A 56,440-nucleotide genomic window follows, 5' to 3' on the forward strand; every position below is an offset into this window, starting at 1 on the left:
CCAGCGGACGCTCGAGCGGATCGAGGCGGTGCCCCTCCGGCTGCACCCCGCCCTCGAGCCGGGTCGTTTCGGCCTCACCGAGGGCGAGCTCGCCGTGTTCGGCGTGCTCCAGAGCTCCTCGCCCACGCTCCCGGCGCTCATCAGGTCCGGGATCGCGCCGGAGCCGATCGTGCGCAAGCTCATCTACGCTCTGGCCATCACGCGTTACCTCGATTTCGGAAGAGGCGTGCCGCTCGGCGCGGAGCCCTCGTCGAGCGTGCCGCCCGCCAGCGCGGCGAGCCTGTCGCTCGGGCGCATGCAGCTCCGCGCGACAGTGCATCGCGAGGGCGCCGCCGCGCCGGATCCGGCCGGGGACGGCGAGCGCGCGCCCGTGGTGGGCCGAGGTCGCCGCCGCGATCGCACGTCCTCGGAGCCGTCGCCCTCGTCGACCGTCGCCCCGCGGATGGCTCCGCTCGCCGGAGGCTCGCTCTCCGCCGTGGTGGCGGCCGAGCTCGCCAGCGCCGCCGGGCTCGACGTCGGCCGCGCGGGGCGGGAGCCCTCCGGAGCGGACAGGGACCGCGATGCCTGGGGCTCGTCTGCGCCGGCCGACGACGGCGCCCCCAGCGGCTCGCGGGCCCCCGAGGACCCCTGACGGAACCTCGCCACGGCGAGGCGACAGGTGAGGCGAGCACGCGCCGCGCTGGAAGGCGCGCGCACGCTCCCTTATAGGCCGCCGAGCGATGCCGAAGCCTGCGCCCGCGCAACGCCTGCTCCCCGCGCAGGTCCACCTCCCCTCCGGCAGCGTGGTGCGCCTGTCGGACGCTGCCGCGCGCGCCCACGCGCCGGCCGTCCTGGGCGCCCCCGGAAGCCGCGGCGGCGACGCGCCCCCCCCGATCGGCAGGTGCGCGCGCGACGTGCAGGTCCTCGCCGGCCCGTCGGTCCTGGCCGACGCGCGGGGCGCGCCGCTCGATCCGCTCGGCCTCCCGCTCGCCGACGCCCACGTCCTGCGCGCGCTCCTCGCGTTCGCCGGGGTCGTGCCGGAGGAGCCCGGCGCGTACTCGTGCGAGAACTGCGGCGCCCCGTTCGAGGTCGCTCCGTCGAGCCTGCTGGAGATCGGGCCGTTCACCGACGGAGAGCTCGACGACCCCGAGCTCGATCGCCCGTTCGATTTCGGCGTCTTGCACCCGATCCCGGCGCTGCGCGTCGGGCGCGCCGTGTGCCGCGGCGTGCGGCTCGTGGAGCGGACCGTCGAGGAGGCGATGCCGCTGCTCCGCCTGTCCAGCGAGGGCGCGCTCCGCGTCACGCCGTCGCTGGTCGTGGCCATGGGCATCGCGGTGCTCGGCCGCGAGCGGCGCGCCTCGGTGATCGCCGACGCGCTCGCCGGGGCGCCGGACGAAGCGTGGGCGGCGATCGTCGACCTCTACCATGAGGCGCGCTACCCCGCGCGGCTCTTCGCGGTTCACCGCTGCCAGGCCTGCGGCGCCAGGAACGACCTCGATGTGCCGCTCGAGCGGGAGCTCGCGCGCGCGCCTCTCCGCGCCCCGGAAGCGGATCCGGACGTCCCCGGGCAGGCGGGCTCCGCGGCCGGGGAGGGGCGCGCCTTCCCCGATCTCGACGCCTTCGAGGCGCGCGTCCGTGCGGCGGCGGAGCGCATTTACGAGGCCCGCGGCGTGCGGAACATCGACCTCTTCATCGACGCGGGCGTGCCGGCCTGCGACGACGGAGGCGAGCCGCTGCTCGGCTGCTACACGCCCGGGACGCCCGCGGACGAGCTCGGGATCGCCCGTCCTCCGGAGATCCGGATCTTCTATCGGACGTTTCGAACAGAGGCCCGCGAGGACCCCGGGTTCGACGTCGACGCGGAGATCGACGAGACGATCGACCACGAGGTGACCCACCACCTGCACCACCTCGCCGGCAGCGATCCCCTCGACGACGAGGAGCACGAGCAGATCGAGCGCGAGAACCTGCGCCGGATCGGGCACGCCGAGGCTGCCCGGCGCGCTCGGCGCGGCGCCTTGTCCGACGTCGCCGGCTTCCTCCGCGCGACGTGGCCGGCCTGGCTGATCGCGGCCGCGGGGACGGCCCTCGCGTTGTGCGCGGGCGGACGCTGAGGTCCGGCGCGCGCGGCGCGAGCGCGACGTGCGCTCGCCGCTTTCTTCGAAGCGAGAGGATGAGCTGTCTATACTCCGGGGACAGCCAGAAGATGTGCCGGGGAATACCGGCTCTTCGAGCGCCGCTGTGCTCCTGCCGAGGATCGTGAAGACGAAGAGCTCGCCGGCCTCCAGGGCCGGATCCACCAAAGCGCCACGTCCAGCCAAGCGGGATGGCGGCGCGCAGAACCGCCGGGGAAGTCCGGACGCCGTCGAGAAGCGCCGGGCCGCGCGTCGGTTCAATGAGCTGCTCCTGGGCGGCGGTGGCCGCGCCGGGGACGGCCGTACCGAGCGCCGGCGTCGGCGCCTGCTCGCGGAGCTGGCCGAGGGCGTCTCGCGGCGCGGCAAGCGCGCGCTCAAGCCGATCGACGTGCTGTCGCGCGTCGAGGAGCTCCTCGAGCTGGGCGAGCCGCTCGCCTCGATCCGCAAGGCGTACCCGCCGCCACCCCCGGTCGAGGTGACCGCCGAGCTCGTCGAGGGGCTGAGGCACCTCCACCGCGCCTACGGCTTCTCCGCGGACGTGTACCGGTTCGTCGGGCTCGACGCGCACGCCCTGCGCAAGGCGGGCGTGGTGCGGGGCGGCGACCGGGAGGGGACACCCGACCGGCGCGCCGGCCGAGACGGCGCGCCGCGGCGCAGCTTGACCTTGCCTGCCGGCGCGGGGATAACCCGCTCCGATGCGCGCGAGAACGGTGAAGCTCCTCCTCGCAGCGGCCGCGACCGTGGTCGTGTGCTCGGCGTCGACAGGCCTGTCGCTCCGCGCTGAGGCCCAGCCCTCGGCCGCGGCGGCCGCGGTGGTGGCGCGCGTCGGCGACAAGGTCATCACGGCGGCGGAGGTCGAGCGGAGGATCGCGCAGATCCCGCCGTTTCAGCTCCAGAGCTTCGGCCGCACCCCGGACGAGATCCGGAGGAACTTCGTGAGCCAGGTCCTCGTGCGCGAGCTGCTCCTCGCCCAGGGGGCGGCCGCGCAGAAGCTCACCGAGCGGACCGACGTGCAGGACCGCATCCGCGGCGTCCTTCGCGCCGCCCTGCTGCAGCGGATCCAGGCGGAGGCGAGCTCTCCGGCGACCGACGAGGAGGTCCGCGCCTACTACGAAGCGAACCGGGACAAGTTCAGCGCGCCGCCGATGGTGGCGCTCTGGCGCGTCCTCGTCGCGACGCGGGAGGAGGCCGAGGCGATCCTGGCCGAGCTCAAGAAGGACCCGTCGCCCCAGCGCTTCAAGGACATCGCGCGCGACAGATCGCTCGACAAGGCGACCAGCCTGCGCGGCGGCGATCTCGGGTTCGTGGCGCCCGACGGCAGCACCGCGGAGCCGGGGCTGAAGCTCGCCCCGGGGCTCATGGAGGCTGCCGCCCGGGTGAAGGACGGGGAGCTCGTGCCCGAGCCGGTGGCGGAGGGCGATCGCTTCGCGGTGCTGTGGCGACGGCAGAGCCGCAGGCCGGTGAGCCGCTCGCTGGAGCAAGAGGCGCCGTCGATCCGCCAGATCCTCGCGCACGCCAGGGCCGAGGCGCAGGTGAAGCAGCTCCTCGAGCGCCTGCGGGGGCAGGACGTATCGGGCCATGCGCCCGAGCTCGTCGACCTGATCGACATCACCTCGACGGGCGATCTGCAGCCCCTGCGGCGCCCGGGCACCCTGGCGAGCAGCCGCCGCCCGGGCGCGCCCCCGCCTTCGCCTGTGCCGCGCCAGGACATGCGCTGATCCCGTCCGCCGCCTCGGCACCGGCGCGACCGGTGCCCTCGAGCCACCGGTCGCCTCGCCAGAGCCGCGGGCGGGGTCAGCTCAGGGCGACGACGATCGCGATGGCGGCGAAGCCGGAGGCGATGGTGACCACGAGCGCGGCGATGCTCCCGGCGCGGCGAGCGCGCTCTGCGGCGTCGGGCGGGAGCGCGTAGACGCCCAGCAGCAGCGCCGTGGAGGCCCTGCCCGGTACCCGGAGCGACGCCGACAGGATCTGCTCGGCGCCCTTGAGGCCGCCCGTGATGAGCATGACCAGCGCGCCGAGCGGCCCGGCCATGAGGTCCCAGCCGCACGCGTAGAGCCCGAAGCGGAGCGCGCGCCGGCGCTCCGGCCGCGCGCCCTGGCGGCGTGCGCCGAGCTCGAGGGCGGCCCCGTGCACCGCGTGCGCGAGCACCATCCACACGGTGAGCCCTGGAATCCCGATCGCGAGCCACTGGAGAGCGCTCGCGCGCGCGGCCGGGTTCCGCGCGAGCTCCAGCGTCAGACCCGGCAGCGCGAGCGCCGCGACGGGCAGGAGCGCGACGACCATCGAGAGGATCGCGAGCGTCTCCGCGAGCAGGGCGAACCGCATGGCCGCGAGGACCGCGCCGTCGGGCAGCGCCGCGAAGAAGGTCTCGGCCCCCAGCGTGGTGGCCTTCGAGGTGGCCCAGAGCCGCGACCAGACGCCGCCGAACGGGCGCTCCCAAGGGATGATAGCGACGACCCCCGAGCCCTCGTCGGTCGCCGCGGCGCAGCCGGCGCAATCTGGCTGGCCGCAGCACGCGCAGAGGACCGCCGCGGGAACATCGAACGCCTCGTCGTCCCGCACCGGCTCACGGCGTACGCTGGCAGATCTGTTGGCCATTGCGCACCTCCGAGCAGCGGACAGAGGCCACTCCTACCAAGGTTACGTCGCACCAGCGGGCCTGTCGACCCGGGATGCCTCCGAGCGCGTACATCGTCCGTCGTTCACGCCGCGCCGTTCATCGCCTCGTCGCGTCGTTCGTTCAGCGTCATCCCGCGCGCACGGCGGCGCTTCGTCCCGGCAGGTATGGCATCGGTGTCAGCCCTGGCGCCGATCGTTTCACGATGCCGGAGCGCGGCCGTCGGCCAGCGCCGGCAGCGCCGGCAGCGCCGGCAGCGCCGGCAGCGCGATCAGTGCAGCACCTCGTCGCCCCGGCGCTCCTGTCCCGTGGGGAGGTCGTCGATCCTTCCTCCGAAGAACGCCGCGGTGATCAGCGCGGCGAGCGCGATCGCCCCGGTCGCGTAGAGCCCGTAGCCCCACGTGAAGCGGACCGGACGGAGCAGCGTGCTCGCCGGCATGAACAGCAGGCGCATCGCGACGGTGGTGAGGGCGATCGCCGCGAGGAACGCGACGGCCACGCGGGCGCCGCGCATCTTGTGGATCGATCTCCGCGTCAGCACGAGCGGGATCATCACGAAGAACGCGACCGCGGGGGCCCACATCCACCCGAGCCTGCGGGCGAGGCCAAAGCCGCTGAGATCGCGGATCTCGGGCGCGGTCTCGTGGACCCAGGGCGCGAAGAACGCCGCGAGGCCGGCGACAGCGAGCGCGAGCAGGGCCCCCCGGCCGCGACCGGCGTAGGCCCACGGGAGCGGCTCCCTGTGCGGCGGGAGCGGCTCGTCGGGCTCCTCGTGGAGCGCGTCGTACGAGGGAGGGAGCTTCGAGAGCTCCTCCAGCCGGAGGCCGCAGGCGGGGCACGTACGGGCCTCGTTCGCCTCGAACATTTCCCGGCAGAAGGGGCAGGCGGTGAGCCCGGTCATCGCGGCGGGAGGATAGCGCACGGCGGACGAGCGCGCGGCGAGCGGCGCGCGCGGCCAGGGGACGCAACTCGGGGTTCCACCGGGGCGGGGCATAGCTCATAGTTGCTCCCCATGGGCAAGCGTGATCGGCTCCCGGACGATGAGATCGCCGGTTTCGTCGCTGCTCACCCGGGATGGGTGAGAGCGGGCGAGCGGATCGAGCGGATCTACTCGTTTCCGGATTACGGGACCGGCGTGGGCTTCGCGATGCGGGTCGCCCTCCTGGCCGAGCGCCGCGATCACCACCCGGACATCCTGCTGTCGTGGGGCAAGGTGCGCGTCGCGTGGTCCACGCATGACGCCGGCGGTCTGACGGCGCTCGACCTCGAGATGGCGGGGCTGACCGACCGCCTCCACACGGGCTGAGACGTCGCGCGTGGGCAAGGTGCTGGGGATGCTCCCGAGCGAGCTGCTGCGGCGTCTGGATCTTGGGGTGGAGGGCGACCTGCCGCACCTCGAGGAGGCGCTGACGCACCCGAGCTTCTCGAACGAGCAGCGAGGCGGCCGGCGCGTGGACAACCAGCGCCTCGAGTTCCTGGGCGACGCCGTGCTCGGCCTGTGCGTGACGGAGCTGCTCATGGAGCGCTTCCCGGGGGCGCGGGAGGGCGAGCTCTCGATGATGCGCTCGGCGCTTGTCAACACGGACGCGCTCGCGGCGTGGGCGCGCGGCGTCGAGCTGGGCGCGGCGCTCCGGGTCGGGCGAGGCGCGGAGGTCGCCGGGGAGCGCGACCAGACCAACGTGCTCGCCGACGCCACCGAGGCGCTCGTCGCGGCGCTGTACCTCGATCGCGGCTTCGAGAGCGCGCGCGCGCTGAGCCGGAAGATCGTCGCGAGCCCGCTCGCCCAGCTCGCGAGCGGCAGCATGCTCGGGCGCGACGCGAAGAGCGAGCTGCAGGAGCGCGTGCAGGCGCGCGGCGCCGCGTCGCCGCGCTACCGGCTGATGGGCACGGAGGGGCCGGACCACGACCGCGCGTTCCTGGTCGCCGTCGAGGTCGAGGGCAAGGTCATCGGCACCGGCCGGGGCCGATCGAAGAAGCTGGCGGAGCAGGCGGCCGCGCGCGCCGCGCTCGTGGCGTGCGCCGCGCCGGAGCCTGCGACCCCATGCGATGAACGGGCGACCGCCGAAGCCCTGGAAGGCGCGCCCGAGGGCAGGGGCGCCCCGCCTGCCGGCGGGGCGTCCTCCGAGCTACCCATGAACGACCGAGGACCCAGTCGATGATCCGTCACCTGTTGATTGCCTTCACCTTCACGCTCTGCTCGCTCTTCGTCGCGCTGCCCGCCTGGGCCGGGAGTTACCTCGACAGGGCGAGCCTGATGCTCGACGAGGCGCGCCGGGAGGGCGACATGCTCCTGCCGCGCACGCACGACAAGGAGCTCATCATGGTGGTGCACGCGCTCGCCGAGGCGCGCGCCAAGGTGGCGAGCAAGATGGAGTGCCCTGGATCCGTCTCCAGGGCGCACCCGCACCTCCTGCTCGTGCTCGAGAACAGCGAGCGCGCCGCCGACGCGGCCGCTCAGGGCAACTTCAAGAAGTTCATGGAGCACCTCACCGTGGCGCGGAACGAGGACCGCGCGTTCCGCGCCATCCTCGCCGAGCTCGGCTACGCGCTGCCCGATCTGGGCCCGAAGCGCTGACGCGACCCGGACCACCCGCGGCCCCCCCCGCGCGTCTCAGAACACAGCGCCGGGCGCGTGGGCCCCGGCGCCGCGCGTCTCAGAACACGGCGCCGAGATCGAGCGCGAGGGTCCACTGCGACCCGAGCCCGGCGAACTTGTTCTCGCCGTTGATCTCGTAGTCCGCACCCTGGTTCGCGTCCTCGGGGCTCACGATGTCGGTGATGAAGTGAGCGCCGAACTTCACCATCTGGAAGCGTAGCTGCGCTCCGAAATGGAGCCGGTGGCGCGACATGCGCACGGCGTCGAACACGACGGTGTTGTTGAAGTCGGCCTGGGATCCGCCCGCGCATACGGGCTGGCCGTCGTGGGCGAGCGTCTGGCCGTCCGCGCCTTGCACGGGGTTCGCCGGCGAGTTCAACCCGCGGAAGTTGCAGTAGTTCACGGCGTCGGTGTTCGGGGTGAGATCGATCAACCCCGAGTCGCCGAAGATGTGAATCCACTGGTAGCCGGCGTACGGGGTGACGACCACCGTGCCGCCGATCGGCAGAGGCTTCGAGACCTGCGCGTCGACGCCGGCGACCGTCAGCTGGAACTCCTCGGTCCCGGTGACCGTCCGGACGCTGCCGCCGACGGCGACCTCCGGGAAGATCGCGGGGATCCCTCGGCGGAACCCCTCGAAGAGCGCCCAGCGTACGTCGGCGCCCCCGCTGACGATGTTGGTGTTGGCGAGGAACCCGACGGCGCCGGTGAGCTCGAAGCCGAACGGGAAGCCCTTGCGCACCTTCAGGGAGTAGTGCTGCAGGAACGAGTCCGGGCTCCGGTTCTCGATGGAGAAGTTCCCGGACGCCGGATCCTGCGGCCCCTGCGTGCCGCGCTGCCAGTAGTCCGCTTCGCTGTCAATCTTCGTGTAGGCGGCCTCGATGCCGATCTCGAACCCGCCGTAGCCCGTGGTCCGCGCCGAGTGCATCGCCGACGGCGCGATCGCGAAGCCGTACTGCGCGATGAGCTTCGCGAACGCGGCGTCGTCGGTCTGGCAGCGCTGATAGCGCGACGCGGGGTTGTAGTAGAGGCCGTTGTCCGGCCCCGTGATGCGGCAGGGCACCGCAGCGTCACCGACGCCAGCGACCGGCTCGCGCACAAGCCGTGCGAGCGCCGGATCCATGGAGTCTGCAGACGCCTGCGAGGATGACGCCACCCCCGCGAGGGCAATTGCCGAGGCAATCCAGCACGATGCGCGCATTCCGTGTCTCCGAGGCGGGAGGCTACGTGTCCGCTCGTACAGCCGTCAAGCGAACAGAGGCACCTCCGCCAGCTCCGGCCACGTTTTGCGTGGCGCCGCGTGGGCCGGCTGCCCGAAGGGGCCGCGCCGCGCGGGCCAGTCGGCCAGGACGCGCGCGACCCCTCCTCGGGGCTTGCGTCGCGGAAGGGGGTTGCACCGCGAGGGCGCGTCGCCGAAAGAGAGAGCGTGCTCAAGGATGGTCGCCCCCGGCTCCGCGCGGCGCCGCTCGATCCGCCGTTCCGGATCGTGCTGGTGGAGCCCGAGATCCCGCAGAATACAGGCAACATCGCGCGGCTCGCGGCTGCGACGCAGAGCCCGTTGCACCTGCTCGGGAGGCTGGGGTTCCGCATCGACGAGCGGAGCGTCCGCCGCGCGGGGCTCGACTACTGGCACCTGGTGACGCTCGAGCAGCACCTCGACCTCGCCCACTTTCGCCACCGGCACCCGAACGCGCGGCTGCGCCTGTTCAGCGCGGTGGCGTCGCGGAGCTACCTCGACGCGGACTTCCGGCCGGGCGACGCGCTCGTCTTCGGGAAGGAGAGCGTGGGCCTCGACCCCGACCTCCTCGCCCGCATGCCGGACGACGTCTTCGGGATCCCCACGCTGGGCCCCGTGCGCTCGCTCAACCTGGCCAACGCCGTGTCGATCGTCCTCTACGAGGCGCTCCGCCAGGTGGGCGCGTTCGCGGGCGCAGCGCCGGCGTGAAGGCGCGCTCCTCCGCGAGGTGCGGCGGACGCCGGCGGCCGCGCGCTGTGGACTCCGGCGGGGCGTCGTTCTAAGGGACCGGCGGCATGACGACGCACCGGCAGCGCGCGCGGCACAGCGGACGGGCGGCCGCGCGCCTGCGCTGCGCCGCCGCGGCGGTCGCGCTCTCCGCGGCGCTCGCCGCGTCCGGGTGCAGCAGGCGTCCTCCCAACGGCACGCCGGACGGCGCCGTCCGGGAGCTTGTCGCGCGCCTGCGCCAGCTCCACGGCGATCCGGCCGACGCCAAGGCCGCCTTCGAGCTCCTGTCCCGCCGCGCGCGGGACAACCTGGCGGCGCGCGCGCAGCGCTACAGCGCGGCGACCGGCAAGGCGATCGCCCCCGAAGCGATGATCACGCCTTCCCGCTTCCTCCTGCGCTTCGAGCCGCAGCGGTACGTCGCCCAGATCGCCGGCGCGCATGCCCTCGTGGACGTCGCCGGCCTGCTCCCGGGGGAGCGCGTCCAGGTGCCCTGCGTCTACGAGGAAGCCGGCTGGCGCGTCGATCTCGCGCTGCCTCCGCTCCCTCCCGTACAGAAGCGGCCCGGCAGCGAGCTCTGAGCGGAGCCACCGGCGGGGCAGGGGCGCCGGCCGAGCCCCTCGACGTCGCGCGCCCGACCCGGGCTCCGGCGATCGGACCCACAAAAGCCCGGAGGCCGGCAGTGCCGGCCTCCATCGGCAGCGGCCGCAGGGCCGCTAGCCATGAGGTAACGCCTCAGTTGGCGAGAAAGATCGCCTCGATCTCGGTCTTCACCTGCTCTTCCGTCTGGCCCCGGGCGATCGCGATCTCCTTGACGATCAGCGTCCGGGCGGTGTCGAGCATGCGGCGCTCACCGAACGAGAGTTGCTTGTCCGTCTTCAGGCGGTACAGGTCGCGGAGCACCTCCGCGACGTCGTAAATCGAACCCGTCTTGATCTTGTCCATGAAGCCGCGGTAGCGACGGTTCCATGTCTGGTTGTCGAACGCGATGGTGCGCTCGCGTAGGATGTCGAAGATTTCTCGAATTTCCTGTTCAGAGATGACCTGGCGAAGGCCGACCGCGCTCGCGTTGCTGACTGGAACCATGATCTTTCGATCCGTGTCCAAGATGCGGAGAACATAGAATCGCTGACGGTTGCCAGCGATGTCCTTCTCCTCGATGTTGACCACCTCGGCCACGCCCTGGGCCGGGTAGACGGCTTTGTCGCCCACCTTGAACTGGATCTCCGAACGAGCCTGCATATCGTCTCCTTTGCCTTCCACCCCGCCGTCTCTTTATTTTTCGTCCGCTTCCCGAAATCCTCTCCGGGAAGCGGCCGTTGCACATGCGGTTGAACCTGGACCCGCAGAACCGACACACACCGTCGCGCATTCCGAGAAAAAAACCATGAACCGCGACTCGAGATCGCTGTGCGAGCACAAGCGCGAGCACCACCGCCAAGACCCGCGAGGGGTCGGTGCTCAGGCGTGCACAGTAAATTCTCGAGCAGCGGGGGTGAAAGCGGACGGTTTCGGGCGGAAGGGATTGAGGTTGGGGGAACGGCCCTCTCGAAAAAGGGCCGGTTTGCGCCAGGCGCGCGCACTCTAGTGAGCCAGCACAGAACCGTCAACGAAAATCCCCGAGGCTGACCCATCGTCGCGTGATCATTCTGGTTTTTTCTCAGGATCGGGCGGGGTCACAGTGTGTGTCGGTGGAGGCATCAGCGTGAATGCACGCTGACCCGCCGCTCTAGTTTAGGGCAGAGCGGGCCTCTCCGGGAGAGGTGGCGGACCTGGGCTGGGTGGGATGAGGCGAAAAGGTGGCGGGCACAACGGCCAGGGGAGCTGCGTCCGTCCTGTATGAAAGCGAGCCGGTGGGCTCAGGCGGGGCAAAGCCGCTCGGCCAGCCCCCAGCGGACGCCGCGATCCGAGGCGATGAGGTCGACAGGCGCCCCCGCGGCCCTCGAGGCCCACGCGAGGATCTCCTCGATCAGCACGCTGCCCGCGACGATGACGTCGGCGCGGGCCGGCTCCAGCGCGGGTAGCTGCCTCCGCGCGGCGAGCGGCAGGGCGGCGAGCCGGGACGTGATGGCCACGACCTCGGCCCCGGCGACCTGCGCGCCGTGCACGCGGGCGCCGTCGTAGGGCGCGACGTCGCGCACGAGCGCGGCGAGGGTCGTCACCGTGCCCGCGACGCCGACCAGGGTGGGCGCGCCCGACAGAGGCCCGGCAGGGACCGTCGCCAGGGCTGCCCGGGCATCCGCACGGACGGCCTCGAGCTCCGCCTCGGCCGGGGGGTCCGCGCGGATGTGACGCTCGGTCAGCCGGACGCTGCCGACGTCGAGGCTCACCGCCCGCTCCACCGTGCCGCCGGCGTCGCCGACGATGATCTCCGTGCTGCCGCCCCCCACGTCGAACACGATCCTGGGACCGCGGGCCGGCAGGTTGAGCCCCGTCAGCGCCCCGGCGTACGTGAGCTCCGCCTCCTCCGGCCCGGAGATCACGCGCGGCGCCACGCCGATGAGGTCGCGGGCGCGGGCGATGAACGCCTCGCCGCCGGCGGCGTCGCGCATGGCGCTGGTCCCGACGGCGTCCACCCGCTCGACGCCCAGGGACCTGATCTCCTCGCCGTAGCGGGCGAGGCAGGCGAGCGTCCGCTCCACGGCCTCCGGGGCGAGCGCGCGGGCCGCGTCGACCCCCTGGCCGAGGCGGGTGATCGTCGCGCGCTCGGCGAGCGCGACGAGCTCACCCCCGCGGCGCTCCGCGACGAGCAGGAGGACCGAGTTCGTCCCGATGTCGATGGCCGCGACGCTCATGCTCCAGGCCTCACTGGGTGAGCGTCTTCAGGTCGAGCATCTCCTCGACGTTCGGCAGCACCACGAGCTCGCAGCGCCGGTTGGCTTGCTTGTTCTCCGGGGTGTCGTTGGCCTTCACCGGGTCGGTGTCGCCGTAGCCGGAGGCGCTCCACCGCTCGGGCTTGAGGCCGCCGCCGCCCTTGTCCTGGGGCTGGAGCAGGAACGCGAGCACCTCGCGGGCGCGCATGACGCTGAGCCCCCAGTTGTCCTTGAAGCGACCGCCGGCGAGCGGCGCGTTGTCCGTGTGCCCGGCGACCTGGAACGAGCGCGTCGACAGACCGGCGTCGTTGCGGATGACCTCGGCCACCTTGAGCAGGATGTCCTGGCCCTCCTTCTTCAGCGTCTCCCGGCCCGAGTCGAAGAGGACGTCGCCGGGGAGCTGGATGACCATCCTGTTGTTCCGGACGGTCACGTTGAGCCCGAGCTTGGTCAGGGCCTGGAGCTTGTCCCGCAGCACCTCGAAGCGCTTCTTGATGTCCTCGAGCTGCTGGGCGCGGCGGCGGAAGTCCTCGAGCGCGCGGGCCTGCTGCTCGAGATTCGCGTTCAGGTTGGAGATGTCCACGCCCGCTGCCTTGAGCTGGGACTTGAGCTGCTCGATCCGGGCCGCCGCCTCATCGAGCTCGCTCCTGGCCTTCTTGTTCTGCGCCTGCTCGGCGCTCAGCTGGGTCTTCAGGCCCTCGATCTCGCGGACCTTGGCCTGCATCTCCTCCTCCGAGTAGCCGCATCCGAGCGCCCCCGAGCCGGCAAGGAGCGTTGCGCCCAGCAACAACCACGACGTCGAGCGACGAACCAACATACCTTTCCTCCTAGAGCGGCGCGGCGCCGGCCCATGACGGGCGACCGCCGCGCAGGCGGCGCGACCGTAGCGAGGCGAATGGCGCCGCACAAGGCTCTCTAGAGCCTGCGCAACGCCGGTGCTCCGTGCGACCATGAGCTCCACGGCGCTGTTTGCCGCGCCTTGCAAGCGCGCGTTCGCCGGGGAGAAGCGGAGAGGGCAAAGACAGACATCCGGGATCTTGTCAACGAAAATTCAACGTCCGGCGCGGTCTGGTTCTTTTCACCACGGCCTGATCCGGCGTTTACCCTCGCAACGCTTGCGGACCAGTTTGCCTGGAACACATGGGATACATCGGTTTAGGGCCTGCAAGATTTTCCTTGACCATCACCATGCATGGCAATATACGTCGTGCAACATCTGTTGCCTCGGTCAGGAAATTGTAGTGGCGAGGACGTCGAGCGATGTCCGCCGGGCCGGGGCGAATGCAGGAGGATTTCCAATGGCTGCTAAGAAGACCGCGAAGAAGCCTGCGAAGAAGGTGACGAAGTCGGCCAAGAAGCCGGCCGCCGCGAAGGCCGGTAAGGTCGCGAAGAAGCCGGCGCGGAAGGCAGCGAAGAAGGCCGCCCCGAAGCGCGCCGCCGCCAAGAAGACGCCGAAGCGCGCCGCCGCCAAGAAGCCCGCCGCCAAGAAGGCGGCTCCGAAGCGCAAGGCGAAGGCCGCCGGCAAGCGCGCGGCTGCGCCGAAGAAGGCGGCCTCGCCTCGAGGCGGGCGCGCGGCTGCCAAGCGCGCGCCGGCCAAGGGCGCGGGCACCCGCGGCGCGCGCAAGAGCACGCCGGCCCCGGCGCCTGCGAGCACCGGGCCGTCCGACGAGTCGGAATAAGCCGCCAAAGGCGACGCGCCTCGCGCCGTCCACCCGGTGAGGCGCCGCGAGCAGGCCCGCCGGCCGCGACGAGAAACTCTGTCCTACAGGTCGCTTCTACAGGACGCCCGAGGGTGAGCACGCCGCGGAGCCGGCGCGCTGGTCCAGGCTGGGGGCGCGCGCGGGTTGATGATGTCCCCGCGACCGCGCCGCCGCGCGACGATCGCGACCGACGCGCGCGCGCAGGTCGCCGCGCTGGATCGGCGCGGCGCTGGACCGCCGCGCGGCGCGTACGTTCGCCTGCCTTGCGCCGCCGAACGGCGCGCGCCGGGAGCCGCGCTCGGCGCCTCGGCGCCTCGGTGGTGGAGCGGCGGCGCGGCGCCGAGAGGGGCGCTCAGGTGCGCTCGCCGAGGTAGAGCCGGAGGGCGCGCGCGGCGCCCTTGCGATCGAACGGCACGCCCACGAGGTCCTCGCGCTTCGAGATCTGCTCGAAGAGCTTCATCAGGAACTCGAAGAACGCCTCGCACTCGCGGATGGCGGCGTCGAGCCGCTGGGGGTCGAGCAGGTCGCTGTCCTCGAGCGCCGTCATCGCCGAGACGAACGCGTCGACGCGGGGGTAGTCGCCCACGCGGAGCAGCGGGTAGCCCATCGCCCGGAAGTACGAGAGGAACTCGCGGACGAACGCGAAGCTCGCGATGCCCGTCCACCGGTCGGGCGCGGGGCCGGTTGTGCGCGCCTTGCTCGCGAACGCGCGGGCGATCTGGGCGAACATCCACACGTCGCGGCGGAGGCGATCGCTCGTCGCCCGCCGCGCCGCGTGGTCGTCGAAGACGCGGCCCTCCTCGAGCTTCGCGCCGAGCGATCTGCCGAGGAACAGGATCGCGTTCTGCAGCGCGGGGCGGAGGCCGTGCGACACGGCGCGGAGGCGGAGGCGGTACTCGGACTCGCTCACCAGCGCGTCGGCGGGCGGGAGGTCGTGCTCGAAGGCGCGGCGCATCTCGAGCCGCAGGTTCGCGGCGAGCCCGGTCAGCGCGGCCTTCGTCGAGAGGAGGCGGTGGCCCTCGGCGGCGAGCTCGTCGTGGCGCGCGACGAGCTCGCTCGCGGGCACGCGCAGCAGATCCCGCTCGAAGCTGTCCGCGAGCAGCGCGCCCGCGCGGCGGCGGAGGTAGTTCGAGAGCGCGCGCGCGTCGCTGCGAAGGACGGCGAGCACCAGGTAGCCGCGCCCGGCGACGCGGTGATCCGAGTGGTCGAGCGCGATCGCGTCGAGCAGCCGGAGGTACCGGAGCATCCGGAACAGCGCGAGGAACGTGAGGGCCACGAGGCGGTGCGCATGCTCGCCGGGCACGCGGTGGATCAGCTCGAGCACCTGCGTCGACGCGATGCGATCGAACTCCGGGCGAAACTCGAGCGCGTGGAGCGGGTTGAAGAACGTGCTCTGCGCGATCTCGCGCATCGCCGTCGCGAGGTGCGCGTAGAAGAGCCTGAAGCTGACCCGCGGCAGCCGGAGCAGCCCGCCCGCGACCTCGATGAGGTTCGTGAACCCGTGCCGCAGCACGAAGAGGCTCGACTCCGGCGACTCCTGCGCCATGGTCGCGTGCAGGAGGCGCGTGCGCGCGGTGTCCTCCGGGAGCACCGTCTCCAGGTACCGCTGGAAGACGAAGGCGCGGTCGCGATCGCCGAGCATGGTGCGCGTGAGCTGGACGACGCGCGCCATGCCGTCGCGGGCGTGCTGGAGGTGCTCGTGGAAGTCGTGGCTGACGATCGTCTGGCGACGCCCGGCGCCGGGGTGGTTCCGCGGGTTCGCGAAGCAGGCGACGCCCTTCAGGAGGATCTCGAGCTCGAAGAGCGTCTCGTCCTTCTTGTCGGCCGCGAGCCGCGCGAACCACGCCTCGCGGGCTTGCTGCTGCTCCCGCCGCAGGCCGCGCGTGTCGCGGAGCAGCTCGGCGTAGGCGTTGCGGCCGGGGTGGCCCGAGCCGCGCAGGATCCCCGAAGCGTCGCTCGACACAGACGTGCTCCTCGCCGGCGATGCGCTGCTAGTTGTGTCTCTTGAAATCGAAGGGGTAGGTCAGCACCGTCTCCTTGCCGCTCGGCGAGCGCGCCCACGTGACCGACTTCGCGAGCTCCGCCATGCAGGACTCGATCTGCGGCGCGGTCACGTCGCTCTTGTCGCGCACGATGGTGGCCTCCTCGAAGGTCCCGTCGGGCTTCAGCTTGAGCTGCCAGGTGACCCTGCCCTGCGCGCCCGGGTGCTTGCGCGCGTAGAGGTCGAAGCAGCAGCGGAAGCCGTCGCGCCGCGCCTTGATCGCGTCGACGAGCGGCTGCAGACGATCGCTCGAGCCCGCGTCGGCCGAGGTCATGGCGTTGTTCATCACGACCCCGCCGTCCGGCGGCTCGTTCGTGATCTCGGAGGCGATCGCCTTGCAGTCCTCGACCGTCTCCGGGGTCTTCCCGCGGCTCGCTGGTCTGTCCGCCTGGGCCGGCGCCGCGGCGCCCGGGTTGGGGGCGGCGGGATCAGCGGCGGCCGGCTGCGACGCGGGCGGGGGCGGAGCGCCGGGCGGCGCGCTCTCCGGCGGCGAAGGTGGCGCGGTGCCGCTCGAGCAGGCCACGAACAGGGTCGCGGCGACGAGGACTCCGGTGAACACGGCGCTGGCAGTGGCGCAGGGACGCATGGCGCGCATACTAAACGGTTCGGCAGAGCGGAGGCGAGGTGCCTCGTGTTTTTCTCCCCCTCCCGCCGGCGATCCGAGCTCTCCTCACGGCTGTCGTGAAGATCCCGCTGCTTTTCATGGCCGGCACCGCCCTCGCCGCCCTCGCGCCGGCAGGCTGCGATCCCATCGCCGAGCCGCTGCTTTGCGGGGAGATCCCCGAGGGAGGGTGCCCGGTCGGCCGGGGGGGGACCTGCGACGATGACGCGTGCAGCGCTCTGTACGATTGCAGCGACGGGGCGTGGACGAGGGTCGCGCGCTGCGATCGGCCCGGCGAGCCCGCGCCGGACGCGGGGGCGGGCGGCGGTCTGGAGGACGGCTGCGACGTCGTGACGCTCGATCGCAGCGGCGAGGCGTCGGGCTGCGCGCCCGCGCTTCAGGAGCCGGACTGCCCGGCCGACGCCGCCGAGACGTGCGCGGAGGCAGCGTGCCGGACCGGCTGCGTCGAGTTCTTCCTCTGCACCGAGGAGGGGTGGAGCGCGGTCGCGTACTGCGACGAGCAGGGGCGAATCACCGTGGCGCCGTGAGCCGCCCGCCCTGTCGCCGGCGGCTCCGGGCGGCGTCGCGGTGCGCCTGGCGAGGGGGCGTCAGCCGGCCTTGAGGAAGGGGCTCCACTCGTCGAACGAGTGCGGCAGCCCGAGCAGGATCTGCATGGTCGCCGACCACCGCGGAGGCACCGGCTGGCGGATGAGCCGCATGCTGGCCTCGTCGGGCGTGCGCCAGCCCTTGCGGAGGTTGCACGTGCGGCAGGCGGTCACGAGGTTCTCCCAGGAGTCCTCGCCGCCGCGCGACCGGGGGAGCACGTGGTCGATGTTGAGGTCGCGGACGGGCGGGCGGCGCGCGCAGTACTGACACTGGTGCGCGTCGCGTAGCATCACGTTCTTCCGTGTGAGCCGGATGGTCGGGCGCCGCATGCGATCGTAGCGGCGGAGGTGCAGGACGCGCGGCACGCGGAGCGAGCCGCCGACCACAGGGAGGCCGTCGTCCTTGTCCCGTACGGGCAAGCTCCGCCAGGCCGAGAAATCGTGAAGCTCGCCGGCCTCGTCGATGGCCAGGGCCGCGCCGCCGAAGAGCAGCAGGAAAGCGCGGCGCGCCGTCGTGATCTGAACAGGCTGGAAGAAGCGGTTCACGACGAGGACGGGGAGGTCGAGCGGCTCGGCCTTGCGGTCACGGCGGAACCCAGAAAACTCGTCGCCGAGATCGAGCTCCTCATGCGCAGAGCCCCCCGGGACTGTGGCTACCCCGTCCGGCACGCCCGGGAGTGTAGCAACGAAAGCTCCCGTGAACATCCGGCGCTTTGCGGCAGAAATCCTGCTGTGCTGTGTGTGGGCGCGGCGCGGGAACAGCGCGGGACGAGCTCGTTGCGCCCCCTCGGGGCTCGCCGCAAGCTCGCGCACCCAGCGCGGCCTCCGGGGCGCGGGGCCGGCGAGATGAGGCCGGCTCCCCCCGCGGGCCGGGGGCGCCGCCCGACATTGCGCGGCGAGCGCTTTCGGTCGGGCGCGGGTTTCGCTAAGACCCGTCCATGTCGAGGGACGGCCGCCCCCAGGGCAGCGCCGTCGTGGTGGGGAACCGATCGGATGACAGAGCAGCGCGAAGGAGCGGAGCCAGAGCGGACGACCGGCGCAGAGCCCCCCGCCGGCTCGCCCTGGGATGATCCGATCGAGCGCGCGCCGCTCGTGTTCCTCGATCTCGAGATGACGGGGCTCCGCCCCGAGAGCGACCGCGTCATCGAGGTCTGCGCCGAGCGGATGCGGGGGGATACGTGCGAGGACGCGATCACGTCGCTCGTGCGGCCCGAGCCGGACGTGTTCGGCAACGCGCACGTGCACGGCATCGATCCGCGGGAGCTCGCGGGCGCGCGCACGTTCCCCGAGCTCTGCGATCGCATCGAGCAGGTGATGGAGGGCGCGGTGATCGTCGCCCACGCGGCCGCATGGGATGTCGCGTTCCTCGAGGCCGAGCTCGAGCGGGCAGGCAAGGCGAAGCGCATCCCGCACTACCTCGACACGCTGGTCCTGTCGCGCCGGGCCTTCGCCCTGCCGAGCCACAGCCTCGCCTCGCTGTGCCGGGAGCTCGGCGTGCACCGCGAGCGCGCCCACCGCGCCGAGGACGACGTCCACGCGCTGCGCGCCGTGTTCCGCAAGATCGTGGAGGTCCTCGCCCCGCGGACGCCGCGCGACCTGTGGCACGTCCGGATCGGCGAGCGCCACGCCCGTCCGGCGCTCGTCGCTGCGGCGGTGCGCGCGGCCGAGCACTCCGCCACCGTGCGGATGCGGTACCGCCCGGCGCGCCGGGGGCCGGAGGAGCTCGTGGTACGGGTAACGGGGGTGCGAACGGACCTCGACCCACCCCGGGTTCTCGGCTATCTGCTCCCGTCGCGCAGCCGTCGTGAGCTACGGGCCGATCGCATCCTGGCGATCGAGCCGATCTCGCCGGGAGAGCTCGCCCCGGACGGCACGGCGCGAAGGGCCTGAGATCCACGTGCGAATCCACTCGAACCGTACCGCGCCGACGCGACGCTCCCCTCTTGCTGTTCGCCTCGGCGGCCTGCTTGCCGCGACACTCCTCGCCTCGTGCTCGACCATGATGGGCCCGGAGACGGCCCGTCCGCCGGCGGCGGAGAAGTGGCTCGCCCGCGCTCGGCAGGAGTTCCAGTCCGCCGACGTCGACAACGCGCGCGACGCTGTCGCGAAGGCGCTGACGATCGTCCCGACCGACACCGAGGCGCGGCTGCTCGCGGGGCGCATCGCGCTGGCGCGGCTCGACTACGCCGAGGCGCTGCGCCTCCTCAAGGGGGTCGCCGGCTCCGAGGCGGCCGGGCTCCGCGGGCGCGCGCTCTGGTACAAGGGCGATCTCGACGCCGCCGCGGACGAGCTCGAGGCGATGCTCGACGATCCCGATGTGGTCGACGACTGGGCGAAGTCGATCGCCAAGCTGGCGCGGCGCGGGGCGGGGCGGGCGCCGTTCACGATCTCGGGCGCGCTCCTGGCGGCGATCGAGATGCCCCACGTCAGCCCGGCGGCGCCCTTCTTCGTCGTCGAGGTCGAGATCGACGGCGAGTCGGCGCTCGCCATGGTGTCGACCGGTACGGGCGAGGTGGTCCTCGACAGCAGCACGCGCAAGGAGCCGAGCTGGGTCTCCCTCCGCTTCGGCAAGAAGCTCGAGGTCAACGACGTGCCGGCGCTCACGCAGGACCTGTCGGGCATCTCGAAGCAGATGGGCGCGCCGATCAAGGCGCTGCTCGGGGTGAACCTGCTCCGCCACCTCAACGCCACCATCGACTACAGCGGCCGGCAGTTCGTGGTGCGCAGCTTCTCCCCGCCGGCGCCGCCCGACGCGACGCGCGTCGACCTCGCCTTCATCAAGGGCGGCGGCATGGTGCTGCGGAGCAGCGTCGGCCCCGACAAGACGCTGCAGGGGCCGATGCTCATCGACACGTCGATGACGTTCCCGATCGCGCTCGACAAGGAGGGCTGGAAGAAGGCCGGCTTCGAGGCCGACGGGCTGAAGCGGGTCGAGCAGGATCCGGAGCAGAAGCTGAAGCAGGGCGTCGTGCCGATGCTGCGGCTGGGCGCGCTGGAGATCCCGAAGGTGCCGGGCGTGTACGGGGCGCCGCTCCAGGCGGTCGAGAAGCAGCTCCAGCTCGATCTGGACGGGGTGATCGGCGCGGGGCTGCTCGCCTACTTCCGCATCACCTTCGGCGACGGCGGTCGGCTCATGTGGATCGAGGATGACGTCGCCATGAACAAGGTGCTTCAGGGCAGCGAGCCGGCCCCCGCCAACGAAGGGCAGGCGCCCGCCCCGGCGGGCGAGACCGGCTCACCGGCGCCCCAGGCGCCTGCGCCGCAGGCGCCCGCGCCCCAGACCGCGCCGCCGCCGCCGCCTGCAGCGGCGCCGCCCGCGGGCGCGCCCCGACGGACGCCCGACCGGTGACCGCCATGTCCAAGGAACTGCTGGCGGTCTACGCAGGGAGCTTCGATCCGATCACGTTCGGCCACCTCGACCTGATCCAGCGGGCGTCGAAGCTGTTCGATCAGGTGATCATCGCCGTCGGTCGGCACCCGACGAAGCACCCGCTCTTCACCTACTCGGAGCGGCTGGAGCTCCTGCGCCAGACCACGAGCGAGGTGACGAACGCGCGGATCGACTCGTTCGAGGGGCTGCTCATCCAGTACTGCCAGCGGGTCGGCGCGCGCGTGATCGTCCGCGGCCTGCGCGCGGCGACCGACTTCGAGTACGAGCTGCAGATCGCCCACGCGAACGCGGACATGCTCCCCAGCGTCGATACCGTCTTCCTGCCGACGCGCACCCACTACGGCTTCGTCTCGGCGTCGCTCGTGCGCGAGATCGCGAGCCACGGGGGTGACGTCAGCCACTACGCGCCCGCCGTCGTCTGCGACGCGCTCCGGGCGAAGTTCGCCGCCGCGAGGCCCTGAGCGGCGGCCGTCGTCTTCAGTAGGTCCCGAACGGGGTCGGCATCAGCAGCAGCACGAAGAAGAGCAGCGTCACCACGGCGACCGCCTTGCGCGCCGGCGACAGCTCGCCGGGCTCCGTCGGAGGGTGCTCCCGGCCGCCCACGCGCAGCATCGCGTAGACCACGCCGAACCACGTGAGCCACGGCATCCCGTTCGCGACCGCGGCGCGGAGCGCGTCGGGCAACCCCTCGGCGATGAAGTACCGCGTGAAGTAGGCGACGTTGCCGAGGAAGAGGGCGAGCATCAGGTAGTGCGCGGCGCGGCTGTAGCGGTCCTGCTTCCTGCCGAACAGCGCGTACGCGACGTGCCCCCCGTCGAGCTGGCCGACCGGGAACAGGTTGAGCGCCGTGATCAGCAGCCCGGCCCAGCCGGCCATCGCCGTGGGGCCGAGGAAGACGTCCTGGCCCTCCGGGATCGGGCCGACCGCGAGCCACCTCAGCAGGAGATAGAGCAGGCTCCGCCCCTCCTGCAGCGCGGGGCCCGACGTCGCGTGCACCTCGGAGTGCATCAGGCCCACGAAGAGGACCGGGAGCGCGACAGCGAGGCCGGCCAGCGGCCCGGAGGCGCCGATGTCGAGCAGCGCGTTGCGCGACTTGATCGTCCCCTTCATCGAGATCACCGCGCCCATCGTGCCGAGCGGGCTCACGACGGGGAGCGGGATGAAGTAGGGGAGCGACGCCTCGACCCCGTGCGCGCGCGCCGCGAAGTAGTGCCCGAACTCGTGCGCCAGCAGGATCGCCAGGAACGGCACGGCGAACGGCCACGCCTGCGGCAGCGCCTTCACGAAGGAGAGCACGCTGTCGTCCTCTGGCGTGATCGGAGCCCAGAGGGTGCCGGCGACGAACACCGAGACGACCGTCAGGCAGAAGAGCGCGAGGTTCTTCTTCCAGCGGAGCGGGGCCCGCCGCGGCACGGGCCTGGCGCTCGGCCCCGCGGAGCTCGTCGCCGCTGGAGCGAGCTCGACATCCAGGTCGAGCGTGCTCGGGGAGGAGAATCGACGATCGTCGGTCATGCGCCGCTAAGCGTGGCCGCCTCCTCGCCGCCGCTCAAGCGATCCGCGCACGCTTGCGCTCAGGCCGGTCGCTGGCTGCTCGTCGCGCCGCCGGAGCGCGCGCCGCGCGCAGGCGCCGACGGCATGCCGAGCGGTCCTGCTCCGTGGCCCACGATGACGCACGGGCGGCGTGGCCAGACCCTGTGCGGCGTGGATGACTTCGCGCGTCATCCCCTGCATCGCGAGCCTGGAGGAGCCAGGCGATCCGACTCGAGACGCCGCGGCGGCTGGGCTCTTTCTCGCAGGACATCGCGCGCCCCGTTCGCCTGGCAGTGCGGCCGCAAACCTTTCGGGGGTGCGCCCGCGTCACGACGGCCGGCGCCCTCTTCCTCGGCGCCGCTGCGCGCCTTTGCCCTTTGGCGGGCGCGACTGCGCTACGATCGATCCATGCCTCCTGCTCGCGTCGCCGCCGAAGCGCTCGTGGGCAAAGTCCTCGGCAACAGGTACCGCGTCGTGCAGCTCCTGGGCAGCGGCGGGGTCGGGCACGTCTACCTCGCGGAGCGCATCGGCAGGACGCACGACGCCGCGACCGCGCGCGTCGCTGTCAAGGTCCTGCGGGCGGAGCTCCGCGACGACCCGCTGCTCGTCGCGCGGTTCGAGCGGGAGGCCGCCGCGGCCTCGCGCGTCCGGCACCCCAACGTCCTCTGCGTCGAGGCGATCGAGCGCGCCGGCGACGCGCCGTGCTTCGCGATGGAGCTGCTCGTCGGCCTCGATCTCGCCGATACGTTGACCTTCGCCCGCTCGCTCGTACCCGCGCGCGCGGTCCGGATCGCCGCCGATCTCGCGGCGGGCCTCGAGGCTGCGCACCGCGCTGGCGTGATCCACCGCGACGTGAAGCCGGAGAACGTGTTCCTTGTGCATGCCGCCGACGGGCGCGAGATCGTCAAGCTGCTCGACTTCGGGCTCTCGTTCATCCAGGATCAGGGCGCCGACGCATCGCTGCTTTCCCGCGTCGTCGGGACGCCCGAGTACATGGCGCCCGAGCAGGCGCACGGCGCTCCGGCGGCGCCCACCGCCGACGTCTACTCCCTGGGCATCGTGCTCTACGAGATGCTCGCGGGCCGTGTTCCATTTCAGGGTCCGTACCCGGCCATCGCGGCGAAGCACGGGCGCGAGCCGCCGCCGCCGCTGCACCGGTTGCACCCAGGGCTCCTCATGTCGCGTGAGCTCGACGCTGTCGTGCGCAAGGCGCTCGTGAAGGATCCTCGCGGCAGGTTCCCGGCGATGGCGGAGCTGCGACAGGCGCTTCTCGCGACGCCGGAGGCGAGCGCCGGGGCGCCGTTCGCTGCCCAGCCGGACACCGCCGCGCCGCCGACCTCCGGGATCCGGCACTGGGGCACCAAGCCGTGAAGCCCGCTCGCTCCGGAGACTTCCGTCGACCTCCGTGCGCTCGGCTTTGCTCTCGCGGCGAAGCCCTGCTAGACGGCCGTTAGCATCTCTTGTTCCGGGCGACAGCCGGATCCGTTCGCCAGGCCGCTCCAGGCCGAGGGGAGCGAGCCGGCACGGTTCGGGGGTCCGCGGGCGCGGGCCTCATCAGCGCGGTCGGTTCTCCAGGGGAACTGGAACCCTGCATCGCGCGCCAGTCGCCCTCCACTCCCTCCAGGCTCAGCCTGGCCGCTTTTTCGGTCGTGATTATGGGTCGCGCGACCCCATCTCCTGACAACGGCACAGCGGCGTTTCAAGACGCCGAACTCCCGATTTACGAGAGCCGCAGCGCCCCCGGGGTACGCGCTCCGCCCGAGGGCGAGCTCATGCCGACGGACGCTGGCAACCTCGACGAGGATCCGTTCCGGATCGAGCTCGTCGCTGAGGACATCCCCACCCCGCGCCGCTACCAGGTGGTCTTCGATGAGGCGCGCATCGATCCGGACGTCCAGAAAGTCGTGCGACGCCTCGTCCGCCATGGCTTCCAGGCCTATCTGGTCGGCGGCTGCGTGCGAGATCTGCTGCTCGACCGGCGCCCGAAGGACTTCGACGTCGCCACGAGCGCCCGGCCGGAGGAGGTCCGCGAGCTCTTCCGCAACTCGCGCATCATCGGTCGGCGGTTTCGCCTGGTGCACGTCCTCTTCCAGGGCGGGAAGGTCATCGAGGTGGCGACCTTCCGCCGCAACCCGAAGGAGGACTCCGACGAGGGGAGCGAGCTGCTCATCCGGAGCGACAACGCGTTCGGCGTCGCGCACGAGGACGCCCTCCGCCGCGACTTCCGGATCAACGCGCTCTTCTACGACGTGGAGGCGCGGCAGATCCTCGACTGGGTCGGCGGCATGGATGACGTGCGCCGCCAGGTGGTCCACACGATCGGCGAGCCGGAGACGCGCTTCCGCGAGGATCCGATCCGCATCCTGCGCGCGCTCAAGTTCGCGGGCCGGCTGGGCTTCGCGATCACCCCCGACGTGTACGATGCGGTCGTTTACTGCCGCGACGCGCTCGCCCTCGCGGCGCGCCCGCGCCTCTCCGAGGAGATCCTGCGCCTCCTGCGCGGCGGCCAGGCGCGCCGCACCATCTACCTCGCGTGGGAGACCGGCGTGCTCGACGTGCTCTTGCCGGAGGTCTCGGCGCTGCTCTACGACGACCGGGGCGACGACGGCCCGGGCCAGCGCCTCTGGCGCGTGCTCGACTACGTCGACAGGCGCACCGCCGCGGACCGGCCGCTCGACGACACGGTGCTCTGGACGCTCCTGCTCCTCGAGCCGATGAAGGAGGCATGCGACGGCGTCCGCGATCGCGCTGCGGCTGTGGCCGACTTCCTCGAGCCGCTCATCGACCGGCTGGCCATCTCCCGCCGCTACGCCGACGGCATGCGGCGCATCGTCGCCGTCCTGCCGAGGTTGGCCGGCGGTCGCGCCGGCCGCTTCGCGCGGACCGACATCTTCCAGCCCGCCCTCGACGTGCTCGCGGCCGAGCTGACCGCCCGCGGAGAGTCCACCGAGGCGATCGACCGGCTACGCTCGGCCCCGCAGCCGCGGCGCCACCACGCCGACGCCCCGCAGTACCGGCGCTGACAGGCGATGGACGGTGGTGGCGGCGGATGACCGCGAGCCACGGCGATCGACCGGCCGGCGTGGAACATCGACGGGGTTTCTGGTTTCATAAAGACCCCTGATGTCCCCTCCGGCCGCGCGCCCGCGCCCCGCTCCTCCGCCCGATGTCTCCGCGTCCCGGCGCCGGCGCGGCGGCTGGGCCCGCAGCGCGCTCGTGTTCGCGCTCGCGTGCGCCGTATCGCCGCTCGCCGACGCGCAGGGGTCGCTCCTGCACGAGTTCATCGCGCCCGATCCCGCGGAGGACGTGTCGCTCGCCACGACGACGCTCGACGGAGGGCTCCCGGCGGCGATCCAGACGCCGAGTGGCCTGGCCACCGCGCCGGATCCGCAGCGACCGCCGTCGCCCCAGCAGCAGGTCTACAGCAACGTCGGATCCGACGCGGGACCCGAGGCGTCGTACGAGCCGGATCGAGACACCCGCCGGCCGAACGTCGAGCGCTACGACGATCCGTTCTCCCCCGCGACCGCGCCGTTCAAGCGGCTCCAGGCCTACGACGCGGTGAGGGCGGACTACTCGCTCGTCGTCCGCGAGCGGAGCCTGAAGACCGTGAAGGCGGACGCGACGGTCGCGGCGGGGGACGAGGCGTTCTACGGGGACATCGCGGTCGACCTCGTGCCGAACGAGCCGGTCCGCATCCCGACGGTCGGGCCGGATACGCGGCTCGTGCGGATGCACGTGAACCCCGATACGCCGGTCGTCGTGCTGCGCGATGGCGCGGACAACTGGTTCGTGCGCGGCACGAAGAGCGCGCGCGTCCGGCTCGTCGTGCAGCTCGCGATCGCCCGCGCGACGTTCGGCAGCGAGTTCGCTGACGTCGACTGGGCCAAGCTCGAGCGCTACCGCGCGCCGCAGGAGGCGTCCCACGAGGCGGCGTTCCGGCAGGTCGCCCAGGCGATCGGCATCTCGACAGCGATGCGGCCGCGCGACGTCGTGCAGAAGATGGTCGAGTACTTCCGGTCGTTCGCCCCGTCGGACGACCCGCCCAAGGGGCACGGCGACATCTACCTCGATCTCGCGCTCTCGCGGAAAGGCGTGTGCCGCCATCGCGCCTTCGCGTTCCTCGTCACGGCCCTGCACATCGGGCTCCCCTCGCGGATGGTCGTCAACGAGGCGCACGCCTGGGTCGAGGTCTTCGACGGCTCGCTCTGGCACCGCATCGACCTGGGGGGAGCCGCCCTCAACATGGACCAGGAGATCGATCCGAGCCGCCCGCCCTATGTGCCGCCGCCCGATCCCTACAGCTGGCCGGAGCAGCGCGACTCGGGCCAGGATCTAGCGGACAGGGCCCGCGCCGAGCAGGCGCAGCAGGGGCCCGCGGGCCCGGCCGGCACCGGCAGCAGCCCCGCCGCGCCGCCGCCGCCGCCGCCGGCGCCCACGAGCGATCCGAACGAGCGCGCGGCCGAGCGCACCGACGTGGTCGTGACGGCGCTGGACAAGGACATCCGCCGCGGCTTCCCGCTCCGCCTCCAGGGGCAGGTCAGCAGCAACGGCGCGCCGTGCGCGCACGTCCGCGTCGACGTGATCCTGACGGGGAGCTCGGCGCCGCAGGGCGTGACGGTCGGCTCGCTGTCGACGGACGATCGGGGCCGCTACGACGACGCCGTCATCATTCCCCGCGACGTCGCGCTCGGCGAGTACGACCTCGCGGTGGCGACGCCCGGCGACGCCCGCTGCAAGGCCGGCCGCACGGACACGGCCGCTCCGTGAGCGACGCGCCGATCCGCCCCCTGGAGCCTCCGCGCGTGGCTGTCGGCGCCGTCGTGCTCGAGCGCCGCGCGGACGCGTCCGGCGCGCCGCGCGTGGTCCTCGTCCGGCGCGCGCACCCTCCGCTCGAGGGCTCCTGGTCGCTCCCCGGCGGCCGCGTCGAGCCCGGTGAGCGGCTCGCCGACGCCCTCGCCCGCGAGATCCGCGAGGAGACGGGCCTCGAGATCCGCGTCGGCCCGCTCGTGGAGGTCGTGGAGATCGTCGAGACTCCTTATCATTACGTGATCCTCGATTACCTCTGCGAGGCGGCCGGAGGCGTCCTCTCTCCAGGCGACGACGCCTCCGAGGTGGCCCTCGTGCCTGCCGCCGAGCTGCCGGCCTATGGCCTCACCGACGTCGCGCTCCGCGTGATCCGCCGGGCGCTGGCGATGGCAGCCGCGGGCTGAGACAGCGCGGCTCAGGAAGAGCGCGACCTGGCGCAGCCCGCGCGGACGCGGGATGTGGCGCCGAGAGAGCGACTCTCCACATCGCGCCTCGAGCGCCGAGCAGCAACAGCGTTATTTTACTGCTCTGTCGCCACGACATGCGCCTGCGACAGCCGGGGTGCACGGCATCGGTGTGACCGTGGTCGGTGAAATGTGATGACGGCGGTTACTTCTACGATAGCGGCGGTTCGGCGGAGTGATCGCGCGCGGTGCAAGCGACACCAATACGCGCTGGTCAGTTTGTATACATGCGGTGTGGTGCATTGTGTGGATTGCTTATCTTCTGCAGACGTCGTAAACCGGTCTGTCTATGAGCTCAACGCGAAGAGCGAGAAAGGAGGAACAGAAGGAGGAGCGTCGGAGGTTCATCATCGACGCAGCCTGGCGGCTGTTCCAGGAGACCCCGTATCCCGAGGTCACCATGGCGCAGGTCGCCGAGCGCACCAGGCTCGCAAAAGGTACGCTCTACCTGTATTTCACGACCAAAGAGGAGCTGTTCCTCGCCGTCGTTGATCAAGAGCTCGCGAAGTGGTTCGATGATGTGAATATCCATCTCGCGCATCTCGGCGACTCCCAGGGGGGCGCGGGCGCGCCGCACGCTCGGCCCTCGCGGGGGCGCCGCGGTGGCTCTTCGGCGTCCGGAGAGGACGCGGCCGCCAGCATCGCCTCGATCCTGTCGACGACCCTCGTCGCGCGCGGCGCGATGACGCGGTTGCTCACCATCGTGCACAGCGTCCTCGAGCAGAACGTCAGCTACGAGGCCGCCCTCCGCTTCAAGCTCTCCCTGCTCGCGCACGTCGAGCGCACCGGGGCGCTGCTCGAGCGATGCCTGCCGTCGCTTGCCCCCGGTCAGGGCGGTCCGCTCCTCATCCGCATGTACGCCCTGCTCATCGGGATGCGCCAGGTCTGCGATCCCAGCGACGTGATTCGCGACATCCGCAGCCGGCCGGAGATGGGCCTCTTCCGGATCGACTTCGGCGAGGAGATCCGGGCCTCGTTCGCGATCCTCGTCAGCGGGGCGAGCGCGCCGCCGCCCCCCGTGTCCGAGCGGCTCGGCGCCCCGGTCCTGCGCGAGGTGACCTCAGTGGAGCCGCGCCGCCCGGAGGGGTGAGGGGGGCTTGATCACCACGGATCCCGCGCCGACATCGGCGGCAGGCCATCGGCGAAGGGCTGGTTGAGGATGCGGGCGATCACCGACTTCCACGTGGTCGCGTCGCTGTCGAAGTCCTCGTGCCGCCGCGCCTCGGAGCCGTGGGGAGGAGGCCTCGTGTTGGGCCCCTTGATCCACTCCGCCCTCGGAAACACGGTGGGCCGATCCTCCCTGTCGTCCGTGAGGAGCGCGAGGACGTCGGCGTTCTCCGGATCGAGGAGCCCCGCCTCCATGCCGAGCAGCGAGACGCCGCTCGTCCCGGGCACCCGCGGGCGCCGCTCGAGCGCGTTCGAGACCAGGTAGAGGAGCGACCTTCCGTACACCTCGCAGTGGTCCTGGAGCTCCGCCTCGTCCGTGAGCGTGAACAGGGCGAAGCGGCGGACCATGCCGCTCTTGATCGAGGGCATGTACGTGTCGCGGAACGCGTCGATGGCGCTCGCCGGCGCGAGCAGCGCGAGCGACTCGATGGGGAGCCCGAGCCCGAGCTGGCCTCGCATCGGGCCCCCCTCGATCCGCTTGCCCTTCTCCGAGGTGACGAGCTGCACCAGCGGCGCGAGCAGGAACGTGCCGCTGGAGTGGGCGACCAGGTGGAGCTCGATCCTCGGATCCCTGTCCATCAGCGACGCGAGGCGGCCGATCATCTCGCGGAGACCGCCGTGATCGGCGTCCATCGTCGCGTCGCCCGCGGCGAGCTTCATGCGATCCCACTCGGCCTTGCCGCCCATGCGGCGGACGAGCGGCTCCAGCGCGTCGTCGCGCCGGTCGATCATGAAGCCGAACGCCCGGGGATCGTAGCCGTCATGGCGGCGACCCTCCGTGGCGCGGTGGAGGATCTCGAGCAGGCGCGGGTAGTGGTCGGTCTCCCAGAGGAGCTCGAGGGGGTAGATCTCGTGCCCGAGCAGCTTCGGCCGGAGGCGCGACATCCGGTTGATCGCGTCGATCTGCCGGCGCAGCCCGCCGCCCGCGATGAGAACGAGGCGGCGGCGCCTCCAGCTCTCGGTCGCGCTCATGAAGTCTTCTTCCATGATGATGCGGACGTCCTCCGAGGACGTGCCGTAGGCGCCGCGCTGCTGGAGCTGCCCGTGCATGTCGACGCTGATGAGGTGCGGCCGCAGGCTCGCGAACGTCCGGCTCGCCGACGTGAGCGGGCGCAGCGATCGCGGCTGGTTCAGGCGGATGGGGACGCCGAGGCGACCGACCCACGCGTCGAAGCCGTACTGGAGCCAGTCGTCGTAACAGAGCCGCCCGAAGCCGCTCTTGCCCCAGCCGAGACCCCAGGAGTTCTGGAGCCAGAAGCCCTCCGCGTCATACCCGACGATCGCGAAGGCGTGGCCTCCCCAGGGGGCGATGAAGGGGTTCGTCTTGTCGACCGGCGGGATGATGCCGTTCTTCTGGGTGCCGTAGTACCAGCCGCTGAACGGGATGAGCGCCGAGGCCGCCACGATCCCGACCTCCGCGAGGGCGTTGTGCATCGCCGGGAGGTCCTTGTGGTTCACGCGCTGATACAGGCCGAGCGGGCGCAGCATCGCGTCGGCCGCGCGCTCCGGCGTGAGCGTGCCGTGGAGATCGTCCGGGTCCCACGGCCAGTGCTCGTAGCCGCAGATACCGTGTTTGTGCCAGCCCTTCATGGCGCCCCTCAGGCTGGAGCCCCGCGCGTCGTCCTCGCCCGGGTATTCGTCGTAACGGCGCGCCATCGTGTACACCATGTTCTGGCTCACGAGCCCGCCATCCGGGGACACCTTGCGCTTGCGCAGGAGGTAGTGGGCCACGGTGGCGACCGTGAAGCCGGTGCACCCGTTGTTCCTGCCCTGATCGAGCACGGGCACGCCGTAGTCCATGAAGCGCTCGGGCGGCATGACCGGAGGCACCTCCACCATCGTGGGGCGATAGAGGGTGTCCCGGAAATCGAGGACGTCGGCGCGAGCGTCGGTCGTGATGTCTCCGTAACGCTCGGAGAAACGCTCGGAATCGATCATGGTTTTCCGTCTCGTGAAGTCGCCGAGTGTCGCACGGCCCTCGCTCATGGCAAAGTCGGCGGCGCCTGCGCTGCGGACGAGGCTGCTCGTGGTAGCGTCGCGCGAGGCGGCGCCTTCCGCGCCGGCTGGAGGTGGGATGAGCGGGCAGGGAGGCGCAGCGGCAAGGTGCGAGGGCGCAAGGGGCGGTGTCGAGGCGTCGCTCGAGGCCGAGGTGCTGCGGCGGCTCGTGGCGCTCCGCGGCCGGCTCGGAGGCGAGCTCGGCGCGCTGTTCGACGAGCTCGCCGCGCGCCTCAGGCTCTTCGAGGGCGAGCCGGGCGAGGGCTACTTCTCGCACCCCATGGCGCTCCCGGTGCTCGAGCTGCCGCTCTGGGTCGCGACGCGGTTCGGCGCGCCAGCGCCGGGAGCTGGATCGCAAGGGCTCCCGTCGCTCGCCGTCGATCTCGCCGAGGCGGCGGCGGTCGGGTACCTGCACGTCCGGATCGAGGACGATCTGCTCGACGAAGGGCTGGGCGAGCCCGGCGCGGCGGTGCTCCTGTCCGGGGCGCTGTTCGCCCGACACCAGGCGCTGCTCGCCCGCTCGCTCCCCGGTGGGGGCGCCTTCTGGGATCTCTTCGAGGAGGTGTGGTTCGGGTACGGCCACGCGATGCTCCTCGAACGGCGGCTGCACCGGGGCGGCGGCCCGCGCGACGCCGAGGCGTTCCGCAGGGTGCTCGCCCGCTCTCGCCCGCTCGTGCTCCCGGCGGCCGCGGCGCTGTTCGCGCTGTCGCGGCCCGAGCGCCTCGCCGCCCTCGAGGCGTTCGTCTCCGCGCTCGCCGCGGCGCACCAGCTCTTCGCGGATCTGCTGCACGCCGAGAAGGATCGCGCGATCGGGAATGCGACGTACGTGCTCGCTCGGCTCGGCGCGCAGGTCGAACCGGGCGGCGATGGGCCGCCGCGGCCGGGTGGGGCCGCGCGAGCTGACGGCGCGCCCCCGCGTGATCCGGACGGGCGCGGCGCGACGGCGCTGCGCGCGGCGCTGTTCGCGCGCGGCGGCTTTGACGCCATCCTGGAGGAGGCGCGTTGTGAGCTCGCTCGCGCCGAGGAGGCCGCCGGGGCGCTCGAGCTACCGGAGGCCGTGCGCTTTTGCAAGGAGCGCGCGCAGTACATGACCGAGATCCAGCGGCGGGTATTCCTCGCGTTCTTCAGCGCGCTCGCCGGCGAGCCCGTCGCGAGCGCCGGCGCGCGGCGCTGAGCCGACGCGGCCCGGACGCGAACCCACGCGCCGTGCGCCGCCGCGGCGACCCGATCAACGCGCGAGGATGCGCCTGCTTCCACTTGCTAGCCGTTTGGAGGTCTCCTAGCCTCCGGAGCGAGAAAGCGAGGAGTCGTGACAGCGAAGAAAACAGAGGCAGAGCTCATCGGTCGTGCCGTTGTGGATTCGAGCTTCCGTCAGCAGCTCCTCGCGAGCCCTGAGCGCACCATCGAGGCGGAGGGGTACGACGTCGCACCGGAGACGCTCCAGCGCATCCGGGACGCCGCGACCTCGACGCCCGAAGCGGTCGATGCGGCCATCGCGACCGCGGCGCGCGAGGGTGGAGTCGGTATGTGACGCTGGCCGCTGACGCCGGGGCGACCGCCGCCTGGCCATGGCTCGATCCCGCCGATAAGGGGGTGTGCGAGCGCTCCTGGTCAGCGTTCCTGCGCGCGGGAGCCCTCTGGCGCGGCGACGCGGCGTGGGGGGCGCTCGCGATCGAGCGCAGCGTGGGCGCACCGTCGGGGCGCAGCATCCCCTGGGCTGGCTGGGCCCTGCGGATCTGCGGGCGCGTGTCGTCGCCCGCCGCGGCGTGTGACGCGGCCGTCGCGGTCGCGCTCGTCGCTGCCGGCGGCGTCGACGGCGCCCCCGACGCGCTCGCGCGCGGCGCGCTCGCCGGGCGCCTGCTGGCGCAGCACGCGGAGGAGGCGCGCGTCCACCGCTGGCTCCTCGGCCTGGCCGAGCTCTCGGAAGCGGCGTGGGAGCACAACCCGTTGGTCGCGGGCGCCGCGCTCGCGCGCGGCGAGGCGGGCGGCGCGCGCGAGGCGGTCGCCCTGTGGACGGCGGCTGCGCTCCTGGCGGGCGACGATCCCGCGCCCGCCCGCCGCTTCGGAGAGGCGGTGACAGCGCCGCTCTGGCTGCTCGACGGGCTCGTGCGCCTCTGGCTCGACCCGGCGGTGCCGGACCTCGCGGCGCCGACGCTCACGCCGCTCCTCGCGCTCTGGCTCCGCGACCCGGAGCTCGCCCCTCCGCTGCTCCGCGCCCTCGCGGGCGAGCGCGCGTCCCCCGTGCGCCGGCGCGAGATCCACAGCCTGCTCGCGGCCCGCCCGTACCGGGCCGCCCTCGCCGCGCGGGTGCGGGGCGCGCTCGCGTCGGCGCGCGAGATCGCGGCCAGCGCTCCTCGCGCGCAGCCGAGCGGGCGTGGCCTCGCCGAGGCGCAGCGCGAGTTCGTCGACGCGCTCGGAGAGCGCCTCCGCTTCTTCGAAGGGCTGATGTCCTTCCGCGACGTGATCGGCGCCGGCGCGGCGCTCGGTCCGCCGCGCGCGCAGGGCGACCTCGCGCCGGCCGACGACGCGGGCGCGGACCTGCGGGCGGCGACCGCGTACCTCCTGGAAGCGACTCCCTGGCCGGAGTCCTGGGAAGTGCAGCGCTTCGGCGTGCTCGGATCGCGCGAGCAGCCCGTGGGGCACTGGTTCGTGCGGGCGACGATCCTGATGGCGCTGATCGAGATCGGGGAGGTCGGGCGCGACGTCCGCGCCGACGCCGCGGCGCTGCTCGACGAGATCCCGGCCGGCGAGCTCCGCTACTTCGGCGATTTCCGCGAGCTCCCGCCGGACGCGGACGACCTCGCGATCATCCTCCAGCTCATCGCGGCGACGGGCGCCGCCCGGGAGCGGGCGGAGACGTGGATCGAGGTCATGCTGGCCAACGTGGGCGACGATGGCGTCGTCCCGACCTGGTTCTACCGGGGGCCGGCGGGGCCGACCACGCCGGGCGTGGCGTGGGCCGGCGACGACTGCTCGGCGGTGCGGCTGAACCTGCTCGCGGGGCTGCTCTCGTTCGACGCGACGCGGTTCGCGCGGCTCATCGACGCGAACGCGCGGCGCGTGCTCGACGCCGCCTCGCCGGACGAGATCCAGGGCTCCTGCTTCTATGACGGCCCGTACACGGACCTCGCGTTCCTCCGCTTCGCGCGCCTCTACCGGCAGCACCAGGAGAGATCGCTGGACGCGCCGCGCGCGGCCGAGATCGCCGCGGTCGAGGCCGCGGTCCTGTCGCGCATGCTCGGCGCGCAGCGGCTCGACGGCGGCTTCGGGACGCCGCTCTGCACGGCTGCGTGCCTCGAGGGGGCCGCGATGGCCGCGGCGCCGGACCCGCTGCTGATCGAGCGGGGGCTGCGCAACCTCGGCGAGCGCCAGCTCGTGGACGGCTCCTGGCCGGCCGAGCCGCTCTACCGGACACCGATGAAGCACGGCCGCGAGGGGCACCACCAGGGCAGGGCGCTGACGACGGCGCTCTGCGCGCGCGGGTTCGCTGCGGCGCGGTCTCGGCTGCGGCGCGGAGGGGAGCGGCGCGCATGAGCATCGAGAAATCACCCGAGATCGTGCGGATCATCCAGGCGCAGGAGATGCGCGGCGAGCAGATCGTGAACCACGTCCGGTTCGTGTTCGCGCTGCTCAGCGTCTACACGTTCACGCACGTGTGGACGGTCAACACGCCGGCCGCCAACCAGATCTTCGCGATCCAGATCGGCGGCTACCTCGTCTACTCGCTCCTGCTCTACGCGTTCTTCCGCCTGCGCCCCGACGTCTACGTGAGCTGGCTCAAGTACGTGAGCATCTTCGTCGACCTCGCGCTCCTGACGCTCACGGCGCTGGCGACGGCGAGGAACCACTCCGGGATGATCGAGTACTTCTCGAGCTACCTGGCGACGGTCTACGTGCTCTGGAACCTGATGTCGGGCTTCCGCTACAGCCTCGCGGCGTGCCTGTACTCGGCGGGGCTGTCGGCCCTCTTCAACGCGGTCGTGCTCGCGGCCACGGTCTGGACCGGCGCGATCCCGATCAGCGCGGTGTCCGTCTACGGCCAGAACGCCATCAACATCGCGGACCAGTGCCAGCAGATCCTCTTCGTCGCGCTCCCGGGCGTCGTCGCCGGCATCATCGCCCGCATCTCGCGCAACCTGCTCCTCCGCGCCGAGGTGGAGTCCATGGCCCGCGTCCGGCTCGAGCGCGAGAAGCAGGAGCTCGGCAGGTACCTCTCGAAGGACCTCGTCGACTTCGTCCTCTCCGATCCGGGGCGGCTCAAGCTGGGCGGGACGCGCCGGCACGTCTCGGTGATGTTCACCGACATCCGCAACTTCACCCCGCTCACCGAGTCGGTCGAGCCGGAGGTCGTGGTCTCGTTCCTGAACGAGTACTTCACGGAGATGGTCGAGATCGTGTTCCGGTACGGGGGCACGCTCGACAAGTACATCGGCGACGGCCTGATGGCGGTGTTCGGCGCGCCGCTGTCGGTCGAGGACGCGCCGAAGCGCGCCGTTGTCGCGGCGATCGAGATGGTGCAGGCCCTCGAGCGCATGAACCAGCGGCAGCTCCTCGGCTGCGCCGAGATCAAGATGGGCGTCGGGATCGCGACCGGCACCGTCATCTCCGGCAACATCGGGTCGCTCCAGCGCATGGAGTACACCTGCATCGGGGATACGGTGAACACGGCCTCGCGCCTCGAGCAGTTCAACAAGGAGCTCGGCTCCAAGATCATCATCTGCCAGGCGACGTACGCGACGCTCGACGACTGCATCCCGGCGCAGCCGACCGGCGCCCTGAGCATCCGCGGCAAGAGCCGCCAGGTCCACCCCTACATCGTGGACTACCAGGAGCTCTCGCCGCAGCGCCTCGAGGAGCTCCGGCGAGAGTTCCTCCGGGCGCCCCGCCCCATCGAGTCGATGCCGCCGCGGGCCGAGGTCGCGCGCGCGCCGGCCGCGTGGCGCAGCACCGATCGCGAAGGCGCTCAGTAGCCCCGGGACGTCCCGGGGCGGCGCGTCACGAGGGCGTCGCGCGGAAGCGCCGCACCCGCGCCGAGCCGGGGCCGCCGTCCTGGGTCGACAGGCCGAGCGCCGTGCGCGCGGGCGCGTGCAGGCGCTGGAGGACGCGATCGAGCAGGCGGAGCGCGCCGTCGCTCATCTTCACGCCGCGCGGCGAGCGGTAGCCGAACGCGACGCCGTCCACGACCTTGTAGGCGTTCTCCGTGGGCGAGGCGGGGCGCATCTCGACGACCAGCGCGCCGTCGCGCGTCTTCATGATGACGACGATCTCGCCCGGGCGCGCCGAGGCCTCGACGAACGTCCAGCCGCCGGAGGTCGCCTCCTTGATCCCGAGCTCGAGCACGCGCTGCAGGTCCTGCCCCGCCGGCGCGAGCGTCGTCGCGCCCTCCACCCGGATCTCCCCGCCCGGCGGGACCACGCCGCTCCCGAGCGGCATCGCCGGCCGCCGCATCTCGCGCGGTCCGGGGAACGACCACATGTCCGGCGTGATCTCCCCGCCCTCGCGGTACGCCATCTCGATGAGGCGGCTGCGCTCGCGGGACAGCGCGTCCTCGGACCAGCCGAGGCAGGAGCGCATCATGAGCGTGAACGGGTCGAAGCGGAGCTCGAACGACGCGGGCGCGCGGGTCATGAGGTCGTCCGGGAGGACGAGGCTGTGCAGGATGCGGACCTTGCACGGGAGCTCGCGCGCGCGCTCGAGCGTGCGCCGGAACGTGACGGGACCGTCGCCCGGGAGGCCGAGGAGGATGTCCACCTCGATGTCCGTGAACGTCGAGAGCTCCTCGATCACCTTCGCGAACTTCGACTCGCGGAAGGGGCGCTGCGTGCCGTCGCCGGTGTCCTTGGTGAGCGGCGGCAGCCGCGCGCCGAGGGACACGCGCGCGACGCCGCGGAGGAACTCCAGGTGCTCGTCGTGCGCGTGCTCCGGATCGATCGACGCCATCAGCGCCGCCTGCTTGAAGAAGCCGACCTGCTTCTCCGCGGCCACGAGGTTCCGGAACGCCTCCGCGTTCAGGTTGAGCGGGGCGTCCACGATCTGCACGCCCGGGGCGCCCGCGGCGAGCAGCGCGCTCAGCTCCTCGACGAGGTAGGCCTCCGAGAAGACGCCGGCGCCGGCGTCGCCCGTCGAGACGCCGCAGGTCGGGCAGCTCATGACGCCGCCGCGGCTGAGCTCGAGCGGGACGATGCGATCGGTCGGGAGCAGCTTCATCCGGATCGGCGACGGGAGCTCGTCGGGCGCCACGTGGGGCGCTTCGCCCGTCGAGACCCAGCCATCGGCCGTGGGAACGTGCAGCCCCGGCACGCCGCGCAGCGCCTCGGGGGAGCGATCGCTCAGGCGGACGATGTTCCGGAACGTGAGATCGTTGCCGTGCACGAGGGCGTCGATGCTGGCGGCGGCGTCGCGCCAGGGCGCGAGCGCGAACAGCGCGGGGCGCGCGAGGGGGCCGCAGAGGACGATCGTGCGCCCTGGCCGGTTGCGCTGCAGGTGGCGCGCGACCTCGATGAACGTGGGGAAGGACCAGACGTGCGCGGCGAGGCCGACCACGTCGGCGTCCACGGTCTCGACCTCCGCGACCCACGCGTCGAGATCCCTCGTCTGCGCTTCGATCACCTGGATCGGTACGCCGGCGAGCTCCGGATCGGCGAGCAATGAGGCTTCGACACGACGGATTCCATGGCTGAACGGCGCTCCCCCTCCGTCCGGCATGGTTGGCTCCATCGCGAGTAGCGCGACGCGGCGTTCGCCAGGCATCCATGGGAGTCTACCAGGGTGTCTCCCCTGTCGGGGAGTCCGTTCGCGCTCTCTATTTGCTCGCGCTTCCCGTCCGCCCTCCTTGCATCCGGAGCGCGATCGGGCTTTCATACTGCCAGGGGCGGGAGCGGGGAAAAGGGACGTGCCGGACCGGCGGAAGCGGCGGTCTGCCTCGCTGCGCGCTTCGTCGGCCATGGTCGACGTGGCGCGCCGCGGCGAGCGCTCCGGCGCGCGCGGATCGGCTCGCCCGGGTGATCGTCACGCCGGGCGCATGATCGAGGTTGCCCGCGCTGTGCCGGTCGCTGGCGGGGCGCGCGTCGCATCGGCGTCGCTCCTCCCGGCATGGGAGAGAGCGGCGCGCCGTCCTGGGAACGGCGCTGCTGCCAAGGAGGGGCGAGGGGAGCCATGCCTGGCAAGCACGAGATCCTGGTTGCAGAGGACGACGTTGACACTGCGGCGATGCTGGAGGAGCTCCTGACGCTGGAAGGGTACGAGGTCGAGATGACCGCGACAGCGCGCGCGGCGCTGGACGCGCTCGCGGACCGGCGCTTTCACGCGGTCCTGCTCGACCTGACCATGCCGGGCATGACCACGGACCGGTTCGTCGCCGAGCTCGCGCAGCTCGGCACGCCCTCTCCGCTCATGATCTTCTCGGCCCGCCTGCCGCACGAGATGCAGGCGATCGCCGAGCGGCTGAATGCGGCCGCGCTCATCCCGAAGCCGGTGGACATCGATGTGCTGCTGAGCACCCTCGCGCGGGTGGTGCTCGCCGCCAGGGGCGAGCGGGGTTGACGTTGCCCGGTCGAGCCGCGGCGCCCGGAGTGCCCTTCCGGCGAGCGCCGCGCTGCTGCGCTCCAGCGCGACGGTGGTACGATCACAGGGCATGACGTGGTGAGCGCGGCCGCGCCGCGCCATGCTCACCCTGGCTGGCCGCAGATCGAAGAGAGCGGCTTCGCTGGAGCGCTCCCCTGCTGTAACATCGGGCTCGCTGCCGACGACCGACCACCGCGATGCGTATGCCCGAATTCCTCCTGCGAGCGCCGTCCGGCTCGAACGTCTCCGCCCCCCGCGCGTGTCCGGGGCGTCGGCGGCGCGCTGGTGACGCCGCACGAGCGGGCGCCGCTCCGACACGCCTTCGCGCCCATCACCGCAGAGAGACCTCCATGCGCCTCCTTCCTCGAAGAACGAGCTCGATCAAGCAGCCCCCGAGCAGGGATTCAGGGCTTTCCCTGTTTCGCCGTGACGTCAGGCTTTCGCATAGTGGTTGATGCACCGTGCCTGCAACTCCCTTGAAGAGGATCCTCGTTGTCGATGATGATCCGGATATTCGAGAGACCCTCGCCGAGCTCCTGCAGGAGGAGGGGTACGCCGTGTCCTCGGCCGCCCACGGCGGCGAGGCGCTCTGCGCGCTCCGAACGGATCCGAGGCCTGATCTCATCCTGCTTGACCTCATGATGCCCATCATGGATGGCTGGCAGTTCAGGGCAGAGCAGAAGAAAGACCCGGATCTCGCCTCGATCCCGGTGGTGATCATCTCGGCGACGGGGCGCGACGAGTTCGTGTCCTCGCTCGGCGCGGCGCAGTTCCTGAAGAAGCCGATCAACCTCGAACAGCTCCTCGCCGCGGTCGAACAGCACTGCCGGTGACGGGGCAATGCGGCTGTTCGTCTATGGCACGTTGATGCGCGGCGAGCGCTCGCACGAGCTGCTCGGGCGCGCTCGCTGCCTCGGGCCCGCCTGCACGGCCCGATCGTTCGAGCTCGTCGATCTCGGCGCCTATCCGGCGCTCGTGCGCGGGGGCTCGACCGCGGTCCTCGGTGAGCTCTATGAGCCTGACCCGGAGACGCTCGCCTCGCTCGACCTCTACGAGGGGTGCCCCGACCTCTTCCAGCGGGCGCCGATCGAGCTCGACGGAGGCGCGCTGTGCGAGGCGTACCTGATGCACGAGAGCCAGGCGCGCGGGTGTCCTCGGATCGCCTCCGGGGACTGGCGGACGCGGCAGCAGCGATGAGCGCGTCAGTCGGCGCCGGCGCGGCGCGCTGGACGTAGCCCCGGAGGCGCGGCGTCGTCCTTCTCAACGCCCGTCCTGTCCTCGACGACGAGCAGCAGGGCCGGGAGCTCGCCCTCGTCGGCCTGGAGCCGAAAGGCAGAGATCGACAGCGTCTTTCGCCCCACGCGCGCGAGCACGGCCTCGAAGCGGAAGTCGATCAGCGAGGCGCTGCGGTGGAGCACGTCCCGGAGCCGCTGCTCGATCTGCGGGGTGTTCCAGCCCGCGTCGATGGCCGAGATAGGCAGCCCCTCGAGGTCCCCGAGCGAGATCATGAACATGTCGCAGTAGCGTCGGGTGGCCGTTCGGATCCGGAGCTCGCCATCGAGCAGGAGGAACGGGTGGCGCAGGACCTCGAAGACGGCGGAGATGCGGCCGCGCGCGCCGGCGATCTCGCGCGCGGCGCGCCTCAGCGCGTCGCCCTCCAGCCAGCAGATCACCGCGCCGTCGACCTCGTTTCCGGCGGTCGGGGAGGGGCGCACCCGCATCACGTAGGAGCGGCCGTCGCGATCCTCGACCTGTCGCTCGACGGTGCTCCTCGTGGCGAGCGCCTCGGCGACGATCGGCGCGATGTCGGCCCAGCCCCTCGGCTTCACGTCGAGGATGGACCTGCCCACGTCGCTCGCGGCGAGGCCGAGCAGCCTGTCCGCCGCGCCGGTGAAGCGGCGGATCCTGAGGTCCGCGTCGACCATCACCATCGGGATGTTGACGCTGGCGAGGAGGTCCCGCAGGTCGTCGTTCGCGAAGCCGAGCGCGACGTTGCTGCTGTGGAGCTCCTCGTTGATGGTCGCCAGCTCCTGGTTCGCCGATCGGAGCTCCTCCCGGGAGGCCTCGAGCGCGTCGTTCATCCTGTGCAGCTCGTCGTTGCTCGCGAAGAGCTCCTCGTTCGTCGCCTCGAGCTCATCGATGATCGACTGGAGGTACTCCCTCGTTGTGACGAGCTCCCTCCGGAGCTGGACGATCTCCAGGTCCTTCTGGGGGGCGCCCTGGGGCGGGTCGCTGCCCGCGTCGAGCCTGGCCGCGCCCGAGTCGGAGAAGACGACGAGGAAGCAGCGCCCCTGAGGGAGCCGCACCTTGAGCGGCCACACCTCGATGTCGACGTACCGGAGCTTCTCTCCCAGCCTGACCTTGATCTGCTCCTTCCGCGCCATCGTCCACGAGCTCATCGCCGCGTCGATGGCGGCCCGGAGGCCGAGCAGGAGCCCTTCCCGGGCCATCTTGAAGAGGTGCAGGCTGGCGTCGCCCGGCGCCGGCTCGAGGTAGGGCCCGGTCTTGCCCCGGAACTGGACGATCTGCATGTCCTCGTCGACCACAACGCCGGCAGGGGCGTAGTGCGTCATGACGATGGCGTCCGCCTCGCTGCGCACCGCGTCCATGCCGAGCCCCTCGGAATACCGCTGCTTCTCCGCCATGGGCGCGGGAGCGCTCGGCTGGGCGGGCGCGGCGAGCCCGAGCGAGTAGGCCGCGTCGGGCGCGGCGCGCTTGCAGAAGATCCTGTGGGTCCTGTCCACGATCCCGAACAGGTCGGGCACCGTGCTGATGCTCTCGGACGAGCCGAGGAGCAGGAAGCCCGTCGGCTTGAGGGCGTGGTGGAACGTGTGCAGCAGCCGGCGCTGCAAGCTCGGCTCCAGGTAGATCATCAGGTTGCGGCAGCTGATCAGATCGAGCTTCGAGAGGGGCGGGGCGGTCGTGGCGTCGTGGCGCGAGAAGACGCAGAGATCGCGGACCGATCTGTTGACCTGGAAGCCGCCTTGCACCCGGACGAAGAAGCGGCGCAGCCGGCTGGGCGAGACGTCGACCGACAGGCCCTCGACGTAGATCCCGGCCCGCGCTTGCTCGATGGCGGCCTCGCTCAGGTCGGTGCCGAAGATCTGGACGGCGCTGTCGCTCGCGTCGGCTTCGAGGAACTCGAGCAGCGAGATCGCGAGGGAGTAGACCTCCTCGCCCGTCGAGCACCCCGGCACCCAGACGCGAACAGGGGAGTCGTGCGGCCTGTTGTGCATGAGCACCGGGAGCACATGGGTCTTCAGCGCGGCGAACGCCCCCGGATCGCGGAAGAACGTCGTGACCTTGATCAGGAGATCCTGGTAGAGCGCCTCGATCTCGTCCGGGTGCGCCTGCACCTGATCCAGGTACTCCTGGAGGCTCCCGATCCTGTGGAGCGTCATCCGCCGCTGGATGCGGCGCTTCAGCGTGTTCTTCTTGTAGTGGCTGAAATCCACGCCCACTGTCGCGTGCAGCAACCTGAAGAGCTTGCCGAGGACCGGGTCGACGCCGAGGGACGGGCCCTGCGTGAGCCACGGCGCGAGCGCGTGTCCGGGGCGGCCCATCCTCACGAGCTCCGCCGCGATCTCCTCGACGCCGAGGATGAAATCGACGCCCCCGGCGGCGATGGCGTTGCGCGGGAGCGCGGGTCGGTCGGCCGTGCGCGGGTCCTCCGCGAACGTGACGCCGCCCTCTGCCTTCACGTCCTTCATGCCGACGGCACCGTCGCTCCCGGCGCCGGATAGCGCGACGGCGACCGCGCTCGAGCCCAGCTCGCTCGCGAGCGAGCGCAGGAAGATGTCTGCGGGGCTCGGGCCGCCATCGCCCCTCGGCGCTACCTCGACGGTCACGCCGTCCAGCGTCGCTCGCGCGTCCGGCGGGAGGACCTGGACGTAACCAGGCATGAGCCTCGTCCCGGATCGAAGCTCGGCCACGGGGAGCGGGCTGCTCTGCATGGCGAGCTCGAGGAGCGGAGTCTCCCCGGGATCCGCGTTGTAGATCAGCACGAGGGAGAGGCACGTATCTCGGCTCGGCAGCCGCCGGAGGAGCTCCGCGACGGCGCCGCGCCCGCCGGCCGCAGCGACGACACCGACGACGAGACAGCGCTGCTCGCCCCCGGGGTGCTGCTCGCCCGCTCTGGACGACGCGCCGGCGCCCCGGGACGGCTCGAGCGCGCGCCTCGACGCGGCCGCCCTGCCCGGCAGGTGCGCGGCGTCGCTCTGGGCCGTTGCCCTGAGTTGCGTCCGACGTGACTTCTTGTGTTCGGGCATTGTGGCTGGGACGGTTAGCTCCTTCTCAGGCGCCTTGGAGCGGCAGGGAACTGATGGCGACGAAGCTATGGTTGCGGTGCGCGATCGGTCAACGGGGCGGTCATCGGCTGTTCTCGTGCGCGCTGAGCGCTGGTCATAGCGTCAGACGGACTCAGGCACCTTTCATGAGGCCAGGAGGGCGCAGGGAGAGGAGCGGAGCGGCGGTATGCGCACCTCGCTCCCGTCAGCTCGCGCCTTCGAGGCGCGCGAGGAGCCGTTCGAGCTGCTCCAGGATGTGCGTCGATTGCTCCGACACCGCGCGGGCGGAATCGCTGATCCTGACCAGCGTCATCTCGTCCATCCTCCCGGTAGGCTGGAGTCTGCTCAGGGCTTCCAGCGCGGCGTCGTGGCGCGCTCGGGCGACCCTGGCTGCCGCCATCGCGCGGCGCAGGCGTGTGTGCGGGGGCTCCAGGCTCTCGATACTGGACCACCTCCTCTCTGTCCCGTCGCGCCGGCCTTCGCCGTCCGCGCGGGCCTCGTGGACGGCGGGCGCCGCGGGGGCCTCGTGCGCTTCGAGCAGCGCGGGCGCCTCGCCCCCCCGCAGCGCACGGACCGTCTCGCTCCCCGCGCGGTGCGCTCGCTCCCTGCGCGGGTCGTCCGCGCGAACTCGGATGCTGACGCTGATCTCCCGGTCCGCCGCCGGCTCCGGGCCGCCCTCCGATGCCCCCTCGTCGACGAGCTGCTTCGTCGCGTCGTTGACGAGGAACACCTGATCGGCGTCGTGGAACCGCTCTGCCCGCAGGGCCAGCAGCGCGGAGCGCGCCGCGTCGAGCGAGCGGATGTGCTTCATGAGCGCGAGCCGCCTGCCCCTGAAGCGAACGTAGATGCTGTAGCTGATCTGGGGCGCCATCTGCTTCGCCTCGTGGGCCCGGTCGCGTCATGCCGTGGTCAGCGTTCCTCTGGAGCGATCAACCTTGAGGCTCGGCTCGCCCATGACGTCGGGTCGGAGCAGGCGGTTGACTTGCCGTCCTCGTTCCCGCGGATCCCTCGTCGAGCGCGCGTGGCGCGCAGCCTCGGCGCGTCCTGCTCTGGGCTCACGCCTCCGGCACCGTCGTCAGCAACACCAGGCTCCCGGCCGTCCGCTCGGCCGTCCTGCACGCGGTGCGCACGAGCTGCCACTCTGCCTTCACGAGCTCCGCCATGAGCGATCTGTCGTCACAGAGGGCTTTGCTCAGCGACTCCTCGGCGTCGTCCCCGAAGGAGAGCACGCGTATCGCGATGGCGAGCGCGAAGTCGTTGGTCAGCCGGACGCGCAGATCGACGTCCGGCGTGCAGACGTGGAGCGCTTGCTCGTCGAGAGCGACCTCGATCCTCTCCGCGATCGACCGCTCGGCGTCAGCGCTCCACTGGATCGAGCGGCAGGTCCGCCGGAGCAGCTCCTGGAACAACCGTCTATCGCAACCCAACCGTGTGCTCATGCAGCCCCCTCGACAGCGCCCGTTCCCCGGCGGAGAGCCGCCCAGCGAGCGCCCGCCATCGACCGGAGCGCGCGGCGGCCGGCGTGATGCGGCGGAACGATCAGACCGCCCCCCAAAGCTGCGCGCCTCCGGAGATCGCCCAAGCGGCTCCCTCCGCTCCCCGACCCCACCCCCTGGTTGTCCCGAAGCTGGAGTCCGTTGACAGCTAGCTGTACCTCAGATGGAGCCCGACCGGCCGCTAGGGTGATGAGGAATCGCGCATCAGGGAATTCCTGTACAAGGGCCCTCCTTCTGCGCCGGGCGCTCCAAGCCTCCCCCGGGAAGGTCCTGATTCCGCCAGCGCTGACCCGCCGACTGCGACTCGGCCCAGGGCCGCGGAGGCCGGCGCATGGGCGCGCCGGCGCGCGCGTCAGGTCGCCTTGGCCCTCGAGCGCCTGCGCTCGCCGCCGGCGCGCTCGCCGCTGGCGCGCTCGCCGCCCGAGCCTGCGGCCGAGGCGGCGCCGGCGGTCTGCTGTGCGCTGCGCGGCGGCGCCTCCATGACCGACGGGTCAGCGACGGCGCGCACCTCCGGGGCGAGCAGGCCGTGCGTGAAGAGCTGGAGCACCTGCCCGCACCAGGCGCCGATGTCTGGCCTCGACGGCGCGTCGATCAGCTTGCGCACCAGCCGATCGAAGGCGCCCGAGATGAGCGCGGCGATGACGCTGGACTCGATATCGCGCCGGTAGAGCCCGATATCCATCGCGTACCGGACGCGGCTCTCCACCTGGCGCGCGACGCGCTGGGCGAACTCGTCGATCAGGTAGGCGTAGGGGGCCCCGCCGCCGCCCGCGAGCATCATCTTGAGCAGCGCCCGGTTCTGCCAGCAGAACTCGAGCACCTCGACGTCGTGCGCGAGGACCCGCTTCAGGTACTCGTTGATCGACGCCCGCTCGCTCTCGAAGACGATGGGCGGCGGCTCCACGCACCCGGCCAGGCGCGCGATGAAGGTCTCGACGATCTGCTTGAAGCAGTCGTCCTTGCTCTGGAAGTGCAGGTAGAAGGCGCCCTTCGAGACGCCGGCCCGCTCGGTGATGTCCTCGACCCGCGCCGCGGCGAGGCCGCGCTCGGTGAACGCTGCCTCGGCGGCGCGGAGCAACTCGATCCTGGCGCGGCGATCGGCGAGGCGGGGCATTCTGACTGGTCGGTCAACGTCCGGGGACTGAGCCACTATGGGAAGGCCGTCATGGGCCGTCAAGCCGGCTCGGCCGTGCGCCTCGCGACGCGCCGCGTTCGAACGCCATCGAGCTGCTGGCATGCGCGATGCTCCCGGTGGGCTCGAGGAAACCATGGTGACCGTGGCGAGGCGAAATGCAGCAGGGCGTGACGCCGTGGCCGGAGCGGCGACGGCGGCGGCGCTCGTACCCAGCCATCCTTCCTTGCCGAGCCTGCGCGAGGCCGCCGCGGGCTGCCGGGCGTGCCCGCTGTGGGAGCGCGGCACGCAGACGGTGTTCGGCGAGGGCGCGGCGCGATCCGACGTGCTCCTCGTCGGCGAGCAGCCGGGCGACAAGGAGGACCTGGCCGGCAAGCCGTTCGTGGGCCCGGCGGGGCAGCTCCTCGATCGCGCGCTCGAGGAGGCGGGGATCGATCGACGCCGGGCGTACGTGACCAACGTGGTCAAGCACTTCAAGTGGGAGCCGCGCGGCAAGCGGCGCATCCACAAGAAGCCCGACGCGCGCGAGATCCGCGCGTGCCTCCCCTGGCTCGCCGCGGAGATCGCGGCGGTAGAGCCGCAGATCGTCGTGTGCCTCGGCGCGACGGCGGCGCAGGCGCTGCTCGGGAGCTCGTTCCGGGTCACGCGCGATCGCGGCCGGATCGTCGCCTCGCCGCTCGCGCCGCGCACGCTCGCCACCGTACACCCGGCGTCGATCCTCCGCATGCCGGACGAGGCCTCCAGGCAAGCCGAGCTCTCCCGCTTCATCGACGATCTCACCGCGGTGGCGCGCATGCTCGGCTGAGCGGTCGCCGCCCGGCGCGCTCCGCCTCCTCGCGGCGCGCGCTCGCGATGGAGTAGGATTCGCCCCCGATGACCACAAGCCCACAGCCGGTCCCGGGCGCAGAGCAACGCGCGCCGCCCCCGTCGGCCGAGCACGCCCACGGCGCGAAGAAGATGTGGCCGCTGATGCTCGCGGCGCTCGGGGTCGTCTACGGCGACATCGGGACGAGCCCTCTCTATGCGATGAAGGAGTGCTTCAGCCCGGCGAGCCCGCACCACGTCGCGCTGACGCCGGCCAACGTGCTCGGCGTGCTCTCGCTCATGTTCTGGGCGCTGATGCTGGTGGTGACCATCAAGTACGTGACGTTCATCACGCGGGCCGACAACGAGGGGGCAGGCGGCATCCTCGCGCTCCTCGCGCTCGTGCCGAACAGCGAGCGCAAGGGCGACGGCCGCGGCCTGCTCGTGCTCCTCGTCCTCTTCGGCGCCTCGCTCCTCTACGGCGACGGCGTGATCACGCCCGCGATCTCGGTGCTGTCAGCGGTGGAGGGCCTCGAGGTCGCGACGTCGACCCTGAAGCCCGCGGTCGTGCCGATCACGTGCGCCTTGCTGCTCGCCCTGTTCCTCGTGCAGAAGCGCGGCACGGCCGGGATAGGGACGGTCTTCGGGCCGGTGACGCTCGTCTGGTTCATCGCGCTCGCGCTGCTGGGAGCGAAGGAGATCGTCCACAGCCCGGGCGTGCTCCGGGCCGTCTCGCCGGAGTACGCGGTGAGCTTCTTCATCGAGAACAAGGTGCACGGCTTCCTCATCCTCGGCGCGGTCGTCCTCTGCATCACCGGCGGCGAGGCGCTCTACGCCGACATGGGCCATTTCGGCCGCGAGCCGATCAAGTACACCTGGTACACGATCGTCTGGCCGGGGCTGCTCATCAACTACTTCGGCCAGGGCGCGAAGCTCCTCGAGGACCCGACCGCCGCGGCGAGCCCCTTCTACGCGCTGGTCCCGTCGTGGGCGCTCTACCCCACGGTGGCGATCGCGACAGCGGCGACCGTCGTCGCGTCACAGGCGCTCATCTCCGGGGCCTTCTCGCTGACGCAGCAGGCGGTGCAGCTCGGCTATTTCCCGCGCGTCACGGTGATCCACACGTCCAAGGACGAGGCGGGGCAGATCTACATCCCCGAGGTGAACAGCGGGCTCCTGATCTCGTGCCTCGTGCTCGTGATCACCTTCAAGAACTCGAGCGCGCTCGCGGCCGCCTATGGCATCGCCGTCACGGGGACGATGGGGATCACGACGGTGGTCTATTACGTCGTCACCCGGAAGACGTGGGGATGGCCGCTCTGGAAGTCGCTCCCCCTGGCCGGGCTCTTCCTGGTGATCGATCTCGCGTTCTTCGCGGCGAACAGCGCCAAGTTCTTCCACGGGGGCTGGGTGCCCATCGTGATGGGGGCGGCGACGTTCACGGTGATGACGACCTGGAAGACGGGGCGCAAGCACCTCGCGACCGCGATCAAGTCGGCGATCCTGCCGCTCGACGTGTTCCTCGAGGACGTGAAGCGCACGAAGCCGCACCGGGTGCGCGGGACGGCGGTCTTCATGGCGTCGAGCCCGGAGGGCACGCCGCCGATCCTGCTGCACCACGTGAAGCACAACCAGGTGCTGCACGAGCAGGTGGTGCTCCTCTCGATCCAGGTGCTGAACGTGCCCGAGGTGCCGGCGGAGCGGCGCACGACGGTGATCCCGCGGGGCGAGTGCATCTACCAGGTCACGGCGTGTTACGGCTTCATGCAGACGCCGAACGCCCCCTCGGTGCTGGAAGGGTGCAAGCGGCACGGGCTCATCATCGATCTCGGGAGGACGAGCTACTACCTCGGCAGGGAGACGCTGCTGACGACGGGCAGCTCGAAGATGTCCCGGTGGCGAAAGGCGCTGTTCGCGTTCATCTCGCGAAACGCGCGGCCGGCGACGGCCTATTTCGGGCTGCCGCCGAACCGGGTGGTCGAGCTCGGCATGCAGGTCAATTTCTAGGTAGAGCGCGGCCCGGCGGCGATCAGGGCCCGGTGTACCGGGCGCGCGGCCGCAGCATGTAGCCCGCCTCCCGCTGCTCGAACGCGTGGGCGATCCACCCCGCGGCGCGCCCCACCGCGAAGAGCGCCGCCGCCGCGCCGGCGGGCAAGCCGAGCGCGGCCGCGATCGCGACGAGGCCCACGTCGAGCGACGGCGGATCGTGGCCGGCGTCGCGCAGCGCGTCGACCAGCGCGAGCACGGTGCGCAGCGCCGCGCTCTGCGGCGCGAGCGCGCGGGCCGTGTCGAGCAGCACCTGCGCGCGCGGGTCGCCGTCCGGGTACAGCCGGTGCCCGAAGCCGGCGATGGGCTCGCCGCGGCGCAGCCGCTCGTGGACCGCGGCGGCGGCGCGCTCGGGTCGGCCCGCCTCGGCGACAAGCGCCTCCACCCGGTCGGTGGAGCCGCCGTGCCGCGGGCCGGAGAGCGCCGCGAGCCCCGCGCTGACGCAGGCGTAGAGGTCGGCGCCGGTGGAGGCGGCCACCCGGACAGCGAACGTCGAGGCGTTCAGCTCGTGATCGGCCGACACGAGGAGCGCCCGGTTCACGGCGCGCTCGGCCTTCTTCGACGGGTTCGCGCCGAGGGCGACGAGCAGGCGCCGCGCCGTCCCCTCGGCCTCGAGGGCGGCGGTCGCCTTGCTCGCGTCGCGCCCGAGGCCGACGAGCGCCGCGAGCGATCGCACGAGCGCGCGCGCCCGGGCCCGCTCCGCGTCGCTCGTGGGGATGCGCCCGTCGCCCGACGTCGCGCCCACGTGGCGGGTCGCGTCGTGCGCGCCGATCGCGGGCACCGCGAGCGCGAGCGCGGTGAACGGCGGCGCGCCCTCCGGCAGGAGCGCCGCGAGCTTCGCCGGCCGGACGCTCAGCCGGCCCGGCCGCGCGGCCGGCGCGCCCTCCGCGGGCAGCTCGCCGGTCCACAGGAGCTCGGCCACGTCCTCGAACGGCGCGTCCTCGAGCGCCAGCGCGACCGCCTCCTTGCCCCTGTAAAGGGGGCCGCGCTGCCCGATCGCGGTGAGCGCCGATTCGAGCACCGGCTCGCCCCACCGGAGCGCCTCGGCGGCGACGGGGCCGTGGCCCGCCCGCGCGTCGTGCCGCGCCTTGAGCCGCTCGATGTCCGCCCTGAGGTAGAGCCGCGCGCGCCCTCGCCCGCCGGGCACGCCCCGGAGCACGCCCCGGCTCGCGTACGCGTAGAGCGTCTCCCGCTTCACGCCGAGCAGCTCCGCGGCCTCGGCGCCGGTCACATACGCCGAGGGCCGCTGCTCCGGACCAGGTAGATCAACCATGAGAGCCCATCAACGTCAGATCCATCCTGTCCACCATCGAGGCGTCGTGGGTCGAGGATCGCCGGACGACCTCTGTCCCTCCTAGCACCGCGCTCCTCGGTCCATCTCGGGATTTTTGGCGCGGCGCGCCCCTCGGCCGCTGTCCGAGGCGGCCCTCCGCTCCCCGCGTCCCGAGCCCTGGAGGGGCGCGCCTCATGATCGCATGCCGGGGGCGCCCTCGACGCGCTTCGATAGCGTGCATGGTTGATTGTACAATCAAGATTGATCAACCATTCACGATGCCCAACATGTCCTCGGTGGAGGTGATCGGGATGAAGGACGTGACGGCGCCGCTCGCGAGCGGCCTGGAGGGCGTGGTGGTGGCGGAGACGCGGCTCTCGGAGGTCGAGGGGGAGCGGGGGAGGCTCACCCTCGCCGGGCACGACGTCGAGGCGCTGGCCGGCGACGGCGGGGTGACCTTCGAGGACGTGTGCGGGCTGCTCTGGGGCGGCGCGTTGCCCGCGGCGGCGGAGCGCGAGGCGCTCCGGGGAGCGCTCGCCGAGGGCAGGGTGCGGGCGTTCGCGCTCCTCGGCCGGCTCGGGGGCGCGCTGGAGGCGCGCGACGGCATGGACGCGCTCCGCGCCGCTGTCGCGCACCTCGGGAGCGACGCGCCGCCGGCGGCGATCGCCGGGGCGATCGCGACGTTCGCGGCGGCGTGGGCGCGGCGCGCGGCGGGCGAGGCGCCGGTCGCGCCGGATCCGGCGCTCCGGCTCTCGGCCGACTACCTGCGGATGGCGCGGGGCGCGGCGGCGAGCGAGGCCGAGGCGCGCGAGCTCGACACGTACCTCGTGACGGTCTCGGACCACGGCATGAACGCGTCGACCTTCGCCGCGCGCGTGGTCACCTCGACGGGGTCGGACGCGATCTCGGCCGTTGTCGCCGCGATCGGCGCCCTGAAGGGGCCGCTCCACGGCGGCGCGCCCGGGCCGGTCCTCGACATGCTGGACGCGATCGGCGCGGCGGCGGGCGCGGGGGGCGCGCCGTCGCCCGGGAGCGCCGAGCGGTGGATCCAGGCGGAGCTCGCGGCGGGCCGGCGGATCATGGGCATGGGGCACCGCATCTACCGGGTGCGGGATCCGCGGGCGGCGGTGCTCGAACGGGCGATCGAGCGGCTCGCGCGGACGGCCGGCGGAGCGCGGGGCGCCCGGCTCGCGCTGGCGCGCGCGGTCGAGCGGGCGGCGGAGGCGGCGCTCCGCGCGCGGCACCCGGATCGGCCGCTGCGCGCGAACGTCGAGTTCTACACGGCGGTGTTGCTCGACGCGCTCGGGCTGCCGCGCGCGCTGTTCGCGCCGACCTTCGCGGTGGGCAGGTCCGCCGGCTGGTGCGCGCACATCGACGAGCAGCGGCGCGTGGGGCGGCTGATCCGGCCGAGCTCCCGCTACATCGGGGGCGTCCCCGGGGCGGCCGCTCCGCCGGGGTGACTGCGCAACGGTCGTGGCCGCCCAGACCACTGCCTCGCCGTCCTGGTCATGGTCCCGCCGTCCTGATGGCGGCCTCAGCCGCCCCAGCCTCCATCCCCGCGGTCCTGGCGACGGCCCTCGCCGCCCACCTCAGGGGGATGCCGGTCCCAGGTCGACACGACGCGGGGTGGACTTATTGAAGAAGGACGGCGGGCATTCCCCTCAACCCCGTCGCCCTGCCATCTCGGCCGAGCTCAGATCACCGGCAAGACCGTTCCTCCGCCCACGAAAGGCGAAAGAAGAACACGCCGCGCGCAGGTAGGACGTTGTTCGTCCGGCAAAGTTGGCAGCTTCGCGGGGGTACTGTTATCGTGTTCAGTATGTCGCCCGTCGCTCTTGCCGCTCCTCTCGCCCGGGACCTCCTGCGCCACACCCTCCCCGAGTTCGAAGCGCGCGCCAAGACGCTCCCGCTCACTTTACAGGAAATCAACGACGCGCTCCCGGAAGGGGGTCTCCCGCGCGGGGGTGTTGTCGAGCTCGCCGCGCCGCGGGGGCTCGGGCGATCCACCTCGGTCGCCCTCTCCGCGTGCGCGTCGGCGCAGGCGGAGGCGCGGCTGCGCGGGACGAGCGCGACGTCGGGGGCGTGGTGCGCCTGGATCGACCCGAGCGGCTCGCTGTTCGCGCCGGCGGTCGCGCGGGCGGGGGTCGACCTGAGCCGGCTGCTCGTGGCGCGGCCCCCGCTGGAGATGCTCGCGAAGGTCGCGGTCCGGATGGCGATGAGCCGGGCGTTCGCGGTGCTCGTGATCGATGTGGCCGGGGTCCCCGGGGCCTTCGGCCAGGGCGCGGTGAAGGGGGAGCGGGGCGCGCCCGCGGCGGGGCGCCGCGAGGAGGACCTCGCGCGCTGGGTCAACGTGGTGCGCAAGCTCGCCCTCGCGACCGAGGGGAGCGACGGGACGATCCTGCTCCTCACCGACCGCCAGGCGGCGCGGCCGATGCCTTTGCCGGTCGCGATGCGGCTGGAGCTCGAGCAGGTCGCCGAGGACCGGCTGACGGTCCGCGTCGCCAAGGACCGCCGCGGGCGCGTGACCTCGCCGACGACGGTGGTGCTGGGATCGAAGGTGAAGGCTGAGCGGACGGCGGGCAGCGAGCCCCGGCCCGTCCTGTCGCGGGCGTGAGGGAGGAGGAGCGATGGCGGTGAGGCGCATTGTGGCGATCGTGCTTCCGCAGCTCGCGTGCGAGCTGGTGAAGCAGCGCGGGCCGGTCTCGCCGAGCGGGAAGGCGCCGCTCGCGGTGATCATCGGGGGCGACGAGGAGCGCAGGGCGGCGCTCGCCGCGCGGTCCGAGCGCGAGCCGCCGGCGCCGGTGGCGGTGATCGATGTGGTCGACGACGAGGCGCGGCGGTACGGGGTGAGGCCGGGGCAGAAGGTCGTCGAGGCGGCGGCGCTTGTCGCGCACCTGGCGATCCACCGGGTAACGTTCGCCGAGATCGACGCGGCGCTCGGCCGGGTCGCCGAGGTGGCGCTCGGGCTCGGGGCGACGGCGTCGATCCAGCTCGGCGAGCAGGGCGCGACGCCGCGCGCCGGCGCGCCGCGGCCGTCGCGGGGGGGCCGCGCCGGAGAGCGCGCCGCGAGCGCGGCGCGGAGCCCCTGGGGCGACGGCCCGTACGACACGGTGTGGCTCGACATCACCGGGGCGTCGCACCTCGTGGGCGGCGAGGAGGCGCTGCTCGACGAGCTCGGCGAGCGCGTGGCGGCGCTCGGCCACCGGGCGCGGCTCGCGATCGCGGACGGGCCGCGGCTCGCGCAGGCGCTCGCGCGGTTCGGCGCGCACGCGTCGGACGGCGGGCGCGGGGCCGAGGCCCCGATCGCGCCGCCGGGGAAGGGGGCGCAGGCGATCGGGCCGCTGCCGGTGCAGGCGCTCCCGGTCGAGCGCGACGTGGCGAGCTTCCTCGTCCGGCTCGGCGTGCTCCGCGTCGAGGACCTCGCGCGCCTGCCGCGCGCGCAGGTGGCGGCGCGGCTCGGCCCGCGGACGACCGAGGTGATGGAGCTCCTCGCCGGCCGCGATCCCGTGCCGCTCCTCCCGTACGAGGTGCCCCGGCTGATCGAGGAGGAGGTGCTCTTCGACGAGCCGGTCGAGAACGCCGAGTCGCTCCTGTTCGTGCTGCGCGGCATGACGTCGCGGATCGCGTCGCGGCTCGCCGCGCGCGGCGAGGCGTGCGGGCGGCTCAACGTGGCGATCGCCTACGATCGCTCGATCGCGCGGCTCCGGCTCGGCGATCGCGAGGACGACGACGCCGCGCTCCTCGAGGACGACGAGCGCGGCCCCTCGCTGCGCTTCCACGTCGACATGCCGGTGCCCCTCTCGGACGCGGGCGACCTGCTCCGGCCGATCAAGGCGAAGCTCGAGCGGATCGAGCTCGCGGCGCCCGCGGTGGGCGTCCACCTCATCGCCTCCCGGATCGCGCGCGCCCGCCAGGTGCAGCTCGATCTGTCGCGCGACCGCTCGGTCGATCCCGACAGCCTGCCGGCGCTCCTGGCCGAGCTCTCGGCGGAGATCGGCGCCGAGCGGGTGGGCGTCCTGGAGATCGCCGACGCGCACCGCCCCGAGGCGCGCTCGCGGCTCGCGCCGATCGAGGACGACGCGGCGACGGCGCGATCGTCCGCCGCGTCCCGCGCGCGCGCCGCGGCGGAGCGGTCTGCGGCGGAGCAGGGCGGGAGCGCGGAGGGGGCCGAGCTGCCGTCGCCTGAGCCCGCGCGGCTCCTCGCGCAGCCGATCCCGCTCGGCCGCGTGGGTCGCGGGGCGATCGTGGCGGTCGATCGCCACCTCTACGCGATCGAGCGGCTCTCCTTCGTGATGCGGATCGACGCGGTGGAGTGGTGGACGCCCACGCCGGCCTCGCGCGACTACGCGCGCGCCTGGCTTGTCTCTGGAGCGCCCTCCGGCAGGGCCGCCCAGGGGCGGCTCGGCGAGCTGCGGCCCCGGGACGGCGCGAGCTCGAGCTCCTGCGGCGAGGCGTGGATCTACGTCGACCGCGCGACGGGCGAGGCCTTCCTGCAAGGGTGGTGCGCGTGAGCTCCGGCGCGTCGGTGCCGTTCGTGGAGCTCTGCGGCCGCTCCTGCTTCTCCTTCCTCGAGGGCGCCTCGCACCCCGAGGAGCTCGTGCACCGCGCCAAGGAGCTCGGCCTCGATGGGCTCGCGCTCTGCGATCGCGACGGCATCTACGGCAGCGTCCGCGCGCACACGGCGGCGAAGAAGATCGAGCAGCGGGTGATCGTCGGGGCCGAGCTGACGATCGGCGGGCCGCGCGCGGCCGCCGAGCGCGCCGCGCCGCGCGCGCCGGAGGTCCAGCCGTCGGTGGTCCTGCTGGTCGAGGACAGCGAGGGCTACGCGAACCTCTGCCGCCTGCTCACGATCGCGCACGCCGATTGCGAGAAGGGGACGGCGAGCATCTCTGCGGAGGCGATCGCGGCGGCGCCGCGGGGCCTCACCGCGATCGTGCCGCTCGATCCGCTCGTGCCGGCGGCCGTCAGCGGCCCGCTGCTCGGCGCGCTGCGCGACGCGTTCGGCGAGCGCGCGCTCGTCGCGACCTGGAAGCACCTCGACCGCCGCGACGGCGAGCGGGTCGCGGCGGCGCTCGCGGCGGAGCGGCGCTACGGCGCCTGCGCGGTGGCGACCGCGCGCCCGCTCTACCACCACCCGTCGCGCAAGCCGCTCGCCGACGTGCTCACGTGCATCCGGACCAAGGCCACGCTCGATCAGGCCGGGACGCGGATCGCGCCGAACGCCGAGGCGTACGTGCGGTCCGGCGCGCAGATGGCGGCGCTGTTCCGCGACCATCCGGCGTGGATCGCGCGCACGGTGGAGGTCGCGTCCCGCTGCCGCTTCTCGCTGTCCGAGCTCCGCTACAGCTTCCCGAGCGACGCGCTCTGCATGCCGGGCGAGACGTCGGACCAGGCGCTGCGCCGCCTCACCGAGGAGGGCTGCCGCGACCGCTACCCTGCGGGGACGCCGCCCCAGGTGCGCGCGCAGATCGAGAAGGAGCTCGCCCTGATCGCGAAGCTCGGCGTGGCCCCCTACTTCCTCAGCGTGCAGCAGGTCGTGAAGATCGCCCGCGCGCGGCAGATCCTCTGCCAGGGCCGCGGGAGCGCGGCGAACAGCGCTGTGTGCTTCGCGCTCGGCGTGACCGCCGTGGACCCGGCCCGGTCCAACCTGCTCTTCGAGCGCTTCCTGTCGGAGGAGCGCAACGAGCCGCCGGACATCGACGTCGATTTCGAGCACGAGCGCCGGGAGGAGGTGATCCAGGCGATCTACGAGATGTACGGCCGCGACCGGGCGGCGATGGTCTCGGAGGTGATCGCCTACCGTGGGAAGAGCGCGCTCCGCGAGGTGGGCAAGGCGTTCGGCTTCTCGCCGGACCAGGTCGACAGGCTGAGCGGCCTCGTGCTCCACCACGAGGCGGACATCACCGAGCAGCGGGTGAGCGAGGCCGGCCTCGATCCGGACGACGTGCGCGTCCGGCAGGCGGTGATGATGGCGAGCGCGCTGGAGGGCTTCCCGCGCCACCTCTCGATCCACGTCGGCGGCTTCGTGCTGTCGTCGGAGCCGCTGCACAGGGTGGCCCCGGTCGAGCCCGCGCGGATGGAGGGTCGCACGGTGATCCCGTGGGACAAGGACGATCTCGACGATCTCGGCTTCTTCAAGATCGACGTCCTGGCGCTCGGCATGCTGACGGCGATCCGCAAGGCGCTCGCGTTGATCCATTCGGATCGGTACGCGGCGCTCGGGGGGCCGGTGGTCCACGCGGAGCGCGCGGAGCAGGACGGCGCGCCCGAGGGGGCCTCGGGCGATGCGGAGCGAGGCGCCGCGCCCGCGGCCATCGCAGCCGATGCGGAGCGGGGCGGCGCGTCCGCGGGGCCGTGGGGCCACGCTGGCCGAGGCGCCGCGTTCGATCCGATCGCGGCGCTCGCGCAGATCCCGCCGGAGGACCCTGCTGTCTACGAGGCGATCGGCCGGGCCGACACGGTCGGGGTGTTCCAGATCGAGAGCCGCGCGCAGATGGCGATGCTCCCGCGGCTCAAGCCGAGCAAGTTCTACGATCTGGTGATCGAGGTGGCCATCGTGCGCCCCGGGCCCATCCAGGGCGGGATGGTGCACCCCTACCTGCGCCGGCGCACGGGGCAGGAGCCGCCGGTGTCGCCGCACCCGTGCCTGGACCCGATCCTGGAGCGAACGCTCGGCGTGCCGCTCTTCCAGGAGCAGGTGATGCAGATCGCCATGGTCGGCGCGGGTTACACGCCGGGCGAGGCCGATCAGCTCCGCCGCGACATGGCGGCGTGGAAGAAGCACGGGCGCCTGGAGCGGCACCGCGGGCGGCTCATCCAGGGCTTCGCCGAGCGCGGGATCTCGGCGAAGTTCGGGGAGATGCTCTACCTGCAGATCCAGGGCTTCGGCGAGTACGGCTTCCCGGAGTCGCACGCGGCGAGCTTCGCGCTGCTCGTGTACGCGTCGGCCTGGCTCAAGGTGCACCACCCGGCGGCGTTCACCTGCGCGCTGCTCAACGCCCAGCCGATGGGGTTCTACAGCCCGTCGGCGCTGGTGCAGGACGCGCAACGGCACGGCGTGGAGGTGCGGCCTGTGTGCGTGGTGCAGAGCGCGTGGGACGCGGCCCTCGAGCCCGGCGCCGAGCCCTCGGCGGGCCCTGCGCTGCGGCTCGGCATGCGCCTCGTGAAGGGGCTCGGCGAGGCGGCCGTGGCGGCGATCGTGGCGGCGCGCGAGGACGCGCCGTTCAAGAGCCTCCCGGATCTCGTGCGGCGCGCGGAGCTGAAGAAGAACGAGGTGGAGGCGCTCGCCGAGGCGGGCGCCCTGGCGACGCTGGTACCCGCGCGGCGGGAGGCGCTCTGGCGGGCGCGCGCGCCCCGCGTGGAGGGGCTCTTCGAGAACGTGCCGATCGAGAAGGACAGGGACGTGGGGCTCCCCCCGCTCAGGCCGCTGGAGCA

General features: G+C 72.5%; 49 protein-coding genes (2 of these 49 only partly in view). 32 read left to right on the top strand and 17 right to left on the bottom strand.

All coding sequences use genetic code 11. The features are described 5' to 3' along the window. From WMF42_RS08135 to WMF42_RS08150, 4 genes are all read left to right on the top strand, one after another. A protein-coding gene (locus WMF42_RS08135; RefSeq protein WP_233561547.1) for a hypothetical protein crosses the window boundary here: on the top strand, positions 1–631 show its 3' portion. Its footprint begins 503 nt before the window's first position; the window shows 631 of its 1,134 coding nt (coding positions 504–1,134); its start codon lies beyond the left edge, outside the window; it ends in the stop codon at positions 629–631. An 88-nt stretch (positions 632–719) separates the two neighbouring features. After that, the gene (locus WMF42_RS08140) at positions 720–2,093 is read left to right on the top strand and encodes a metallopeptidase family protein (RefSeq protein ID WP_437691289.1); all 1,374 of its coding nucleotides are present in this window, start codon (positions 720–722) and stop codon (positions 2,091–2,093) included. 145 nt (positions 2,094–2,238) lie between these two features. Further along, complete coding sequence (locus WMF42_RS08145; protein ID WP_233561548.1) at positions 2,239–2,898, top strand: hypothetical protein; 660 nt, start codon at positions 2,239–2,241, stop codon at positions 2,896–2,898. Beyond that, positions 2,810–3,832: a peptidyl-prolyl cis-trans isomerase gene (locus WMF42_RS08150; protein ID WP_061608679.1), complete on the top strand. Its 1,023-nt coding sequence runs from the start codon at positions 2,810–2,812 to the stop codon at positions 3,830–3,832. The genes WMF42_RS08145 and WMF42_RS08150 overlap by 89 nt, the downstream gene beginning before the upstream one ends. A 76-nt stretch (positions 3,833–3,908) precedes the next feature. Here the strand turns inward: WMF42_RS08150 and WMF42_RS08155 are convergent, their stop codons facing one another. Both WMF42_RS08155 and WMF42_RS08160 read right to left on the bottom strand, forming a co-directional pair. Beyond that, on the bottom strand, positions 3,909–4,715 hold the full coding sequence (locus tag WMF42_RS08155) for a hypothetical protein (RefSeq protein ID WP_061608680.1): 807 nt from the start codon (positions 4,713–4,715) through the stop codon (positions 3,909–3,911). A 290-nt stretch (positions 4,716–5,005) separates the two neighbouring features. After that, a complete protein-coding gene (locus tag WMF42_RS08160) occupies positions 5,006–5,635 on the bottom strand; it encodes a hypothetical protein (protein ID WP_233561549.1) in 630 nt (209 codons plus the stop codon). A 111-nt stretch (positions 5,636–5,746) separates the two neighbouring features. Here WMF42_RS08160 and WMF42_RS08165 point away from each other — a divergent pair, with 111 nt between their 5' ends. Genes WMF42_RS08165 through WMF42_RS08175 form a run of 3 tightly spaced genes read left to right on the top strand, consistent with a single transcriptional unit; the run spans position 5,747 to position 7,309 of the window. Beyond that, complete coding sequence (locus WMF42_RS08165; RefSeq protein WP_061608682.1) at positions 5,747–6,040, top strand: 4a-hydroxytetrahydrobiopterin dehydratase; 294 nt, start codon at positions 5,747–5,749, stop codon at positions 6,038–6,040. Positions 6,041–6,050: 10 nt separating this feature from the next. Beyond that, positions 6,051–6,893: a ribonuclease III gene (gene rnc / locus WMF42_RS08170; protein WP_437691293.1), complete on the top strand. Its 843-nt coding sequence runs from the start codon at positions 6,051–6,053 to the stop codon at positions 6,891–6,893. Continuing rightward, positions 6,890–7,309, top strand: a complete 420-nt coding sequence (locus WMF42_RS08175; protein ID WP_437691295.1) for a hypothetical protein — start codon at positions 6,890–6,892, stop codon at positions 7,307–7,309. Before rnc ends, WMF42_RS08175 begins: the two co-directional genes overlap by 4 nt. Before the next feature lie 79 nt (positions 7,310–7,388). Here WMF42_RS08175 and WMF42_RS08180 read toward each other — a convergent pair whose 3' ends face one another. Continuing rightward, entirely contained in the window at positions 7,389–8,393 is a 1,005-nt protein-coding gene (locus WMF42_RS08180; protein WP_233561551.1) for a hypothetical protein, read from the bottom strand. Between the two features lie 363 nt (positions 8,394–8,756). Here WMF42_RS08180 and WMF42_RS08185 point away from each other — a divergent pair, with 363 nt between their 5' ends. Both WMF42_RS08185 and WMF42_RS08190 read left to right on the top strand, forming a co-directional pair. Continuing rightward, positions 8,757–9,275, top strand: coding sequence for a tRNA (cytidine(34)-2'-O)-methyltransferase (locus WMF42_RS08185; RefSeq protein WP_061608685.1), 519 nt, complete (start codon positions 8,757–8,759; stop codon positions 9,273–9,275). An 86-nt stretch (positions 9,276–9,361) separates the two neighbouring features. Next, positions 9,362–9,871: a hypothetical protein gene (locus tag WMF42_RS08190; RefSeq protein WP_061608686.1), complete on the top strand. Its 510-nt coding sequence runs from the start codon at positions 9,362–9,364 to the stop codon at positions 9,869–9,871. Between the two features lie 154 nt (positions 9,872–10,025). Here the strand turns inward: WMF42_RS08190 and WMF42_RS08195 are convergent, their stop codons facing one another. The 3 genes from WMF42_RS08195 to WMF42_RS08205 form a co-directional block, all read right to left on the bottom strand. Further along, on the bottom strand, positions 10,026–10,532 hold the full coding sequence (locus tag WMF42_RS08195) for a CarD family transcriptional regulator (RefSeq protein ID WP_012234339.1): 507 nt from the start codon (positions 10,530–10,532) through the stop codon (positions 10,026–10,028). A 617-nt stretch (positions 10,533–11,149) separates the two neighbouring features. After that, entirely contained in the window at positions 11,150–12,085 is a 936-nt protein-coding gene (locus WMF42_RS08200; RefSeq protein ID WP_437691298.1) for a Ppx/GppA phosphatase family protein, read from the bottom strand. Between the two features lie 10 nt (positions 12,086–12,095). Further along, complete coding sequence (locus tag WMF42_RS08205) at positions 12,096–12,920, bottom strand: OmpA/MotB family protein (RefSeq protein WP_061608688.1); 825 nt, start codon at positions 12,918–12,920, stop codon at positions 12,096–12,098. Positions 12,921–13,401: 481 nt separating this feature from the next. Between WMF42_RS08205 and WMF42_RS08210 the strand changes: the two genes are divergently transcribed. Beyond that, the gene (locus tag WMF42_RS08210) at positions 13,402–13,782 is read left to right on the top strand and encodes a histone H1 (protein WP_437691300.1); all 381 of its coding nucleotides are present in this window, start codon (positions 13,402–13,404) and stop codon (positions 13,780–13,782) included. 373 nt (positions 13,783–14,155) lie between these two features. On the opposite strand, the gene WMF42_RS08215 is transcribed toward WMF42_RS08210, so the two are convergent. Further along, positions 14,156–15,766 (bottom strand): hypothetical protein, encoded by a 1,611-nt coding sequence (locus WMF42_RS08215; RefSeq protein WP_061608689.1) that lies wholly within the window; start codon positions 15,764–15,766, stop codon positions 14,156–14,158. Between the two features lie 28 nt (positions 15,767–15,794). Next, positions 15,795–16,430, bottom strand: a complete 636-nt coding sequence (locus WMF42_RS08220; RefSeq protein WP_155798441.1) for an AgmX/PglI C-terminal domain-containing protein — start codon at positions 16,428–16,430, stop codon at positions 15,795–15,797. Positions 16,431–16,525: 95 nt separating this feature from the next. Between WMF42_RS08220 and WMF42_RS08225 the strand changes: the two genes are divergently transcribed. Then, the gene (locus WMF42_RS08225) at positions 16,526–16,993 is read left to right on the top strand and encodes a hypothetical protein (RefSeq protein WP_437691303.1); all 468 of its coding nucleotides are present in this window, start codon (positions 16,526–16,528) and stop codon (positions 16,991–16,993) included. 60 nt (positions 16,994–17,053) lie between these two features. On the opposite strand, the gene WMF42_RS08230 is transcribed toward WMF42_RS08225, so the two are convergent. Continuing rightward, on the bottom strand, positions 17,054–17,719 hold the full coding sequence (locus WMF42_RS08230) for an HNH endonuclease (protein WP_061608692.1): 666 nt from the start codon (positions 17,717–17,719) through the stop codon (positions 17,054–17,056). 324 nt (positions 17,720–18,043) lie between these two features. Between WMF42_RS08230 and WMF42_RS08235 the strand changes: the two genes are divergently transcribed. From WMF42_RS08235 to coaD, 3 genes are all read left to right on the top strand, one after another. Further along, complete coding sequence (locus WMF42_RS08235; protein ID WP_061608693.1) at positions 18,044–18,940, top strand: 3'-5' exonuclease; 897 nt, start codon at positions 18,044–18,046, stop codon at positions 18,938–18,940. Between the two features lie 109 nt (positions 18,941–19,049). Beyond that, positions 19,050–20,399, top strand: a complete 1,350-nt coding sequence (locus WMF42_RS08240) for a tetratricopeptide repeat protein (RefSeq protein WP_061608694.1) — start codon at positions 19,050–19,052, stop codon at positions 20,397–20,399. A gap of 5 nt (positions 20,400–20,404) precedes the next feature. Then, complete coding sequence (gene coaD, locus WMF42_RS08245; protein WP_061608717.1) at positions 20,405–20,902, top strand: pantetheine-phosphate adenylyltransferase; 498 nt, start codon at positions 20,405–20,407, stop codon at positions 20,900–20,902. Positions 20,903–20,918: 16 nt separating this feature from the next. Here the strand turns inward: coaD and WMF42_RS08250 are convergent, their stop codons facing one another. After that, positions 20,919–21,953, bottom strand: a complete 1,035-nt coding sequence (locus WMF42_RS08250; RefSeq protein WP_061608695.1) for a site-2 protease family protein — start codon at positions 21,951–21,953, stop codon at positions 20,919–20,921. 426 nt (positions 21,954–22,379) lie between these two features. On the opposite strand from WMF42_RS08250, the gene WMF42_RS08255 reads away from it, so the two are divergent. The 5 genes from WMF42_RS08255 to WMF42_RS08275 all read left to right on the top strand — a co-directional run bounded on the left by WMF42_RS08255 (position 22,380) and on the right by WMF42_RS08275 (position 28,334). Continuing rightward, a complete protein-coding gene (locus tag WMF42_RS08255) occupies positions 22,380–23,342 on the top strand; it encodes a serine/threonine-protein kinase (RefSeq protein WP_061608696.1) in 963 nt (320 codons plus the stop codon). Between the two features lie 401 nt (positions 23,343–23,743). After that, the gene (gene pcnB, locus WMF42_RS08260) at positions 23,744–24,994 is read left to right on the top strand and encodes a polynucleotide adenylyltransferase PcnB (protein WP_437691307.1); all 1,251 of its coding nucleotides are present in this window, start codon (positions 23,744–23,746) and stop codon (positions 24,992–24,994) included. 100 nt (positions 24,995–25,094) lie between these two features. Continuing rightward, positions 25,095–26,741 carry a transglutaminase-like domain-containing protein gene (locus WMF42_RS08265; protein WP_437691309.1) on the top strand — a complete coding sequence of 549 codons (1,647 nt, stop codon included), beginning with the start codon at positions 25,095–25,097 and terminating at the stop codon, positions 26,739–26,741. A gap of 35 nt (positions 26,742–26,776) precedes the next feature. Continuing rightward, positions 26,777–27,184 carry an NUDIX hydrolase gene (locus tag WMF42_RS08270; protein ID WP_437691310.1) on the top strand — a complete coding sequence of 136 codons (408 nt, stop codon included), beginning with the start codon at positions 26,777–26,779 and terminating at the stop codon, positions 27,182–27,184. 349 nt (positions 27,185–27,533) lie between these two features. Next, entirely contained in the window at positions 27,534–28,334 is an 801-nt protein-coding gene (locus tag WMF42_RS08275) for a TetR/AcrR family transcriptional regulator (protein WP_061608700.1), read from the top strand. Positions 28,335–28,345: 11 nt separating this feature from the next. On the opposite strand, the gene WMF42_RS08280 is transcribed toward WMF42_RS08275, so the two are convergent. Further along, positions 28,346–30,349 (bottom strand): C1 family peptidase, encoded by a 2,004-nt coding sequence (locus WMF42_RS08280; protein WP_061608701.1) that lies wholly within the window; start codon positions 30,347–30,349, stop codon positions 28,346–28,348. A 136-nt stretch (positions 30,350–30,485) separates the two neighbouring features. On the opposite strand from WMF42_RS08280, the gene WMF42_RS08285 reads away from it, so the two are divergent. The 4 genes from WMF42_RS08285 (at position 30,486) to WMF42_RS08300 (ending at position 35,376) form a co-directional block, all read left to right on the top strand. Beyond that, a complete protein-coding gene (locus WMF42_RS08285; protein ID WP_061608702.1) occupies positions 30,486–31,580 on the top strand; it encodes a hypothetical protein in 1,095 nt (364 codons plus the stop codon). Positions 31,581–31,715: 135 nt separating this feature from the next. Beyond that, complete coding sequence (locus WMF42_RS08290) at positions 31,716–31,937, top strand: Franean1_4349 family RiPP (protein WP_061608703.1); 222 nt, start codon at positions 31,716–31,718, stop codon at positions 31,935–31,937. Then, positions 31,934–33,940, top strand: coding sequence for a hypothetical protein (locus tag WMF42_RS08295; protein ID WP_437691312.1), 2,007 nt, complete (start codon positions 31,934–31,936; stop codon positions 33,938–33,940). The genes WMF42_RS08290 and WMF42_RS08295 overlap by 4 nt, the downstream gene beginning before the upstream one ends. Next, positions 33,937–35,376 (top strand): adenylate/guanylate cyclase domain-containing protein, encoded by a 1,440-nt coding sequence (locus tag WMF42_RS08300; protein ID WP_061608704.1) that lies wholly within the window; start codon positions 33,937–33,939, stop codon positions 35,374–35,376. The genes WMF42_RS08295 and WMF42_RS08300 overlap by 4 nt, the downstream gene beginning before the upstream one ends. A 25-nt stretch (positions 35,377–35,401) precedes the next feature. Here the strand turns inward: WMF42_RS08300 and WMF42_RS08305 are convergent, their stop codons facing one another. Then, positions 35,402–37,111, bottom strand: coding sequence for a B12-binding domain-containing radical SAM protein (locus WMF42_RS08305; protein ID WP_061608705.1), 1,710 nt, complete (start codon positions 37,109–37,111; stop codon positions 35,402–35,404). A gap of 450 nt (positions 37,112–37,561) precedes the next feature. Here WMF42_RS08305 and WMF42_RS08310 point away from each other — a divergent pair, with 450 nt between their 5' ends. From WMF42_RS08310 to WMF42_RS08320, 3 genes are all read left to right on the top strand, one after another. Further along, a complete protein-coding gene (locus tag WMF42_RS08310; RefSeq protein WP_437691315.1) occupies positions 37,562–37,948 on the top strand; it encodes a response regulator in 387 nt (128 codons plus the stop codon). A gap of 497 nt (positions 37,949–38,445) precedes the next feature. Continuing rightward, complete coding sequence (locus WMF42_RS08315; RefSeq protein WP_061608707.1) at positions 38,446–38,802, top strand: response regulator; 357 nt, start codon at positions 38,446–38,448, stop codon at positions 38,800–38,802. 7 nt (positions 38,803–38,809) lie between these two features. After that, positions 38,810–39,166, top strand: coding sequence for a gamma-glutamylcyclotransferase family protein (locus tag WMF42_RS08320; RefSeq protein WP_061608708.1), 357 nt, complete (start codon positions 38,810–38,812; stop codon positions 39,164–39,166). 5 nt (positions 39,167–39,171) lie between these two features. On the opposite strand, the gene WMF42_RS08325 is transcribed toward WMF42_RS08320, so the two are convergent. From WMF42_RS08325 to WMF42_RS08340, 4 genes are all read right to left on the bottom strand, one after another. Further along, a complete protein-coding gene (locus WMF42_RS08325; RefSeq protein ID WP_437691317.1) occupies positions 39,172–42,237 on the bottom strand; it encodes a CheR family methyltransferase in 3,066 nt (1,021 codons plus the stop codon). A gap of 223 nt (positions 42,238–42,460) precedes the next feature. Continuing rightward, complete coding sequence (locus tag WMF42_RS08330; protein WP_437691319.1) at positions 42,461–43,126, bottom strand: hypothetical protein; 666 nt, start codon at positions 43,124–43,126, stop codon at positions 42,461–42,463. Between the two features lie 184 nt (positions 43,127–43,310). Further along, the gene (locus WMF42_RS08335; RefSeq protein WP_061608711.1) at positions 43,311–43,694 is read right to left on the bottom strand and encodes a hypothetical protein; all 384 of its coding nucleotides are present in this window, start codon (positions 43,692–43,694) and stop codon (positions 43,311–43,313) included. A gap of 409 nt (positions 43,695–44,103) precedes the next feature. After that, the gene (locus WMF42_RS08340) at positions 44,104–44,865 is read right to left on the bottom strand and encodes a TetR/AcrR family transcriptional regulator (RefSeq protein WP_061608712.1); all 762 of its coding nucleotides are present in this window, start codon (positions 44,863–44,865) and stop codon (positions 44,104–44,106) included. Between the two features lie 154 nt (positions 44,866–45,019). Here WMF42_RS08340 and WMF42_RS08345 point away from each other — a divergent pair, with 154 nt between their 5' ends. Next, positions 45,020–45,688, top strand: a complete 669-nt coding sequence (locus WMF42_RS08345) for a UdgX family uracil-DNA binding protein (RefSeq protein WP_437694229.1) — start codon at positions 45,020–45,022, stop codon at positions 45,686–45,688. A gap of 68 nt (positions 45,689–45,756) precedes the next feature. Further along, on the top strand, positions 45,757–47,694 hold the full coding sequence (locus WMF42_RS08350; RefSeq protein WP_081426535.1) for a potassium transporter Kup: 1,938 nt from the start codon (positions 45,757–45,759) through the stop codon (positions 47,692–47,694). Between the two features lie 22 nt (positions 47,695–47,716). On the opposite strand, the gene WMF42_RS08355 is transcribed toward WMF42_RS08350, so the two are convergent. Continuing rightward, complete coding sequence (locus WMF42_RS08355) at positions 47,717–49,006, bottom strand: citrate synthase family protein (RefSeq protein ID WP_063815810.1); 1,290 nt, start codon at positions 49,004–49,006, stop codon at positions 47,717–47,719. A 278-nt stretch (positions 49,007–49,284) separates the two neighbouring features. Between WMF42_RS08355 and WMF42_RS08360 the strand changes: the two genes are divergently transcribed. From WMF42_RS08360 to dnaE, 4 genes are all read left to right on the top strand, one after another. Then, complete coding sequence (locus tag WMF42_RS08360) at positions 49,285–50,466, top strand: citrate synthase (RefSeq protein WP_437691322.1); 1,182 nt, start codon at positions 49,285–49,287, stop codon at positions 50,464–50,466. 359 nt (positions 50,467–50,825) lie between these two features. After that, positions 50,826–51,620 carry a recombinase A gene (locus tag WMF42_RS08365; protein WP_437694231.1) on the top strand — a complete coding sequence of 265 codons (795 nt, stop codon included), beginning with the start codon at positions 50,826–50,828 and terminating at the stop codon, positions 51,618–51,620. Positions 51,621–51,633: 13 nt separating this feature from the next. After that, positions 51,634–53,517, top strand: a complete 1,884-nt coding sequence (locus tag WMF42_RS08370; RefSeq protein ID WP_437691324.1) for a DinB/UmuC family translesion DNA polymerase — start codon at positions 51,634–51,636, stop codon at positions 53,515–53,517. Further along, positions 53,514–56,440, top strand: partial view of a DNA polymerase III subunit alpha gene (gene dnaE, locus WMF42_RS08375; RefSeq protein ID WP_437691326.1) — the 5' portion only. 421 nt of this gene lie beyond the right edge of the window; 2,927 of the gene's 3,348 nt are visible here — the first part of the coding sequence; it begins with the start codon at positions 53,514–53,516; the stop codon falls past the right edge of the window. The genes WMF42_RS08370 and dnaE overlap by 4 nt, the downstream gene beginning before the upstream one ends.

The sequence above is a fragment of the Sorangium sp. So ce176 genome (assembly GCF_051519835.1).
In the GTDB taxonomy this organism is placed as follows: Bacteria; Myxococcota_A; Polyangia; order Polyangiales; family Polyangiaceae; genus Sorangium; species Sorangium cellulosum_G.

Bases quoted from the DNA above. Each gene is read 5' to 3' on its own strand.
- WMF42_RS08300 (WP_061608704.1), top strand. From the start codon at position 33,937: ATGAGCATCGAGAAATCACCCGAGATCGTGCGGATCATCCAGGCGCAG.
- WMF42_RS08250 (WP_061608695.1), bottom strand. From the start codon at position 21,953: ATGACCGACGATCGTCGATTCTCCTCCCCGAGCACGCTCGACCTGGAT.
- WMF42_RS08365 (WP_437694231.1), top strand. From the start codon at position 50,826: ATGTCGCCCGTCGCTCTTGCCGCTCCTCTCGCCCGGGACCTCCTGCGC.
- WMF42_RS08195 (WP_012234339.1), bottom strand. From the start codon at position 10,532: ATGCAGGCTCGTTCGGAGATCCAGTTCAAGGTGGGCGACAAAGCCGTC.
- WMF42_RS08200 (WP_437691298.1), bottom strand. From the start codon at position 12,085: ATGAGCGTCGCGGCCATCGACATCGGGACGAACTCGGTCCTCCTGCTC.
- coaD (WP_061608717.1), top strand. From the start codon at position 20,405: ATGTCCAAGGAACTGCTGGCGGTCTACGCAGGGAGCTTCGATCCGATC.
- WMF42_RS08330 (WP_437691319.1), bottom strand. From the start codon at position 43,126: ATGGCGCCCCAGATCAGCTACAGCATCTACGTTCGCTTCAGGGGCAGG.
- WMF42_RS08220 (WP_155798441.1), bottom strand. From the start codon at position 16,430: ATGCGTCCCTGCGCCACTGCCAGCGCCGTGTTCACCGGAGTCCTCGTC.
- WMF42_RS08205 (WP_061608688.1), bottom strand. From the start codon at position 12,920: ATGTTGGTTCGTCGCTCGACGTCGTGGTTGTTGCTGGGCGCAACGCTC.
- WMF42_RS08240 (WP_061608694.1), top strand. From the start codon at position 19,050: ATGATGGGCCCGGAGACGGCCCGTCCGCCGGCGGCGGAGAAGTGGCTC.
- WMF42_RS08335 (WP_061608711.1), bottom strand. From the start codon at position 43,694: ATGAGCACACGGTTGGGTTGCGATAGACGGTTGTTCCAGGAGCTGCTC.
- WMF42_RS08140 (WP_437691289.1), top strand. From the start codon at position 720: ATGCCGAAGCCTGCGCCCGCGCAACGCCTGCTCCCCGCGCAGGTCCAC.
- WMF42_RS08160 (WP_233561549.1), bottom strand. From the start codon at position 5,635: ATGACCGGGCTCACCGCCTGCCCCTTCTGCCGGGAAATGTTCGAGGCG.
- WMF42_RS08255 (WP_061608696.1), top strand. From the start codon at position 22,380: ATGCCTCCTGCTCGCGTCGCCGCCGAAGCGCTCGTGGGCAAAGTCCTC.
- WMF42_RS08265 (WP_437691309.1), top strand. From the start codon at position 25,095: ATGTCCCCTCCGGCCGCGCGCCCGCGCCCCGCTCCTCCGCCCGATGTC.
- WMF42_RS08305 (WP_061608705.1), bottom strand. From the start codon at position 37,111: ATGCCGGACGGAGGGGGAGCGCCGTTCAGCCATGGAATCCGTCGTGTC.
- WMF42_RS08150 (WP_061608679.1), top strand. From the start codon at position 2,810: ATGCGCGCGAGAACGGTGAAGCTCCTCCTCGCAGCGGCCGCGACCGTG.
- WMF42_RS08155 (WP_061608680.1), bottom strand. From the start codon at position 4,715: ATGGCCAACAGATCTGCCAGCGTACGCCGTGAGCCGGTGCGGGACGAC.
- WMF42_RS08310 (WP_437691315.1), top strand. From the start codon at position 37,562: ATGCCTGGCAAGCACGAGATCCTGGTTGCAGAGGACGACGTTGACACT.
- WMF42_RS08235 (WP_061608693.1), top strand. From the start codon at position 18,044: ATGACAGAGCAGCGCGAAGGAGCGGAGCCAGAGCGGACGACCGGCGCA.
- WMF42_RS08280 (WP_061608701.1), bottom strand. From the start codon at position 30,349: ATGATCGATTCCGAGCGTTTCTCCGAGCGTTACGGAGACATCACGACC.
- WMF42_RS08355 (WP_063815810.1), bottom strand. From the start codon at position 49,006: ATGGTTGATCTACCTGGTCCGGAGCAGCGGCCCTCGGCGTATGTGACC.
- pcnB (WP_437691307.1), top strand. From the start codon at position 23,744: ATGCCGACGGACGCTGGCAACCTCGACGAGGATCCGTTCCGGATCGAG.
- WMF42_RS08370 (WP_437691324.1), top strand. From the start codon at position 51,634: ATGGCGGTGAGGCGCATTGTGGCGATCGTGCTTCCGCAGCTCGCGTGC.
- WMF42_RS08275 (WP_061608700.1), top strand. From the start codon at position 27,534: ATGAGCTCAACGCGAAGAGCGAGAAAGGAGGAACAGAAGGAGGAGCGT.
- WMF42_RS08340 (WP_061608712.1), bottom strand. From the start codon at position 44,865: ATGCCCCGCCTCGCCGATCGCCGCGCCAGGATCGAGTTGCTCCGCGCC.
- WMF42_RS08190 (WP_061608686.1), top strand. From the start codon at position 9,362: ATGACGACGCACCGGCAGCGCGCGCGGCACAGCGGACGGGCGGCCGCG.
- WMF42_RS08210 (WP_437691300.1), top strand. From the start codon at position 13,402: ATGGCTGCTAAGAAGACCGCGAAGAAGCCTGCGAAGAAGGTGACGAAG.
- WMF42_RS08175 (WP_437691295.1), top strand. From the start codon at position 6,890: ATGATCCGTCACCTGTTGATTGCCTTCACCTTCACGCTCTGCTCGCTC.
- WMF42_RS08360 (WP_437691322.1), top strand. From the start codon at position 49,285: ATGCCCAACATGTCCTCGGTGGAGGTGATCGGGATGAAGGACGTGACG.
- WMF42_RS08345 (WP_437694229.1), top strand. From the start codon at position 45,020: ATGGTGACCGTGGCGAGGCGAAATGCAGCAGGGCGTGACGCCGTGGCC.
- WMF42_RS08285 (WP_061608702.1), top strand. From the start codon at position 30,486: ATGAGCGGGCAGGGAGGCGCAGCGGCAAGGTGCGAGGGCGCAAGGGGC.
- WMF42_RS08165 (WP_061608682.1), top strand. From the start codon at position 5,747: ATGGGCAAGCGTGATCGGCTCCCGGACGATGAGATCGCCGGTTTCGTC.
- WMF42_RS08350 (WP_081426535.1), top strand. From the start codon at position 45,757: ATGACCACAAGCCCACAGCCGGTCCCGGGCGCAGAGCAACGCGCGCCG.
- WMF42_RS08325 (WP_437691317.1), bottom strand. From the start codon at position 42,237: ATGCCCGAACACAAGAAGTCACGTCGGACGCAACTCAGGGCAACGGCC.
- WMF42_RS08320 (WP_061608708.1), top strand. From the start codon at position 38,810: ATGCGGCTGTTCGTCTATGGCACGTTGATGCGCGGCGAGCGCTCGCAC.